Below are 57,671 nucleotides of genomic sequence, written 5' to 3' on the forward strand. Positions count from 1 at the left end.
AACCAAAAGTTATTATTAAAAGAAATACTTAAGAATTCACCTATTTCAAGAGCAAAGTTATCTGAAATGACAGGATTAAATAAATCAACCGTTTCATCCCAGGTAAACACATTAATGAAAGAACACCTTGTATTTGAAATCGGTCAGGGACAATCAAGCGGCGGCAGAAGACCTGTCATGCTTGTTTTTAATAAAAAAGCAGGATACTCCGTAGGAATAGATGTCGGGGTGGATTATATTAACGGCATTTTAACAGATCTTGAGGGGACAATTGTTCTTGATCAACATCACCATTTGGAATGTAATTCCCCTGAAATAACGAAAGATATTTTAATTGAGATGATTCATCACTTTATTGCGAATATGCCGCAATCTCCGTACAGGCTTATTGGTATAGGCATATGCGTTCCCGGATTAATTGATAAAAATCAAAAAATCGTTTTCACTCCGAACTCCAACTGGAGAGATATTGACTTAAAATCTTTCATAAAAGAGAAGTTCAATGTGCCTGTTTTTATTGAAAATGAGGCGAATGCCGGCGCATATGGAGAAAAAGTATTTGGTGCTGCAAAAAATCACGATAACATGATTTATGCAAGTATCGGTACCGGGATAGGAATCGGCGTTATTATTAACAATGATTTATATAGAGGGGTTGGCGGCTTCTCTGGAGAAATGGGACATATGACAATAGACTTTAATGGTCCGAAATGCAGCTGCGGAAACCGGGGCTGCTGGGAATTGTATGCTTCAGAGAAGGCTTTATTAAAATCTCTTCAGACGAAAGAAAAAAAAGTGTCCAATCAAGATATTATAGACCTCGCCCATCTGAATGATGTTGAAACTTTACGTGCATTACAGAATTTTGGCTTCTATTTAGGGATAGGCCTGACCAATATTTTGAATACATTCAATCCGCAAGCCATCATTTTAAGAAACAGCATCATTGAATCGCATCCTATGGTTTTAAATTCAATCAGAAGCGAGGTGTCGTCCCGGGTTTATTCCCAATTAGGCAATAGTTATGAATTATTACCATCTGTTTTAGGAAAAAATGCATCGGCATTGGGAATGTCCTCTATTGTAATTGATCATTTTCTTGATATGGTTAATCATTAAGTTTTACGCTGTTTTTTCACATAGGACACGATATGAAAAAGGAGTTCTAAAATAGAAGCTCCTTTTTCCTGTGCACATTATTTTTCTTTATAACGAAAATATCTGAAGTCAGCCGGAATGTGGTGACCGCTGGTATCTTGGCACTGCATTCCTACAAAAGCTCCTGTAAAGAATCCTCCTCCGCGGATGTAATCATCTGATAATTTTTTCGATTCTAAGGTAATGTCAATTTTATGCCAGTCTTCTTTGTTAAACGAATAGAAATAATAATATTTTTCCTTTTCGATATTCACTTTTAAATAGACATACTTTACTTCACGGGGAATCACAATTTTATTTTTTAATGGCTGTGAAAAAGAAAAGTTATCACATATTGTTAATTCAAGAATACGGCCGAGTTCTTCATCATGCGTGACTTGAAGAGCCGTCCAGTTCTCTGTATTGTAATAGTTCACCAGACCAGCAGCTTGCTGAAAATTTTCCGGATAAAACATAACAGCCGTTTCCGCTTCAAAATGGAGACTTTGCCAGCGTCTGGCTACAAATGCCTGAGTAAATGCCGAGGTTAATGATTCATGGCCGTATAATCGCAAATGATTTGGCACTTGAGTCAATGAGCCTAATTCTTTCGTAAACGGAATCCTTAACGTTTGAAAATTGATATTTAATGTTGAGTCCTCGAATTCATCAACTTCCGGGTACGTTGCTTCAAATATGGTTTCAGGTATAGAAGGCGCTTCCACCTCCAAACTTCCTTCTTTTCCGCCAGCTACATAAGGCCATTCATCTTTCCAATAGAGTTTTTGAATAGCTGTTTCTCTGCCCAAAGGACAATAACCTCGCTGCTGAAAAATTGAATCATCGTCCGGATGAATAGGACGTCCCGTTAAATGAGCTAAATACCACTCACCTGTATGTGTTTGAACGATGGATGCATGCCCGCATTTTTGCAGCGGATTTTCCGGATCATGCCATGACGTTAAGATAGGATTATCAGGATGAACTTCATATGGCCCCTCAATATTTGCAGAACGGGCAATTGTAGCAGCATGTTCGAACCGCGTTCCCCCTTCTGCGGTTAATAAATAATAATAGCTCCCGATATGATAAAGGTGCGGCGCTTCCGTCAGCTTTCTTTCAGTTCCTTTAAATATCACTTTCGGTTTTCCAATTAATTTTTGCTCCTCATCAGAATATTCCTGCATGACAATTCCTCCGAATGAGTGCCGATCAATACGCTGATCCCATAACATATTTAATAAATATTTTTTTCCATCCGTATCATGGAATAAAGAAGCATCAAATCCCGAGCTATTTAATGTGATCGGCTCCCCCCAATCACCATCAATCGTGTCACAAGTCACTAAATAATTGTGGCAATCTTTCCAGGCGCCATCTACTACCTTAACATCCGTATAGATCAGCCAAAACTTCCCGTCGCTGTAACTTAAACATGGCGCCCAGACCCCGCCTGAATTAGGGTTTCCTTTCATGTCTAATTGCGAAACTCTCTGTAATGGATGTGCAGCTAAGTGCCAATTCACTAAATCTTTTGAGTGGTGTATCTGGACTCCCGGAAACCACTCAAATGTAGATACGGCGATATAATAATCCTCTCCGACCCTGCAAATACTCGGATCGGGATTAAATCCTTTAAGTACCGGATTGATAATCTTCATGCGGCACGCCTCCTCAGCTATTTTCTGTTGATTCATCATATTTTAAGCTTTGAAATCATCAATATGATCCAAATAAACTTTGTCTCTATTCTCTAGTTCTCGAACCATGTTTTTATATTTTTTCTCATCTAAGTTATAGAAATTAATATCAATCATGGCTAAAACCAGTAAGAACACGGGAATAATGGTGGTTGTAATTAAAATTCCCGTCAATGCCTCCGCCGTTTGCACCTGATTTGCCACATATCCAAACTGATCTAAAACCAGCCCAGGTATAACCCCTCCCAAGGCCATGCCGAATTTAAAGAAAAATCCGATAATAGCGTATATGAGCCCGCCCATTCTTTTCCCGGTTCTGTATTCTCCATATTCTATTGTTTCAGGAATAAGCGCCCACATATATCCCCCGGCAGTGAGACTTCCGGCAGCAGCAATTAATCGAAAGAAGAGTATGAGGAAAACATTACTTGACGGAACAAACAATAAAGCTAAGAGGCCGATCATATTCAGTAATAATGCGTAGTTTAGTAATTTCTTCTTCCCCAATAGTTGATGAAGCTTTGGAATAAAAGGTAAAATGACAAGAGCGGGCAAACTTCCTAACAAACCGTACCACTTCACTAAATCCGCTCTTTCTAAATTATACGTTACGTAATAGATGCCGACCGAATTACTTATTGAATTCACTCCAAAAATAATAATAAAGAAAATACTCAGTACAACAAGCGGCCGATTAACACGAAATTGCTCAAATATATCCGGAAATTTAATTTTTTCTTCAGATTTTTGAAGAGTGACACGCTCTTTTGTGCTTTTAAAACAAAAGATTAAAAGACACCCGCCTATGAATCCCATAATGGCCATGGTTAGCTGCCAGCCAAGAGATTCGCTGCCTGAATTATCGCTTAAATAAGCAGCCAATAAGGGAACAAAAAATGCAACGACAAGCCCCCCAAGATTCGCAAATAACATACGGACAGATGTTATACTAACAACTTCTTGATTATTTCTGGTCATGGCAGAAGTTAACGCGCCATACGGAACGTTTATCGCTGTGTATGTAAGCGACAAGCCGACATAGGTTATATAGGCATATATTAATTTCCCCATATCTGAAAAATCGGGGGTTGTAAAACAGAGGATGGCCAGTATGACAAATGGAAAAGCTCCGAATAAAAGATACGGTCTGAAGCGCCCAAACCTGCTATTTGTTCTGTCTACTATTGTTCCGATAAAAGGATCAGCGAGGGCGTCGATGATTCTGACAACTAAAAACATCGTACCGGCGGCGGCTGCCGATAAACCAAATACATCTGTATAGAAGAACAAAAGATAAGTAGACACCGTTGCATAAATTAAATTACATGCAAAATCCCCAGACGCATATCCAACTTTTTCAGCCATGCTGATCTTCTTTACATTTTCACTGAGCATGATTTCCTCCCCTTTTCGATCCTTTCATAAGGAACCAGTATGAAAGAATATAACATGTCTTCAAATTTATTGGGCAGTGCGCACTTCATAAAAGCGCTTTCATAAACTGATAGCAGATGACTTTCACAGAGCGTTTTCCTCAGATAAATGGTGATCAGATGGCTGCAATTTCATCTTATATGTCCGGAAAGGATAAAAGCCCCGTGCTTTCGTTTTTTAAATTCTTCTTTCGAGCCCCTTATCCCCCTTCCATCATGCATTTAAATTACCCGTAATTTAATCGGATTCCTTAGTTTGTTGAGTAAACAAACTAACTTGATTTAATCTTATAAAATCTGATCTGCTTTTTCAACTCCTTTTTCAGAAAATTTAAAACCGGCCAAGGACATACCATAGTGTAATTGCCAACTGCTTCGACAGACATATAAGCAAAAATCCCTTGTGGCTGACTGATCATCACCTTTTTGTTTAGAAAAACGTATTAAGAAACAGGCACTAGAAAAAATGCGAATCATATATAAGTGATATCCCGTTTAATTGGTTGAGGAGGATATTATGAAACCAATGCTGCCTTTTGAAAAGTATTTTGGTGATTTAGAACTGGTTTATGCATTTTATGGAGCTATGCCTACCGGTGTTACGGTTTCGGAAACTGGTCGTATTTTCATTTGTTTTCCGAAATGGGGAGACGATGTTAAATTTACGGTGGCGGAAATAGTTGGGGATAAATTGCAGCCTTATCCTGATTTACAAACCAATTTGGTTAACCCTGAGACTATCAAAATGAGTTTCATCAGTGTCCAAAGTGTAGTTGCTGACGGAAGGGGAACGCTTTGGGTACTAGATACAGCGGCGCCCAATTTTTCTGAACCAATTAAAGGCGGGGCAAAATTAGTCGCTGTTGATTTAAAAACCAATACAATCAGAAGAGTGTATACCTTTACAGAAGATGTTGTCCTGCCCACAACTTACCTGAATGATGTCCGATTTGATTTCCGTGTTGGAACTGCAGGTTATGCCTATATAACGGATTCTTCTTCCAAAGGACCAGGAGCTATTATCGTCGTTGATTTAGAAACCGGAAATGCATGCAGACGGTTAAATGGAGCAAATCCAACTTCACCGGATTCCTATTTTATACCGAAAGTAGAAGGCAAAATTTTGATGAATCGTAACAGGGATGGTTCAACTTCCCCATTTAGGCTGGCATCCGACGGTATTGCGATTTCTCCTGACGGGAAGGTATTATTTTTTTGTCCACTGACCAGCCGCCATCTGTTCTCGATCTCAACAGAAGCCCTGAGAGATAGAAATATACCGGACATGGATTTACTTTATCATGTGGCGTATTGGGGAGAAAAAGGTGCGTCTGATGGAATGATTACAGATGCAAAAGGAGCCGTTTATGCCGGAGATTACGAGAACAATAGTATTCGAAAAATACTGCCGAATGGCACAATGCAAACCATCGCACATGATCCTAGAATTTTATGGCCGGATACTTTTTCGATTGGTCCGGATGAATACTTATACGTCATCGTGAACCAATTACATCGGCAGGCTAGATTTCATTATGGAAAAGACTTACGACAGAAACCTTATAGTTTACTTCGTATAAAAATCGATGAATTACCTGCTCCTTCCTATTGAAAATGAAACATGAAAGAAATCATCTAATATCCTCATTAAATATAAATGATTATTCGAGCCGTTTATAATCGCCCTGTTGACGTATATAAGAAAAAACAGACCTCCCTTGAGCCTCAGAACATGAAGGGTTAGGTCTATCATGAAACCACATCGAGCAAGCCCTTTGATGGGCTGCTTTTATTACAGAGCCGGGGTGATACCAACACCCTGGTCTTTTTATTAAGGGAAAAACACTGTAACCCGTCTGTATTTTACAGTTTGTCACGCTGTTCTTCTTTTTGAATCTGGGACAACAATGAAATTTTCACAGGAAATATTTAGACATAAAAATATAACCATCACTTCCGAGGTGGACTCCCATATCTCAGAGAAACTTGAAAATTCGTCAGTTGATGGTTATGAAGAATATATGAACTCTCTTTTGTCTTAATTTTTTTAATATTTTGCGTGATCAAAACGTGGTCAAGTTGACCACCAACCCTTCAACTATCCCTTATGACCAAAACCAAAAAATCCCCTGACACCAATAGTGCCAAGGGATTGAGGGATTAATACTGAGACATGTATTGTTCGCGCTCCCACGGATGAACCTGTGTGCGGAACATAATTCTCAATTTAAATAAATAATATACAGCACTGAAAATCCTTGAAAACAAAGGATTTTTCAGTGCTTTATTATTTCCCATCAGAAATAGAATCTCTATAATTATCAATTTTTTTTGGTCAAATTTTGGTCATGATTTTGGTCAATAACATGTTTGTGGATAACATGGTTACTACCATCACAAACATAAATATATACTCAAAAGAATGAGCATCAGATATCAAGGTTTAAACCGCCTTAAACCCCTCCAAAATATGTAACTTGTGTTATACTGTAGGAAAAATGCGGAGGATCACTATGGGGAAATTTGGACTTTTAATCGGGAATGGCTTTACAGTTGATTTCGCTAGGGCAAATAAATTGAACTCTTCAAACCCACTAACATGCTTCGATTCTGAAAAAATTAATTATAATGACTTCATAGAACATTTGCCAACTGTTAAAAGTGAGCTGATTGATAATTTTCAAGCAGCAAACCATTATGGTGCTATTAAAGATTATAGAATTAAGTATGAAAATGATACTGGTGCCGAGTGTCAGCTGAGAAGATTTCTTGCAACAATATATTCTAAATTTCAGTTAAGTATTAACTCTATAAGTTTAAATGAATGGAAATGGTTTAATTGGTTCAAGAAAAATAAATTTGATTTATCTTTTGCAATATCATTTAATTATGACTTGTTACTAGAAAGAGTACTCAATGAATCCAATGTGAAATATTACCGTATTGGGACTATTGAAAATAAAAAACGCGTACCTATTTTTAAACCTCACGGCTCAATTGACTTTGATGTGAACCCACAAAAGATTTCAGGATCCAATATTTGGACTACGCCAATTTCGCTAAACGATTGTGGGAGACTCCATATAGTCAAGCAAGATGAATGGATGGAGCCAAGAATACAGGCAGATTTGATCCCTCCTTCATCTATCAGCAATCACCTTCATTTAGATTGGGTAAGGGAAGGGTTTGCAGTGACTGAAAAAAAAGCTAAAGAAGTATCTCATTTTATAATAATAGGTTGTTCATATTGTGAGGTCGATCGGTTAGAAATAGACACTATCTTAAAGATGCTTAAAAAAGGGACAAAAGTCATTATATGCGATCCATCTCCAAGCGACCGTTTGATTAACAAACTCAAAGAGTTAAAGCTTGATTTTGAGGAGATAAATTCTGGAAGTGGATTGCCATGGGAAGGTATAGTGCCGTCAGCCTAAGTCGCAGCTTTTATAACTTTATAGTGGTTAGCAGGTAATCCATAAGCGTTACCTTCACAAAAAACTGTAATAGTTTTAAAATTTTCTCTTTCTTCTAGGGTGACATTTCAATACAGGAATTTAATATAGAAAGGATATGATTATGAAAATCTTTGAAGCAACCACCCTGCTGGCCGCTGCCAAACAGCGCGCGGGTGAATACAAAAAACTGCGCGATCAGATGGTCAACCTGAAAAAAGCGTTTCAAGGTATGGCTGATCTTGGTGACAATGATTTCTCAGGCCGGGGCGCCGACAACATCAAAGCCTTTTTCCATGACCACGCCGGCGTCACAGACAGCTGGCTTGATCTGATCGATATGAAAATCGCATTTCTCACAAGCCTTCCCGGCAAAGTCGAAGATGCCGGACTTTCCAATTCGCATGTGGAGGAATCTTTTCTGGAGCACGAGCTCACACACGCCTTGAATAAATCAAAGGCGATTATGGAAGAACAGAAAAAAGACATGCGCTCCATCCTCGGAGAGATCGAAGACATCATCTCGCTTGATCTCTTTTCCACCGAAAGCGTGGATCACAAGCTCCAATCAGCCGACAAAAAGAGAAACGAAACGATACATAAACTCGGCAGACTTGATCACGATCTAACGAAAGAATACGCAGAAACCGAAGCAAACGAACAGTTCATCCAAGCTGACTTTCAACAGCTTCAAAACGCCACAGGCAAAGGGAAAAACGCCACTCCCCTTCACTACAACGCCAAGGCGTACCGTGAAAGCGACATCCATAAGAAAAAAGGCGAGATTGCAAGACATTCGGATGCTTATTTGACGATTAAAAAGGAAGAAGCGAAAGATCGAGAGATTGAAAAACTGAAAGAAAGACTGAACAATTTCGACTATGCGAATGCTGCTGAGTTCTACTCAATGGCCAAAACGATTGGTTATGAAAACCTGACAAAAGAACAGCAGCGATACTTTACTCAAATTCAAAACACGCAAGAACTCACAGACGGTTTCAAAGGGGTTGCAGTCGGCCTTTATGATGTTGGGAAAGATACTGTGTTAGGGCTGAAAGATCTCGCTGTCGGCGCTTGGGACTTTTATCAGCTCTCTGATGAACAAAAGGTTGTTAAAACGATTTCTACTGTATTGAATACTCCGTCTTACGCAAAAATCATATGGACAAACCTAGCCGATTCGTGGAATGATCAAATGGTGAATGGTGATACGTACTCTAGAGCGCACTACGTCTCCTATGCGGTGGGCAGCTTTGTCGGCCTGAAAGGTGTGGGCTCGACGGTTAACGTGTCAAGCAAACTCGCAAAAACAAGCATCTCCAAGGTAGGAAAAGTATTGGAGCCTGGCGCTGCAAGCCATGTACACACAGGAATAAAAAACGGAACAGACTATATCAATTCTTTATTGAAAAATAAAAACGAACCTGCTCTTGTTGGAATAGCGAAAGATATTGAAAACACCCATAATGTAAAAAACACCCCGCTTTTAAAGAAAGAAATTCAAAAAAAGCAAGATATGCTGACACAGGCCGCGCCGTTCACACATAAAGATGCCTTTGGAAATACAGTAACAACTAACTTAAAAAATGGTCATTTAAAAAATGATGTGCATCCTATAACAGGTATACCTTATGATAAAGATGGTTTTCCAATATTTGATCCCGTTGCAGAAGTGAAAATTGATAAGTCATTATATCTTGAAAAAGATACTGTACAGTTTAAAAAAGCAACCGAACTCCTGTTGCAAGAAATCAACAAAAATCCCCAGTTGAGAAATCACTTTACAAAAATGCAGTTGAAGCAAATTATAAAAGGGAAAAAACCAAAAGGGTTTACGTGGCATCATCATCAAAATGAAGGTATAATGCAGCTAGTTGATTCAGATATACATGGTAAGACAGGGCACACTGGTGGAAGAAATATCTGGGGCGGAGGTTCCGAATACAGATAAAGGAGAGTTATAACATGGTTGAATGGGATTTCGGTGAACATCCTATCAGTAACGAAGAAATTCAAGAAGTTGAAAATACGCTACAAGTAAAGTTTCCAAAAGATTATTTAGAATATGTCAAAAGCTATTCTGGCGCTACCCCAACTCCTGAGACTTTTGATTTTGAAGGAAGAAAAGGGATTGCTTTCGGATACTTACATAGTTTCCATGAGGATAGTGAGTCATACATAATTAACGTTTCTAATCGTTATCGAGACGGCAGAATGCCAGATAAAGTAATTCCTATTGCGGATGATGTGTTTGGTAATGAGATCTGTTTCGATTTTAGAAAGAATCATAGTAATCCCCCTCTTGTTTTTTGGGATCATGAAATTGCTTTTGAAAATCCAGAGGGTGCTCTGAGTCATATATGTAATTCGTTTACGGAATTGGTAGATAAGCTCTACGAAGAATAGAAACAAAAAGTCTATATAGACAAAGCCCTTCCCTTTTGCCTTTTGAGAAGGGCTTTTTGTTATTTCATTAATATTTCCAGTTTTACTTTCGTTTTTGGTCCGTAAATTCCGTCAGCAGTTAACCCGTATATAGATTGGAACCGTTTGACCGCATTTGCTGTTTTGGGACTATACGTGTTAAGTGGTTTTAGCACTTTGATTATTGCTTGTATTCGTTGAGTACTCATTTACTTCAAAAGTAAGGATATTCTTAAAGATTACATGATCTTTTCTGTTCTCAAACGGTCCAATATTATTATTGTGCTTGTCAATCTCGTATCTCGAAGGGCTGTTCGTTTAACAGCATTTGCTGTTTTCGGTCCGTAATAGCCATCTATTCCGTTGTTCTTTGCTCTTTTGTCTGGATAGTAATAGAGAGCCGCCAACGCTGTTTGAATCTGTTTTACGGCCTTAAGGGGCTTGTCACTTTTAAAACGCCTGACGGCAGCGTGTAAGATGATTTCTTTCCGCTGAACGGCGAGCTGGCCGAGCCAGTCAACTTTAATACTTGACCGGCTTTGATAAAGTTCGGGTCCTTGATACCGTTCAAGCTTTGCAGGGTTGCCATGCTTACTCCTGTTTTCTGTGCAATGACAGAAAGGGCATCCCCTTTCTTCACGGTGTACGTCGCCCCGACTGTCTTGGTTTCTGTTTTTGATGGTTTGGGTGCTTTTTTACCCCCAAGACGTTTTAATTCTCTTGCACTGGTCCGCCTTCACTCCATTACAACGAGCCTCAGATAAAATGCGGTGCGAGCAATATTTTCCGATCCAATCCTGGTGCTCTCTAATCCTGTTGACGCCCCGGCCCCGCTCTTTAAGCAACTGAGCGACAAGCTTGATTGTCAACGCCTCTTCTGCCCGGTATAGTGCTCCCGCCTGCCTTGGGTAGCATATTTCTACAGAGATAGACTTACGATCCCCGGTTTCGTTTGTGCCGTTGCCAGAATGCCAAGCATTCCGGTTCAGCGGAATCCCCTGAATCATTTCTATATAACTCGATCCAAAATGATAGCTTGTCGAACTCACCACATAAAAATTGACAGAGATTCAATGAATAAGTACGAGGATTATATCTCCACAATTATGGAGTAATTTTTTATTGATTTTTTGTGGGTATTTTGTGGGTGGTATATGATTTATATTAAATTATTAAATTTGTTAACAAACCAAAAAATCCCCTGACACCAATAGTGCCAAGGGATTGAGAGATTAATACTGAGACATGTATTGTTCGCGCTCCCACGGATGAACCTGTGTGCGGAACATATCCCATTCGATTTCTTTTGCTTCGATGAAGTGTTCGAACAGATGCTCACCGAGAGCTGCAACCATGACTTCGTTTGATTTGAATTCGTCGAGAGCTTCCGCAAGTGTCGCCGGAAGGTCCACGATTCCGCTTTCCATGCGCTCTTCTTTGCTCATGACGTAGATGTTGCGGTCAATCGGAGCCGGCGCTTCAAGTTTATTTTTGATTCCGTCAAGGCCTGCTGCAAGCAATACGCTTAATGCCAAATACGGGTTTGCCGCCGGGTCTACGCTGCGGACTTCAACACGCGTACTGATGCCGCGGGAAGCCGGAATACGGATCAGCGGACTTCTGTTTTGCGCGCTCCATGCCACGTAGCAAGGTGCTTCATAGCCCGGAACAAGGCGTTTGTAAGAGTTCACTGTCGGGTTTGTGACAGCTGTAAAGCTTGTCGCGTGTTTTACGATACCGGCAATGAAGTGTTTTGCTGTTTCACTCAGCTGAAGATCAGCGTCTTTATCAAAGAATGCGTTAACGCCATCTTTGAAGAGTGATAGATTACAGTGCATACCGGAACCGTTTACGCCGAACAGCGGTTTTGGCATGAATGTCGCATGCAGACCGTGTTTGCGGGCGATCGTTTTGACGACAAGTTTGAAAGTTTGGATGTCGTCACAAGAACGGATGGCACCGGCATATTTAAAATCGATTTCGTGCTGGCCGGGAGCCACTTCATGGTGAGATGCTTCGATTTCAAAGCCCATTTCTTCCAGCTCAAGCACGATATCGCGGCGGCAGTTTTCTCCCAAGTCAGTCGGAGCCAGGTCGAAGTATCCGCCTTTATCGTTTAATTCGAGTGTCGGTTCGCCTTTTTCATCTAATTTAAACAGGAAGAATTCAGGCTCAGGTCCAAGATTGAAATCGCTGAAACCGAGTTCTTTCATTTCTTTCAGAATCCGTTTGAGGTTGTTACGCGGGTCACCTTCGAACGGGGTGCCATCCGGATTGTAGATATCACAGATGAAGCGTGCTACTTTACCTTTTTCAGCTGTCCATGGGAAGATAACAAATGTGTTTAGATCAGGATATAAGTACATATCAGATTCTTCGATACGGACAAAACCTTCGATGGAAGAACCGTCAAACATGCATTTATTATCAAGTGCTTTTTCAAGCTGGCTCACAGGAATTTCCACGTTTTTAATCGTTCCGAGAATGTCTGTAAACTGAAGGCGGATGTACTTTACGTTTTCCTCATTTACTAATTTTACGATGTCTTCTCTTGTGTACTTTGCCATTTCGTAAAACTCCTCCTCTAAAAGGTAAATGTATATAGCAAAACAGTTGCTAACGGATTAATGAAAGAATCGGGACATATCACCTTGGCGGAAGGTATTCCCCCGCTGGAATCGGCCTGCCTGCATCAGTTCGTTTTTCAGAAGCTTTCTGAGTTCTTCGTCAGACAGATTGTGCTTCATCGGTTTGGCAGTTTTTTCGGATTTTTCCTCCGGTTCGGCAGATGCCTTATCCAGAATTTGTTTGATCCCCGCCATATTGACGCCTTGTTCAATCAAATTTTTGATTTCTAACAGTTTATCTACATCATGGAATGAAAATAATCGTCTATTCCCTTCGCTTCTCGCTGGAAATATCAGTCCATTTTCCTCATAATATCGAATTTGCCGGGCAGAAAGTTCTGTTAACTGCATGACAATTCCTATTGGAAATAAAGGCATTGAGCGGCGAATGTTATCACTCATCTCAATTTCCTCCTTTTCTTATCTTAGTCTCATTATAGGTGATGTTATATTTTGTGTCAACACAATGTAAGGAATCTTAACATAAAATTCTTTGAAAATTGCAAACGGCTCAGATCAGCCTTTTTTCCATTAGAGCATTAACTGCGCTGCAAATCGCATTTTTCACGTGCGCATAGGTTAATCCTCCTTGGACATACGCGACGTAAGGCGGTCTGATAGGGCCATCTGCCGATAATTCAATGCTCGCCCCCTGTACGAAAGTGCCTGCTGCCATAATGACATCGTCTTCATATCCCGGCATATAGCTCGGATAAGGCGTCACATGCGCATTAATCGGGGACGCATATTGTATCGCCTGGCAAAAAGCAATCATCTTTTCAGGGTCCTGAAACTCAACAGATTGAATCAGATCCGTTCTCGGCGCATTCCATGCAGGGTTTGACGAAAATCCCAGCTTTTCAAGAAAGCGGGCGGTAAATACCGCTCCCTTCAAGCTTTGCGCCACTACGTGCGGAGCGAGAAAGAAGCCTTGATACATTTCCTGCAGTGAATACAGCGATGCGCCGGCTTCACTTCCGATTCCCGGTGAGGTCATCCGGTAAGAGCAGGCTTCAATCCACTTGGCTTTCCCCACAAGGTATCCCCCCGTTTTGGCAAGGCCGCCGCCCGGGTTTTTAATCAGGGAGCCGGCCATAAGATCCGCTCCGACGTGACAGGGTTCCCGCTCTTCCGCAAATTCTCCGTAGCAATTGTCCACAAAAACAATGACATCTTCTTTGATTTCTTTTACGAAACGAATCATCTCTTCAATCTCATTTATCCTGAAAGACGGGCGGTTCGCATATCCTTTTGAACGCTGAATACCGATCACTTTTGTATTCGGACGGATTGCAGCACGGACCGCTTCGAAGTCCACTTTGCCTTCTGTGGTTAAATCGACTGCATGATACCCGATTTGAAATTCTTTAAGCGAGCCTGAATACTCCCCGCCTCTCACCCCAACGATTTCTTCGAGTGTGTCGTACGGCTTGCCTGTGATATAAAGCAATTCGTCTCCGGGTCTCAGCACACCGAACAGCGCGATTGAGATCGCGTGCGTCCCCGAAATGATTTGCGGTCTCACGAGCCCCGCCTCTCCTCCGAACACATCAGCATAGATCTCTTCCAGAGTATCCCGGCCGATGTCATCATAACCGTATCCGGTTGAAGGTGTAAAATGCGTATCGCTTACTTTATGCTTTCTGTAGCTTTGCAGGACTCTCCATTCATTCCGTTCACTGATTTCTTCTATTCTTTTATGAACGGCGGCGATTTCCGCTTCTGTTTCTTCGGCAGTTTTTTGCAATAGAGTGCCGTGTGTCAGTGTCTCAAACATGTTGTATATACCTTCCTTACATGAATTTCTTCAGTTCTCCAAGTATGCTTTGTTCTTCTTGCACATAACCTGAGACTTCGTAGCGTTCATTTTCTTCATTAAAATAAAGACTGTCGATCATAGTCTCTGATTTAATGCGTGACATCAATTTGCCTTCAGCGGCGGGTACATGAACTTCATACGGCGTCATCAGCTCCCGGCGCAAATAAGCTTCGATTTCCGCTTTCAATTTCGCTTCATCCCCGAAAATTCTGGCGCTGATCATGATGTGGCCTTCCCCTGCTGTCGGAATGAAGTCAGGAAGTGTTTCATCTCTTTTGTTATAAGCGGTTAACACCGGAATATCATCTGCTTCAAGCTCTTTTAACAGTCCGAGAACAGTCTGTTCATGCCCGGCATAATCTTCATTGGAAGAATCAATGACATGAATGATCAAGTCAGCTTCCTTCACTTCCTCAAGCGTTGAACGGAAAGCGGCAATCAGCGTTGTCGGCAAATCCTGAATAAAGCCGACCGTATCAGACAAAAGGACGCTGTAACCGCTTGGAAGCGCCATCTTTCTCGTCATGGGATCAAGTGTTGCAAACAGCAGATCTTCTTCATAGCTGTCTGAGCTTGTTAATTTATTGAACCACGTTGATTTTCCGGCATTGGTATATCCGACGAGCGCCGCCTGAAGCACACCATTCTTCTTGCGTCTCTCCCGATAACGGCTTCTGTGGCGGATAACCGTTGACAGCTGCACGTTAATTTCGTGTATGCGGTTTCTAATGTGGCGCCGGTCTGTTTCAAGCTTTGTCTCACCGGGCCCTCTCGTCCCGATTCCGCCGCCTTGTCTGGAGAGATTGATTCCTTGTCCGCTCAAGCGCGGCAGTGCGTATTGAAGCTGGGCCAATTCGATCTGAAGCTTTCCTTCCCTCGTCTTCGCCCTTTTTGCGAAAATATCCAAAATAAGCTGCGTGCGGTCGATGATCTTCGCTTCAATTGCCGTGGCGAGTGATTTAAGCTGGCTCGGTGACAGTTCATCATTAAAAATGACCAGATCCGCTTCAAGCTCTTCACACAGCGCCTTCAGCTCGTCTACTTTCCCCTTGCCTATATATGTAGCGGCATCCGCTCTGTTCCGTTTTTGCGTAATCCGGGTCAGCACCGTTCCGTCAGCCGTTTTTGTCAATGAAGCGAGCTCGTCCATGGAATGTTCAAAGTGCTCGTCGGTCATGTGCGGAAGCTGGCAGCCGACTAAAATGACCGTTTCTTTTTTTTCTTCCTGTTCGTTCACATGGATGTTCCTTTCTGTGTCGTATTGGGCAGTAGTACTATCATACCAAACCCGCAGGACGTATACCACACATCCGGCGGGTTTTAAAGAGAGAAATAAAAAAAGGCCTCTCAAACCCGGCTGAGAGGATTATTCATGAGCTGCGGTGTCATCTTTTATAAATAAATCCTGACTCTTGATCGTCATCAGATCGTTTTTTAAGTATTGGTCCCCCATTAAAAGCCTCATGGCCTGAGCGCGGATTGATTTTTCAATCACATTTCTGACAAAACGTCCGTTGCTGAATTTAATGGGGCTTGTCGTGCTTTTCACCGTCATTAAGTAATCTTTTAACTTCCACTCGGCTTCCTGGCTTAATTGATACTCCCGCTCCGCTATCATGCGCTTTGCAATGTCCATCAGCTGAGCGACAGAGTAATCCGGAAAATCGATGCTGATAGGAAAACGCGATTGCAGGCCGGGATTTAATGACAGGAAATGTGTCATTTCTCTCGAGTACCCTGCCAGGATCAGAATAAACTCATGCTGTTTGTCTTCCATATGCTTGACAAGCGTATCAATCGCCTCTTTACCGAAATCCTTTTCTCCGCCCCTTGCAAGTGAGTATGCTTCATCAATGAATAAAATGCCTCCGAGCGATTTTTTAATCAGATCTCTCGTTTTTTGCGCTGTGTGTCCGATGTATTCACCGACCAGATCGGCACGTTCTGCTTCGATCAGATGTCCTTTGGAAAGCACGTTCATTTCGAAGAAAAGCTTGCCGATCAGTCTCGCGACGGTTGTTTTTCCGGTGCCGGGATTGCCTTTGAACATCATATGAAGAGCTTGTTTTCCGACTTTCAGCCCTTGTTCGGCCCGTTTTTGGTTGACGAATATCCACGCATAAATTTCTTTAATGTTGCGCTTCATTTCTTCCATACCCACTAATGTGTTCATTTCTTTTTCAATTTCTTTCAGAATGCTGTGCTTGGCTTCATTTTTTTGCAGGGCGGCCTGATATTCCGCCTCAGCTTCCGCATTTGTCAGCACTTGCTTTTGGCCATTAAGAATGATGTTAATTTGTCCGTTATTTTTATAGGTTACAGCGCGCTCCAACATGCTCACCTCTCTGTTCTCTCTTTATCTTATTCATGATAAAGGCGTTCCGTGACACCCGCCTATCATCATGAGGCCCGATTACCCCTTTTATCTGTCGCATTTTCCGTTCTCTTCGGGAATGATGCTGAATCCTGCGCTTTCCCGAGAAATATTTTTCATTTCTTATTGTATTCAGCTGAAACGGAAGGACAAACCATTTATTTTTATTTTCCGGGAAATGCCGGGCGGATTTCTCATTTTTTTCATGAATGACAGCCGTACAAGCACCTTTTAAATATCATCATATGCTGTAATGAGGTGATGGAGAATGGTTAAAATTTTTTTAGACCCCGGTCATGGCGGAACTGATTCAGGTGCAACCGGAAACGGGCTTCAGGAAAAAGCGGTCACGCTGGAGATCGCACTGGTTTTGCGCACGATTCTGACGAATGAGTATGAAGGGGTTTCTGTCACGATGAGCAGGACAAGCGATAAGACGGTCAGTCTGACGGAAAGAACGGATGCCGCCAACAGCTGGGGCGCAGATTATTTTTTATCCATTCATATTAACTCAGGAGGCGGAACCGGATTCGAAAGCTATATTTACCCGGGTGTAGGAGCGCCGACTTCGACTTATCAATCAGCCGTTCACACGCAAGTAATCCAAGCATCCGGTTTTAATGACCGAGGGAAAAAAACAGCCAACTTCCATGTGCTGCGGGAGACAAGTATGCCGGCGATTTTGACGGAGAATGGTTTTGTTGATACGGCAGCTGATGCAAACAAATTGAAAACAGCCAGTTTTATTGAAAGCCTTGCAAGAGGACATGCCAAGGGCTTGGAGCAGGCTTTCGGTCTAAAAAAAAAGCCTGACTTATATAAAGTGCAAATCGGCGCTTTCAATGTGAAAGCAAATGCTGATGCACTTGCCGCCAATGCGGTGTCTAAAGGTTTTGATGCGATTGTGCTTCCAAAAGACGGCTTATTTAAAGTGCAGATCGGCGCATTCTCTTCCAGAGATTATGCTGAATCTTTAGCAGCGCGGGCCAAAAAAGCGGGATTTGATACCGTCATTACGTTAAACTAATGAAAAACCCCTGTTCTCCCTTTTTAAGGAGGAACAGGGGTTTTTCTGTTATTGAAGAATATCGGCGACAAACTGAGACCAAGTTTCAAGCCGCTGATACACGTCTTCTTCTTTTAATTCGTTCACTTTCATCCAGCGGCCGGCGATCTGCTCTTTTTCTTTCACTTCGACTTGTGCTCCAGACGCTAATTGGAGCGCAGAAAGGATGCCGATATGCACCTTTCCGACACTGTTTTCATCATCATTGATTAAACCGAGTGTGACAATGTTTTGTTTGTCTTCCTCAAGAATATGCAGTTCTTCTGCTAACTCCCGGTCGGTATTCTGTTTCAGCACCTCCGCAAATGAGGCCGCTCCCTCCATAGGATTCATGTGACCGCCGAAGCCGAGGGAAAGTTTATTATGAAGGCGCGATTCTCCGCCGCCCGCGAGCCGCTCATACACAAACACCTCATCATCGCGGCGGATGACGACATACGGAATCGGCTGTTTAAAACGCGGGTCCTCTTCCGCGTCGCCTCTTCTGATTTCTGAAAAATGCTCCTCAATTTGAGCCATAATCTTCACGATACGCTCATCTTCGCTGTTGACTCCCTGGAATGTCAGCGTTTCGTTTTGGAAGACGTCACTCCGCGGCGCGGCTAAGATGATTTCATCCATTTTATCCATGTCGGTTCCTCCTGTCATATTTCTCCATTCAAGCCAAAAGAGCAGATATTATATCTGATCTTCATCTTGACCGAAATAAAAATCCTCGTCTTTAATCGGTTCTACCGTCGCTTTTTTGTAGCCGTTCCCTTTCATGGAGAAGAAATCATGTGATTTCGTTTTGGTGTTTAATCCGTTTAATACGATCGGATTAATATCCTCTTCTTCAAAGTAAGGATCGAACCCTAAGTTCATCAAAGCTTTATTGGCGTTATAGCGGATGAATTTCTTTACGTCATGAGACAGCCCGACTTGATCGTACAGATCCTCGGTATACTCAAGTTCATTGTGATAAAGCTCTTCTAAAAGCTCAATCGCAAATTCACGAAGTTCCGCCTTTTTCGCTTCTGTTTGTTTATTGTATATTTCTTGGGCAAGCAATCCGACATAGACGCCGTGGATCGCTTCATCACGAAGAATCAGGTTGATGATTTCACCGCTTTGCATCAGTTTTCCCTGTCCGTAGAAATATAACGGATAATAGAAACCGCTGTAGAAAAGGAAGCTTTCTAAGTAAACGGAAGCGACCATCGCTTTAAACAGCGAAATCTCATCGTCTTTTTTGATAGCGCGGTACAGTCCGACAACGGTTTGGGCTTTTTTCTGCAGGTACTTATTCTGCTTTACCCATTCAAACACTTCGTTGATCGTTTCAGTCGGAGCAAGTGTCATAAAAATATTTGAATATGATTTTGCGTGCACCGCGTTTTCCATCATCGCCATGAAATTAAGAACCGCTTTTCGCTGATGGCCTTCTACGTGCTCGGCCACAATCGGCATGCCCGTGTTCCCCTGCTCTGTATCAAGCAGTGTCAGGCCGGCGAGCACCTTCATGTACGTATCCTGCTCATTTTTACCCAAGTACTTCCAAGTGAGGAGATCGCCGTTTAATGCGATCTCTTCGGGAAGCCAGAACTGCTTTACGTTTTGGTTGTAAAACATTTGGGTAAAATCATCTTCATGCTTTGACCAGTTTGCTGCGTCATAAATTTTTGTCACTGTAAACTCTCCTTTAATCAAACGACACAAGAAAGACAGCTGTCCTGCCCGGTATCTTTCGTTCTTGCATAGTAAATGGTTTTGATGCCTCTATGGTGGGCATACAGATCAATACGGTTCAGATCACGAGTTGTCATCGTATCTTTCAAAAACAGGGTAAAGCTGATTCCCTGATCGATATGCTGCTGGATTGTCGCGATCATATCCACTACTTTGAACATGTCCATATCATAAGCTTCTTTGTAGAAGAACCAGTTATTAGACGCTAACCCCGGCATCGGGTAATACGTTTTGGAGTTTCCGTATGTTCTTTCCTCAATCCGTTCCATAATCGGCATAACGGAGGCCGTGCTGGATTGGACGTAGGAAATGGAGCCTGTCGGCGCGATGCACAGTCTGTAGCTGTGGTACATGCCGTTTTCAGCGACAAACGCCTTCAGCTCTTTCCAGTCTTCGATTGTCGGGATGTGCATGCCTTCAAAGAGCGCAGCGATTTTTTCGTATGCCGGCGAGAATTCTTTTTCAATATATTTATTGAAATATTCTCCCGTTGCATAAGTGGAGCCTTCATAATGCTCAAACGTTTCGCCTTTTTCTTTTGCAAGCTCAGCTGAACGCTGGATGGAATAAAAGTTCACCATCATAAAGAACGTATTCGCGAAATCTCTTGCTTCCGGGCTTTCGTAAGCAATGCCGTTTTGGGCAAGGTAGCCGTGCAGGTTCATCGCACCTAGACCGATCGACTTCATCGCTTTGTTTGCGCGTCTGACTGCCGGCGCGTTGCGGATATCCGTCGTCTCGGACACATGAGTCAGGGAATCCGTCGCGAGTTTCACCGTGCGCTCAATCGATTTATGTTTCATGACATTTAAAATATTTAAAGAACCAAGGTTGCAGGAAATGTCCAGGCCGATTTCGTCTTCCTCGTCATAATCTGTGTAAGCTGAAACCTGTGACGCCTGAAGCACCTCAGAGCAAAGGTTCGAGAATTTTACTTTTGATACGTGGTTATTCGCGTGCTCTTTGTTTACGTTATCCTGGAACATAATGTACGGATAGCCTGACTCAGAACGGAGAACGGCAAGCTTTTCAAGCAATTTGCGCGCATTCACTTTTTCTTTTTTGACGCGCGGGTTGTCGACAAGCTCCTCATACATCGCCGTCATGTCCATTTCGTCCATATGCTGGCCGTATTCTTTATAAATCGTATGAGGATAAAAGACATAAGCGGCTTTATCCTCACGCGCAAGCTCGACAAACTTGTCCGGAATCACGACGCCGATAGAAAGGGTTTTAACGCGGACATCTTCATCAGCCGAGATTTTTTTCGTATCAAGAAAATCATTAATATCCCGGTGGAAGATGTTCAGGTATGCCGCGCCTGAGCCTTGTCTCTGCCCCATTTGGTCAGCGTAGCGGAACGCATTATCAAGAAGCTTCATCACGCCTACGACGCCTTTTGTGGCGTTTTCCACATCTTTAATCGCTTCACCTTTCGCACGGAGCTTAGACAGGTTAAGAGAAACCCCGCCGCCCAGTTTAGAAAGCTGCATGGAGATGTCGATCGCTCTGGAGATGTCGTTTAAGGAATCATTGACTTCCAAAAGGAAACAGCTGACAAGCTCTCCGCGTCGTTTGCGGCCCGCATTTAAGAATGTCGGCGTGCTCGGCTGATATTCCTGGTTGATCATCAGATTCACATATTCTTTCGCTTTCTCAGTGTCGCCGTTTGCGAAGAACAGCGCAACAATTGAGATCCGGTCCTCGTAACGCTCGAGGATTCTTTTTTTGTCATTCGTTTTCAAAGCATAGTCATTATAGAATTTAAACGCACTCATGAAGGAAGGAAAACGAAACTTCTTTGCGTAAGCTGTCTTAAACACTTCTTTAATGTCTTCAAAAGAATACAGGCTTAAGAATTCTTCTTCGTAGTATTGGTTTTCAATTAAATAATCCAGCTTCTCTTTCAAATCGTGAAAGTAAACTGTGTTTTGGTTGATATAGTCAACAAAATAGCTATGTACAGCCTCTTTATCTTTATCAAACTGGAATTTCCCATCTTGTTGGATCATAATTTCGTTATTTAACTGAATCCATTTTGGCACTTGGTTTTGTGACAACTTTTTCTACCTCCTGAGTAAACAATTCAACGTCTTTCGCTGTGCCGCTGAGTTCAAATTTGTGCAAGATCGGCACCTGATATTGTCTTGAAATGGTATCGGCGCTTTTTGCAAAGTTATCGCCCCATACTTTGTTGCCGCTCGCAGCGACTCCTAATAAGAGATGGGCGTATTTTTCGAGAAATGATTGTGTTGATGCCGGTACCTGGCCAAAGTTTGTCGTGTAGGTGACCAAAACAAACGGAGTGTCCACGTGGTCCATTTCATCCACCTTGCGGATCAGCTGAAAGTCTGTTTTATTCACAAAACGCTGAACATTCCCTGTCTTTGAATCAAATATGATTTGAACCATCCTTATCACGACCTATCAAAAATAATGAATCTCTTAACACTATATATAGTATACTAACCTCTCAGAAAAACACAACATATTGAGATCGATTTATAAAAAGTTCATATTTTTGAAAGAGCGGACCTTGGTTCTGCCCCGATTAACGCCCAAAAAAGAGAGCAGAACGAGAATCATCTCTCATCCTACTCAAGGTGTCATGTGTAAGCCGATGTCTATCATAACATGAAAAAAAACTGCTTAGTAGTCTAGACTTTTATTCTTATTTTTTGTAAGAATCACATTTTTTTTCGCTTTCAACGGTCTCTTCTATTTCCGCATCAGCGCCGATTTCTTTCAGCACAGCTTTCAGAGCGCTTGTGATGGAAGCCTCTCTGAGCAGTTCTTTGCCGTCAACAATGATGCTGGTTCCATATTCATAGCAGGAATCATCTTCACAGGTTTCTTCCCAATGGTTGATTATCACCTTGTGTTTCAATCGTCTCACCCTCTGCATGATCAATGTCAGTAACTAGTGTAGCTTGTGCGGCCCGCTTTGTAAATTCGAAAGCTTGTGAAATTTATTCAAGCTCATCTAACATCGTTTCTTTTTTCAGTTTGACTTTATTCGTTTTTTCGTCGTAACGATATATTTTTAAATAACCGTCTTCGACGACGCCGAAATGGTTATGCTCCAGCTGCACCGTGTCTTCTGTCTGCGCTTCGGCATCCGTCAAGCCGCCGTCATCATCCGTCACCACCGTTTCATGATTGCTGCATGCTCCAAACAGCAAAAAAACAGCGATCCAGACGAGCGTTATCCTGATTCTTCTCAGTTCATTCTCACTTTCGAACATCGTTTTCCAAGCCCCCTTTTATGTTGCCGATATAAAGCCGGCAATATACAGATGCGCATAGAAAAAGACCATTGTTCATGGTCTTTGGCAAAAGTTTATTCAAGCTCAAGCTGAACGTTTTTTTGCGGGGCGAACGTGGAGATGGCATGTTTATAAATAAGCTGCTGCTTCCCCTCCGTTTCGAGTAAGACGGTAAAGTTGTCAAAGCCTTTTACCTGGCCGCGAAGCTGAAAGCCGTTGAGTAAAAATACCGTGACGAACGTATTGTCTTTTCGGATTTGATTCAAAAACTGATCCTGAATATTAATCGGTTTCATGTTTCGTCCTCCTTGGTTCTCAATACAATACTGTTTCGATTAAATTTCCAGTTTTCCTGCTATACACTCGAAAATTTCCTTTTTTTTCTGTTCAAGATCAACAGGCGGCGTCATATCGGTCCATGAAACGGACATTTTATTGCGAAACCAGGTCAGCTGGCGTTTCGCATAACGTCTTGAATTTTGTTTTAATTGCTCCACGGCCTGAGAAAGCGGCACTTTTCCATCAAGATATTCATACAGCTCTTTATAGCCGATCGCCTGAATCGATTGGCTGTCCCGGATATTCATATCATACAGCCGCTTGACTTCCTCAAGAAGGCCGGCTTCCATCATCAGGTCAACCCGCTCGTTAATCCGGCCGTACAGCACTTCTCTGTCCATTGTAAGACCGATGAGCACCGCATTGTAAAGCAGCTCCCGTTTTTGGGTTTTAAGATGTTCTGACATTGTTTTGCCCGATATGTGCAGAATTTCGAGCGCGCGGATGACTCTTCGCGTATTGTTTTGATGAATGGCTGCCGCTGCTTCCGGATCGGCCGCCGCAAGTTTGGCATGAAGAGCCTCAGCCCCTTCCTCGGCAGCCAGTTTCTCCATGCGCTCTCGGAACACAGGATCACCGGAGTGTTCCGTAAACGTATAATCATACAGCACAGACTGGATGTACAGACCCGTCCCTCCGACAATCATCGGGAGCTTTCCTCTGGCGGCAATCTCACTGATTTTTTCTCTCACCATTTTTTGATAATCGGCCGTTGAAAAAGTGTCGGACGGCTCCAAAATATCAATCAGGTGATGCGGCACGCCTTCTGTCTCTTCTTCGGTGACTTTGGCCGTTCCGATGTCCATCCCTTTATATACCTGCATGGAATCTCCGCTGATGATTTCCGCATTCAGCATTTTTGCGAGTCCGATGCTCAGTTTTGTTTTTCCGACTGCCGTCGGTCCGACGAGTATGACGACAGGCTGTTTTTTATTTTTCAATATGTATCACTCTCTTTTATAAATCTCCCCCTAATTATAGCATTCATTGCTCCATGCACCTATCCATTTTGCCCTTTTTCCTGAGCGCTAAACGTCAATTACCACCCGATCGGCTCGTTGCCGACAACCTCTTTCGTTTTTCCCTTGAGCGTGTGGCGGTGCGTTTTCCGGCCTTCCTCCCGCGGATCGTAAACGACGCCGCCGTACTGGATCTGAATCGGCTCATTGTAGGCGGCAAAGGTGGTCTCTGAAAGCTCATGGTAATGCGTTCCGTCAGCCCTCGGAATGGCAGGGCCGGAAATACCGTAATATCTGTGGAAATGCCCGTTTTCAAATGAGGTGATGCCCGTATAGAAATGTGTATGCTGATCTGTATTGCTGCCGTTCTCAGGCTGTGAGAAGCCTTCGATCAAATGGTAATGCCCCTGCACAATATCCGTTACAGCCCGGTAAGCGTGTGTGTGCGGAGGTTTTTTTGACCAATCGGACTGATACAGGCCCACAAAAGCTCACTCCTTTATTTTTTTGATAAACGCCCAATCAAAAATTGGTGGGCTGAATACTCTGTTATCATCTAAAATTTATTCTTGGAGGTACCTTAATTATGAATGAAGAATACGCATACGCAGCAGATAGTGATATGAGACAGTTTGGCCGGCCTGGATTTGGGTTTGGCCGGCCGGGATTCGGGTTCGGACGTCCCGGATTTGGCTTTGGATTCGGACGGCCGGGTTTTGGGTTTGGCCGGCCTTGGTTTGGCCGCCCTTGGTTTGGCGGGTTCGGACGTCCGTTTGGATTTTTCGGCGGTCCGTTTGCCGGAGGGCTTGTCGGGGGTCTGGTCGGAAGCGCCTTATTAAATCCGTATTTGTACGGAGGTTACGGCTACCCTTACTATCCGTACGGAGGTTATCCGTATTACTACTAAGACAATCAAAAAGGGCTCCTTTCAGGGGCCTTTTTATATAGGCCGAATGTCTTGACTTGCCGGGTAAAGTTCGGATATTATTTTATTTTACTGCCTTAAACAAAAGGCATGAAGATGATGATGAGAGGGGGATTGGATATGATTCTGGGTTATATCTTCCTCACAATTGCTATTTTATCAGAGTCAATGGGTGCGGCCATGCTGAAGGTCTCCCGCGGATTTACGCGGTTTGTGCCGAGCGCGCTTGTAGTGGCTGGCTATTCATTGGCCTTTTATATGCTTTCACTGACACTGAATCTTATTCCGCTCAGCTTATCCTACGCTACATGGAGCGGGGCCGGAACGGTGCTTGCGTCCATTATCGGAGCGAAGTGGTTCCAGGAAAAACTGGACAAGCAGGCCGTCATCGGACTCTTTTTCTTATTGGCCGGTGTCATTTTGATGAATTGGTAGAAAGGAGAGGCATGCTGATGAAAGGATTACTTTGCTTGGCATTAGCCATTGTATCAGAAGTGTTCGGGAGCACGATGCTGAAGCTGTCGGACGGTTTTACGCACCTGTGGCCCGCTCTCGGCGTCATTGCCGGAATCGGAGCCTCTTTTATGTTTTTGAGCTTTTCATTGAAAAGCCTTGATTTATCCACCGCATACGCGACATGGTCAGGTGTCGGCACAGCTTTAACTGCAATCGTCGGCTTTATTGTTTTTAAGGAAGCCATGACGATCAAAATGATGATCGGTCTTGTGTTGGTCATCACAGGCGTCATCCTGCTGAACCGTTCCAAATCTCAAAAAACGAAAAAAAATCAAACGGCCCGGAGCTGACCGTTTGAATTCGTCATGCGCGGGCGGCTTTTACTTCAACCTCAAGCTCCATCTCCACGTTTCCCTGAACCGCTCGTGAAATCATACACGACGATTCCGCTTTTTGCGCTAACTTCCTGGCCAGTGCAAAATCCGTTTCGTTTGCATCCGGCTTTAATAATATAAACGGGCGGTGAATGATTTTTTGATACGTGAACACACCGTTTGTTACATCTACAATTCCTTCAGATTCCATATGTAAATCTTCTTTATCCAGACCGCTTCTTTCCATCATTGCCGCAAGCGTTATAATATAACAGGTCGCGGCCGCTCCAAGCAGCATCTCATCAGGATTTGTGCCTTCTCCCGGACCGTCCATTTCCTTAGGAATGGACACAGCCGTTTCCAGCCGGCCGCTTTTAATATCGCCGACGTCATTCCGATTTCCGGGCCAATTTGCTTTTAAATAAAAATGATGTTTTGCCAAGGGACCATCCTCCTTTTTTTCAAGTTTACTCATCTTTCACTGGTTTGTCTTATGATAAGCTCATGAATACTCTTGATTGATCACTCTTTTTATCGTACGGACAAACCGGTAAAATTCGTCTGTTTTTGTGAATTCTCTTTCACGGTAGTCGAAATTATCAAAAAACGCTTCCCGCTGTTCTCTGCTGATCTCAAGCTGTATGCTCAGACCTGTTTGCGCCTGATTATTGATATTTTCTGTGTCAACCCCGGCCAGACCGGTTTTTGAGGTTGCCAATTCTGCAGGAAATCCATTTCGTTTGAAAGCTCTCACCAATTTTTCCGCCCGCTTCCGGTCGCTTCCTCCGACAAGGGTATTTTTCTCGTCGCCTTTATAACCGTGAACTGCGATCACATAATGGTGCTGCTTAATGCTTTCGACTGCTAAAGGCTCATCGAACTTGGTGCTCGTAATATGAAGAGTCTGGTTATCATGCGCTTTTAATCCCTCAAACAGGTAGGTTGAATAATCATCTCTGAAAGAGCGGACGATCTCGCTCACCCCGCCCTCAATTCTCCCTCCGTGCGGCGACATGATCAATACAGGGCTCCCCTTTCGCTTATTGTACGATATATGATAATCGTCGGGGTCTTCATGTTCAGCCAGATCTTTAAAATCTGTGTATGTATCTGAAGAATTCGAGGGATCAGGGTCTGACGCATAATGAGCGCATCTTATTAGTAAGACCATTGCTACGATAATGATGACATTAAGTATAATTCTTTTCATCAGCTCTCCTTCTTTGCTCCTTTCTGAAAAATGAGATATTCATTATTTGGATTTTTGTCAATAGGTCTTATCTTAACATTCTATTAACATTATCATCAGTGAAAAACTTCCCGGTTTCGAAAAATCAATTGATGGTCACGGTTCAAGCGCTCAAATGCCGGGCATCAGTGAAAAAAGGTTGAGAGAGGCAAAAAAAAAAGGGAGGAATGCCCGAATTTTCAGGGGCGGGAGATTCACAGCCGGAAACAGACGGCATCAAGAATATGCTTTTAAAAATGAATATCCGTCTCCCGAAGCAAATGCGCAGGACAGAATGGAGCCCGTCAAAAAAGTTCTCATCTGCCTTTTTGTACAGCAAAATGCCGTTACAGCCCGCTCATCCCCTTTTTTAATAATAATGGTCCGTTTTGAAATGGAGCCGTCTTTTTTCATATATATAATATCAATCGGAAGCTGCTTTTCCAAGGAATGTCTCAATATCATGTTCATGTATATACCTCCTTCTGTCGGTTTCATTATAAGCGAACAAATGTTCTTTTTCAAATGAAAAAGCCGCAAGTAACCAGCTCTCTGAAAGGACAAACAAACGGACCGAATATACTGCCTGTTCATATGGTATAGAGAGAATCGCCAGAATGGGAGGAAAAGTATATATGTTTGGTTACTCAATGGTACAAATGGTTCGGTCAAATGCTCATAAGCTGGACGGGCCGCTCAGAGAAAACGTATTACAGTTATATAAACCTTTCAAATGGACGCCTTGCTTTCTCCATCGTTTTTTCGAAAAAAAGGTGAAAAACAGAAAGAAAATGTCAGTCATCATTGAATTCGAGGAAGGCTGCCATGAATCCGGGTTTCACAGCACAGGCCAGGTCCTGTCAAATGAGAAACGCTGCACGATCAAAAAGCAGTTTCACACAATCAATTGCTGCAGCGCTGAAGTCACCCCGGCCGCCCTTCACATGCTTCTTTCTCAATGCCGGGATATCCGTAAAGTCTATTTAAACCGGGAAGTAAAAGCACTTCTCGATACGGCAGCCGAATCATCCCATGCAAAAGAAGTGACTCGAAACGGCACCGTATTAACAGGAAAAGGCGTAACCGTTGCCGTCATTGATACCGGAATCTATCAGCACCCCGATTTAAAAGGAAGAATTACCGGATTTGCAGACTTTGTGAACCAAAGGACGGAACCGTATGATGACAACGGACACGGCACCCATTGCGCCGGTGATATCGCGAGCAGCGGCGCGTCGTCTTCCGGAAAATATCAGGGACCCGCGCCGGAAGCCAATCTGATCGGTGTCAAAGTTTTAAACAAAACCGGATCTGGAACCTTGGCTGATATCATTGAAGGTGTGGAATGGTGCATACAATATAATAAAAAACACACTGACAATCCGATCCGGATCATCAGCATGTCACTGGGCGGAGAAGCGCTCAGATATGACAAAGAAACGGACGATCCGCTGGTCAAGGCCGTTGAAGAAGCATGGAACGCAGGAATCGTCGTCTGCGTCGCCGCGGGCAATTCCGGCCCGGAAGCTCAAACGATTTCAAGCCCCGGCGTCAGTGAGAAGGTCATCACGGTAGGCGCCTATGATGACAATGATACGGCCGCGAATGAAGACGATACGGCTGCTTCTTTCTCAAGCCGCGGCCCGACGGTGTACGGAAAAGAAAAGCCTGATATTCTCGCGCCCGGAGTCGATATCGTGTCCCTTCGTTCACCTCGTTCATACCTTGATAAATTACAAAAATCAAATCGTGTAGGGTCGTTGTATTTCAGTCTGTCGGGCACGTCGATGGCTACTCCGATCTGTGCAGGCATTGCTGCTTTAATCCTTCAGCAGAACCCGCAGCTTACGCCTGACGAAGTGAAAACACTGATCAAGGAAAGTCCGGATAAATGGACAAATGAAGATCCGAACATTTACGGAGCGGGCGCAGTGAACGCCGAAAACGCCGTGCCGAGAGAATAACTTTTATATGATGAGTAAACGGGGTCGTCTGCACCGGAAGATGACCCCGTTTTTAGTAAACAATTATAATGAAGAAACTAGTAACTCTTTAAAACCGGCTGTCAGAAAAAAAGATCAAGCGGAGCAGTGTATTTCTAAAAAAATAGGGAATAAGTATGGTGTAGATAAAAGGAGGAATAACAATGGCACTTACAAACACCGAACTGTCTGAATGGCTGCAAAAGCAGATCGGACAAACGCTTGATATCAGAAAAGGAGAGCTGACAGACAGCCGGAACGAGATTTCTGATATGGACCAGATCATGCTTCACCTTGATGATGTTCTCGTCCGCCGGACAAATCATCCCGATGACTATGTAGCTGACGAAGAACTCGTCCTAAAAGGACACGGCACAACCTATACGGAGGAAGGAAATGTCCCGCTCCCTCAAGATGCGTATGAAATCCCTTTGCTCGGCGAGATTACCATCCAAAAAGAGCAAGACGGATTAAAGGTACATACAGATCGGGCCGTTTATACAATCGGGACCCGAAAAGAGCAATAAAACGAAAAAAACGCCGTGAATCAGCGGCGTTTTTTTATTGGTTTTTTTCTTCCGAGTAACCGTGGAACATTGTAAATGCGCAAAGCATAATGCCTAAAATAATGATAATCGGGAGCCAGATCACGGCAAATTTATAATCCGGTTCGGCAAATGCGCCGATAACCGCCCCAAAGCAATACAGCACCAAGGCAAGCGCGCGCAATACCGCATCTCTTGTAAACTGCTTCCGCTTGTCCGCTTTGTAAAGCCTTGCGGTGAGATCTTCAAAAAAATTAGCAAGCGTTCCCGTTAATACAGTCGTCGAAATCCCGGCTACTCCAAGTTTTCTCGCGGCTGTTGTCTGCATTCCCATTGCGAAGCTGAGCAGCATAATCAGCACATAAACAGAAATGGATTCTGCAAAAAAGCAGGAGAACAGAGCAAACAAAAGTAAAACAGCCCCTTCAATGATCAATGCGGCAGTGACCGCAGGAGGCCAGAATGATTTCTTTTTATTGCCGACAAGCCAAGCCGCGGCCATAACGCCTGCAATAAATCCGATTAACGAGGTTAAAGATTTGAGTACGGCAAGATGCCATGAGTTGCCGATCGCCATGCCGAACAGAACGATGTTCCCCGTCATGTTGGCGGTAAAGACGTGTCCTAAACTTAAATAACCGATCACATCCACAATTCCCGCAGTTAAACAAAGAAGCAAAAGTGCAATATTTCGGTATGTAGTCACCGTCAATGTGATCCAATCCTTTCTCATGCTGAGTCCAACATATAAGTTTACTCTTCGTCATTTCATATGTCCAGCCGGTACGCCGCCTTTTCAAAGCATAAAAAAACTCCGGCGCGCCGGAGAAGATTACTGAACGATAAATAATACTTTCGTGCCGTCGGAATACCTGCTCATTTGATTTCCAACCCATGAGCCGGCCCCGCGATTGTCCGAAGGGGTTACATATCTGATATCAGCTCCAGCCCCGCCTTCTGTACAGACTGCCATCGGCCATTCATCACGGTCAAACCCGGGCTTTGTCGGAATTCCTTTCAATGATTCTTTCCTTCTATCCTCAGCTCCGCCGCGATCGATTGTACAAATGTCAGAGTGCCCTGCCGAAATGGCGTCTTTTATATGATTTCCCGTCTCCGGATATTTTAACAGCGGGAAATAAAGCACCTGATCGTATCTGGACGCGGCTCGGGCAGTATTCTCCGAATGAGTGCCGGCGCTCATAAAGCTGAACTGAAGAGAGATCACCAAAAGCAGACTTGCCGCCCATTTCATAAACGCAGTCATTCACAGCCTCCTTAAGAAGTTGATATGAAGCGTAAATATGTATATTAGCCGGATTCGGCACACATGATGAATTGGTAAAAAAAGTTTGCTGTTTTGTTGATAATCAACGAAAATGACGGCTTTACGGTTTCTCTATTGAACAAGCTTCTGATTCCCTATATATTTTAGACATACTTATGCGCCGTTGTAATCAGTGTCTTCAGCGGATAAAAGGAGGAATGCCGACCGGCAGTTTGTTATGTCTTAAGTCTTTCTTAAAAACATGAAGGCGGGGAAATCAAGATGGAAAAAATAATGTTTCATCCACACTCATCCGAGTTTCACGAGAACCCTTTTGCGGTTTTAAGCACTTTCAGAGAGCAGGACCCCATACATAAATTCGAACTGCAGCGTTTCGGGGGCACCTTTCCGGCTTGGCTCATCACGCGTTATGATGATTGTATGGCGTTTCTAAAGGACAGCAGAATGACGAGAGATGTAAAACGGGTCATGCCGAAGGAGCTGATCGCAAAGCTGAATGTCAGTGAAGATATAGATTTTGTATCAGAGCATATGCTGGCAAAGGACCCGCCGGCTCATTCACGCCTGCGGTCTTTGGTGCATCAGGGGTTCACTCCCCGGATGATTGAGCAGCTTCGCACCGGGATAGAACGGATTACAGAAGAGCTGCTGGATGAAATGGAAACAAAAACAGATCCTGATATCATGAGAGATTTCGCCGCTCCGCTTCCGTTTATCGTCATTTCAGAGCTGCTCGGAATTCCGAAAGAGGACCGCGCCTCATTTCAGGTGTGGACAAACGCGATGGTCGACACGTCAGAAAGCGGACGAGAAGCGACCAATCAGGCGCTAAAAGAGTTTAAACAATATATGAAAACACTGATCGAAGAAAAAAGAATACATCCGGGTGAAGACTTGACGAGCAAGCTGATTTACGCAGAAGAGGACGGCCAAAAGCTGAGTGAATCAGAGCTGTATTCCATGCTGTTTTTGTTAGTCGTTGCCGGACTTGAAACAACGGTTAACCTTCTCGGCTCCGGCACACTGGCGCTTCTTTTGCACAAAGACCAGCTGGAGAAGATAAAGCGGCAGCCTGAAACTATCCAGACGGCGGTCGAAGAGCTTTTGCGTTATACCTCTCCCGTCATCATGATGGCGAATCGATGGGCGATTGAAGATTTCACCTATAAAGATGTTTCCATTAAAAAAGGCGATATGATATTTATCGGCATCGGTTCAGCCAATCGGGACCCGGAATATTTCGATGATCCTGATACATTAAATACAGCGAGAACACCGAACCGTCATATCTCTTTCGGCTTCGGCATTCATTTCTGTCTCGGAGCTCCGCTCGCCCGGATGGAAGCATCCATTGCCTTTACAGCGCTTGTAAAACGGTTTCCGAATATAGAGCTGAAGGGAGCGCCTGAGGATTTATCATGGAGAAAGAATGTGTTTTTAAGAGGGCTTGAAGCACTGCCTGTCAGATTATAATATCCGCCCCCATATTGGGGGTTTTTAAATATCTTATTAACAGGAAACAACAAATCAACATGAAAATTTAGTACATAGTAAATTTAGTTCTCATTAGTCAAAAAGAGCTGCCGGATTGCTCCGGCAGCTCTTTCTATATTACCGTTTTACCAACTCATTTGTTTCGTCCAGCTTTTTTCTGAAAGAATTAAGGAAATTGGCGCTTATCGTTCCTTTATTTGCGTACAGTTTTTCACAGAATGCCTTAATGGCGTTTTGCGGTTTTGATTCCGACAGCATTGTAACATGATTAGAAGACTGAACATCCAGCAGGTGAAATTGTTTTATCTGCCGTTCCCATTCTTCCCAATACGCCTCATGGTCTAACAGATTTTGTTCTTCCTCTGCTGTCAGATAACGTTCAAGATCTCCGAGGAACAAGCCGCTTTTATTACGGAAATAGTAGCACTGCAGCGTTTCCGGATGCGGCAGCGGCTTCATATCATACTCTTCCATTCCGTAAGCGAGCTGCGTCTTCATCAGTTGCTCCAGCTGCATCCGGATCGCTTCTTCCGGTTTTGGCAGTCCGCGCTCTTTGGCAAGGCTGATCAATTCATTCAATACAGCCTCTTCCCCAGCCTGCACGTTAATGTCTTCCCTGCTGATTAATGCGTCTTCAGGATTTTCAGGCTTGAGATATGCCGTAAGCATCGTATTGATCGTTTGCAGCATGACTGACTTGACAGATGGTTTTCTTTCTTTCCATTTTTCACTGTACGGGGTATCAATCATGACGGCGCTTTTCACCGTATGACCTTCCTCCTGCAAAAGGCGAGCCGTTTCATATGCGAGCATTCCGCCCAAGGAATATCCGCCGAGGTCATAAGGGCCTTTCGGCTGTACCGCTTGAATGATTCCCGCATAAGAAGCGGCCATCTCTCCGATTCCTTGCAGCGGATCTTTCCCTGTCAAACCTCTTGCCTGAATGCCGTAAAAAGGACGCTGGCTTTTTTTGGCGAATGGCTGATACGCTTCGACGCCTCCCGTTCCTCCATGAAACCAGAAAACAGGACGTCCTGTTTCTCTTTCATTCAGCTTGACGAGTTCGGGAAATTTCCCTTCCCCATCCTGCGATTGGTTCGTTTTTAACAGCAAGCTGAGCTCCTTAAGAGTGCCGCAGTTCTGAAGAGCTTCCAGACTTACTCGGCAGTCTGTGTCTTCAAGTTTTTTCAGAAGCTGAATACAGGACATTGAATCGAAGCCGTATTCAGTCAGCGGCTTATTTGGGTCCAGTTCCGCTGCGTCCATTCCTAAAATGTCAGCCGCTATGTCAGCCGCGCCCCCGCGGCGGAACTGTTGATTCTCTAGAATCGGTTCAAGGCTGTTGTCTTCTGTCTGACTGCCGTTCCAATACTTATGTTTTTCAAAAGGATATGTCGGAAGCGGCACTCTTTGAACAGATTTGCCTTGATGGAGTCTGTCCCACGGTATATCCGCACCTTTTACCCAGCAAAATGACAGCTTTTCCAGATTGTTTTCAGCCAAAAGCGCCTCCGTGACGACTGTACCGAGCGTCCCTTCCAGTAAAATGCCGATGTCTCCTGCTCCAGTCTGCTGACTGCCGGTAAAGAAGCTTTTCACTCCATTGCTTTCTCCGCAAAACTCTCTGTAGTCTCTCAGCTTTTCCAACAGTTCATCTTGATTGCGGGCAACGAATGCCAGGCGGCAATTCATCGCCTCGCGGCCGGTCTGGAGCGTATAAGCAATATCCCGCAGTGACGGAGTATGTTCAGCTTGTATGAAATCGGCCAGCTGACCTGCGGCCGCCTTAAGCCGGCCTTCGCTCTTAGCAGACATCACGATAAGCTGCGGTTCATGCACAGATTCTTTGTCTTTAGGGCTCGGGCTGTACTGTTCCAAAACGACATGCGCATTCATGCCGCCGAATCCATAGCTGTTAATCGCGGCCCTGCGCGGAATCGGACTGCCTGTACGGTCGGTAAGCTGTGTCCATTCTTGATTGTCTTCAGTGAATCGGAAACGGCTTTGCTGATTGGTCATTTGCTCATTTGCGGCAGTGAAACCGGGAATCCCCGGGATGGTATGATGTTTCATGGCCATCGCCACTTTTATAAGGGCGGCCAGTCCGGAAGCGAGTTCGCCATGACCGATGCAAGGTTTCACGGTGCTGATGTAACAAGGCGCGCTTTCCTCCTCATTCGCAGACCCGCCGTAACCCGCTTGGATTGCATTGAACTCAAGCGCATCTGCCATTTCGGAGGCGATGCCGTGCGCTTCAATGTATGTGACGGTTTGCGGGTCAACATCGGTGTTTTCGTACGCTTTTTTCATCGCAGCCTTCATCCCCGCGGGATTCGGCGCGTGAAGCGACATGCCTTTACCGCCATGAGACACCCCGGTTCCTTTAATGACCATGTGAATATGATCGCCGTCTTCAATTGCCGCCTCAAGCGGTTTGATGATGATAACGCCCGCACCTTCACTTCTGACAAAGCCATCGGCATCTTTTTGGAAAGATTTCGCCCGGCCGTTTTTGCTTAAATATCCCATTGCGTCAAAACCGATAAAGCCCTTCGGCGACTGCAGAATATTGGCGGCGCCCACGACAGCCTGCTCACATTCGTTATGACGGATTGATTGAACCGCCCTGTGCAAAGCCACCAAGGTTGACGTGCAGGCCGCCTCGTAATATTCACTCGGTCCTTGTAAATTCAAGGCATATGATATCCTGTTCGGAATGATGGACGGAATGGCTGTTCCATTGTTCGGGTCGCTATTGCCCGCGGCAACGAAAACGCCAGTCGGTCTGCTTGATAACGTCTTACTCGTCAGGCCCGCATCCTCCATTGCCTTCCATGTATGCATCAAAAGCAGAAACTGCTCCGGCCCCATTTGTGAAGCCTCTTTAGGAGAAATTCCGAAAAAGAGCGGATCAAATTCTCCGACGCCGTCAATAAAACCGCCCCATCTGAGACTTGTGTCATCCTCATTATCGGCATAACGGCGCCAGTCCCAGCGGTTCGCCGGAATTTCTGAAATACAGTGATCTCCATTTACGATGTGCTCCCAAAAAGACTGGATATCCGGAGATTGCGGAAACTGAGCTGACATACCGATAATGGCGATTCCTTGCTTGACATCGGCGTTATCACAAGGCGTATGCTGTTTCTTCGGTAAAGTGCGCTCTTCTGTTTCCGTGACCCTAGCCTCTTCTGAATGCTTATGATCGGCAAGCAATTGAGAAAACTTACACTCATATGCTGACGCGAAGTGGCGGGTCAGCTCTTCTGCTGTCGGGTACTCGAAAAACAATGTCGGATTCACATCGATTTCTGCCTCTTGACCGATCTCTTTTGTCAGTCCGATCAGGCTCGCTGAATCAAGCCCCAATTCCATAATATTTACATCAGAACGCAGGGATGGCACAGGTTCACTCATCATCTTGGCAAGCTTGCCAAGGACATAGCTGCGGATATGATCTGTCAGACTGCCGGCAGAAACCAGATCCCCCGGGCTTTTAACAGCCGTTCGGGCCGGCTGATTGATCTGTTTGGCTTCCAGACGGAACCGTTTCAGGGCATAGCCTTCATAACACATCACCACTTGAGATCGGCTGCTGATGACATCTGCGTTAAACAGGATCATTTCCCCTGTTTGTTTGGCCAGCTTGATGTGCAGCCAGCAATCATCGAGATCTGCCGGGCTGCTGAAGGTGACGGCATTAATGCCGAACGGCAGATAGCTTTCCGCCTCCGTATGGTCCAATAAAGAAAGCGCGGCCAAGTAAGCACTGTTGGCGATTAACGGATTTATGGCGTAATGATGCGCTTGTTGTGAGTCGCTATTGTTCAGGTTCAGCTTTGCTAACACCGCATCAGTGCCTTTGTACAGGCGGGTGATCGTTTTAAATTCTTCTCCCCACACGACAGTTCCCATTCCGTCTCCGTATAACTCATCTATCCGGGCCACTTCCCGGTAAGAGCGCTGAATGGCCGCCAGATCCGCGTGCTGCTTTTGAAACGGATACGGGCTGCACTCGGCATACGCCGCTATGCTCCAATCAGGAGACGTGAGGCTGCGGTGCATTATGCTCAGTTCAAATCCATCCCCGTTTTGTTTCGATTCTGTTTTCAGCTCGATGCGATCGCCTTTTTTTACGGTAATGGGATTGACGTAATTCAGTTTTTTAATTTGTCCTCCTTCCGCTTCAGGAAAGAGATGATAAAACTGCTCGGCTGCCAGGCTTTTGTATGTAGCACCGACGAGGACAGGTTCTCCGCTAAATTGATGCCCCTGCACATATGGATCATCAGCACTGTATATCACCTGAACGCCGGCAGCGTTTTCTGATTCACCGAACTGAAAAGAAGTCCGGCGGTCAAAAGCATAAGCAGGCAGATGAACGGCGTGTTTTTGCTGCAACTGATCAAATGCGATATTCTCTCCTTTTTCCCATTGCCGCGCCCGGTGGCCGACAGCAGAATCGGAGCGGCTCCGCCCCGGCTGATCCGCGCGGTAAGAAGCCAGCTCGTTCAGCAGTTCCTGTACGGAAGAAGCCGTAAATGCCGCCCGATACTCCGAATGATGCGTTCTTTTTTGCAGAGCGGATGCAATGGCGGTCGGATGAAGAGACGGCGTTTTTTCTAAAAAAGCCGCCAGCCTGTCAAGATAGGCTTCAAAACTCCATTTCGTTTTCGCTGACACGGGGAAAATATATTCTTCATTGCCTTGACGGGCATGATCGGAATTCGGACTGATATATTCTTCTACGATCAGGTTTGCATATGCCCCGCCTGCCCCGAAGGAATTGATCATGCTTCTCCGCGGGATGATGTCTCCCGTCTCGGCATCCTTCAGACGCTCCCAATACTCGGTTTTCTCCTGCAGATAAAAGGCCGTTTCTTCAAGCGAGATATTCGGATTTTGCGGTTTTGCGTTAATCGTCGGAACTAACGTTTCCCGCTCCATTTGCAGCAGCACTTTCGCCAGTTGGGACATACCGGAAGCCGCCTCTAAATGGCCGAGATTTGACTTGACGGATCCAAGCGCGCAAAAACGTTTTTTATCGGTATATTGCGAGAACGCGTTTGTCAGGGCAATGACCTCAATCGGATCTCCCAATACAGAGCCGTTTGCCGCTGATTCGACATAACTGATTGTTTCCGGGTTGATTCCGGCTTTGCCGATGGAAGCCGTCATGAGCTTCGCCTGCTGTTTCGGATCCGGAGCCGTGTACATCTGCCTTCCGCCGCTATGGCACATTGCGCTGCTTTTAATGACGCCGTAAATATGATCGCTGTCGGCAACCGCTTTGGAGAGCGGCTTCAATAGCACTGCCCCGACCCCTTCTCCCGGCATCAGGCCTGTGCCGGTTCCAAAGCTTTTACTTTCACTTCCCTGTTCAAGCAAATTCGCCCGTTCAAGCGCATCATATTTAGACGGTTCAAGCGTGAGATTGACCCCTCCGGCAATCGCCATGGAACAGCTGTTAAGCTTCAGGCTCTCACAGGCGAGATGGATGGCGCTCAGTGAGCTGGAGCATGCGGTCGTAACGCCCATGCTCGGACCCGTTAAATTGAAAAAGTGAGAAATGCGGTTAGCGATATGCCAATCCCCTCCGTTAGAGCTGAGCGCGGCTTTTTCCAATGACGGGATATTCCAAAAATATTGATTGTACATACTGCCCATAAATACACCGATGCCGCTGTCTGATTCCTGCCATTTGTTTAATCTTTCTAACGAGTAGCCGCCGTTTTCAAATGTTTCCCATACGGTTTCAAGGCTTAACCGGAGCTCAGGCGTCATCTCCATCACATGGTCTTCCTTAACGTCAAACAAGTGATGGTCAAAAGCGTCAATATGCTGCAGAAATCCGCCGTACCTTGTTTTGCGATCTTCTTTTCGTGTTTCTTTTGCCATTGTTTTCAGAAGACCGGACTTCCATCTGTTTTCCGGGGCTTCTGAAATACAGCTGTCTCCGGCTTTTAAATGCTCCCACAGCTCATCGAGGGTTTCAGACTCAGGGTAGCGGCCGCTGATGCCGATAATGGCAATGTCGTCACGATCAGAGCGATCAGCGGCGGCGGTTTCTTTTTCTGGCTTTGGCGCGTCCGGCTCTTTTGGTTCAGTGATAAATCGCCGCGTTTCCGTGACGAGCGGCACCGGTTCCGCCATTACAGGTTCCGGCCGCTCCGTTTCAGGAGGCGCTTCTTCAGCTCCAAATGCCTGTTGAAGCTTATCCGGGTAAGTTTCCAGCAAATACTCGGCAAGTTCTTTCGTATTCGTGTGTTCAAATAAGACCGTTTTCGGCAGCTCGCCCGTCAATGTTTCCAGTTCACGGATGAAATTCACCTGCAAAATGGAGTCGATGCCGTATTTTTCAAAGCTCGTTTCCGGCTGAATGCGCTCGGGAGCAAGCTTTATCGACTTGGCTAACGTTTCTTTTATGAATTGCACGGTCCGGTCTGTCACTGAGAAAGCCGGTTCTGTGAAATCAGCCGGCTCTTTGGAAGCCGCAGTTTCTTCAGCTGCCTGCGCGTCCGGCTGTTTTTGCCTGATGACGCCGTCGCTTTCTGCCGCCACGATCTGCTGGCCGAGCTGATGTGACGGTTCCGCCATAAATGTAACGTACCGATATCCCTCGCTTTCCAGCACGGACTGCCACGCTTCAGGATACAGCCCCGGGCACCCGGGAATACGCAGTTCGGCGTCTTCATACAGCCACCAGCCTTCTAAAAGACCGAATGTCAGGTGAGAATAAACCGAATGGCTGCTGATCTCATTTAATAGCAAAATCCCATTCTTTTTAAGCACCGCTTTGGCATTGCGAAGCGTCTGCCGAATATTTTTTGTCGCGTGAATCACATTTGCCGCAATCACCGCGTCATATGCGCCCGCCTCTACACCCTGCAAAGCCGGGGGCTCCTCCACGTTAAAGCGCTTATAAGTCAAATAAGGATTGTCGGGGCCGTATTCTTTTTCAGCATGCATGAAAAAGGCCTTTGACAGATCGGTATAACAATATTCTTTTACATGATGTTTGTACTCTTTTAATCTTTTGAAAACGGCCGCGCTTGTCCCGCCCGTCCCCGCTCCGATCTCTAGTATCCGGATTTCTGCGTTCGGGTCTTCTTTCAGGCGTTCATCAATGAACGCCGTCAATGTGTCAGCGAGCACTTCATTAAAGTAGTCTGCCGTTTCATTGTTTTTATAAATTCCTTCTACCAATTCCATTGAGGAATCAGGAAACAGAACATCAGTGGCAGAAACTCTGCCGGATAAAATATCCGGCAAAGCTCTGAGGGCTGTCTCCACTAAAGTGATCATCGCCTGTTTACTGCTGTCCTTGAGTAAAGGAGCTTTCTTTTCATCCCATTCTTTCCACAGCACGTCCGCACGCTCTATCGGACCTGTTAACACATACGTACTGCCTGACTGTTTCAAAAAGCCTTTTTGCACCAAGATGGAGATGCTTTCTTCCAGCCACCTGCCGTAAAACCCCTGCAATACAGGCTTTGTCTCGTTTTCTGTAAAGAATCCGACAGATTTCAGCTGGCCTGCCAATAGTTTGTAAAGAAGATCTTCAGTGTTTTGCAAAGCCGTCCCCTCCTTAACTCAATTGTTGTTCACGTCTAGTTACTTTAGGCTGATAGCTTCGCAGTTTTTGCATCGCCGAGCCGTGATGTTCCGGGTATACTTCTATCATTTCTTCCGGTTTTCCCAAAGGCTCTTCCGCCTGTTTCATCATGACGAACTGGTTCAACGGGCCGCCGAGCAATCGTTCAAGCGCCGCCATTGCTTCCGGCGCTTCAATTGATCCGACTCCCGCCTGTTTCATCCGTTCTTGATAATCGGCAGATGAGACGATTCCGACACTGCCCCAGTAGCTCCAATTCATCACCGCCGCCTTATACGGCCGCGTTTGAGCCAAATGAGCGGCAAAGGCATCTTTGAAACTGCATCCGGCGGCGTAATTGCTTTGTCCGGCCGCTCGTGCAAATGATTGTACAGACGAGAAGAACAAAGCAAAGTCCAGCGGCTCATTTCGGAAAACATGGGCCATATTCACGCTGACATTAACCTTTGCAGCGAGCACGCTTTTAAAACGGCTTTCCGGCATATTTGCCAGGCTCTGATCCTCTAAAACGATTGCGGAATGGATGATTCCGTTAATTTGCGGGTACGTGCGTTTGATCGTTTCATACGCCCGTGTGAGTTCATCCTGATCTGCCGCGTCTGCTTCAATATAAATCGGCGCCGGACCGAACTGGCTGAGTCTGTCGATTTTTTCCTGGATGGGGCCGTTATGCTTTCGTCTGCCGATCCAAACGACGTGTGCCTGATACGTTTTTACGGCATATTCACTCCATGCCTCGCCGATGCCTCCGGCGCCGCCGATGACGACATAGACGCCGCCTTTTTGGTAAGCGGGCCGGCTTGACACCGGCTGCTGTACAGGAATGAGGCGCTGTTTGTACCAGAGATTGTTCCGGTACGCCAAAGTATTGCCTTGCTCATCGAACGGCGCCGAGAACAGCTCCGCCTTTGAAACATCTTCCGGACATCCGGCATCAATCAGCCTTGTCTGCCAGTTCGGATACTCTTTTGCGAGCGAGCCGATTAAACCGTGAAGGCCTGCGTGAGCCGGATCAATGATGTCCCCCGGCTGTACGGACTGTGTTTTTATGGTGACTGCAGTCAGGCTGATTCGCTTGCCTCCATATCCTAAAGCAAGCATGGCCTTGATCACTCTGTACATCTGGATGACGCCCGTATCCTGAGCTTTCACCATGTCAGCAGCGCTGTGAACAGGGGCGATCCATACGATATGGCCGAATGGCCCGCTTGCTTTCATTTTTGCTGCAACAGCCTCTATTTCATCCTCCGGAGTGATATGAAGCCTTTTCGCATAAGGATGATGCAATTGAAAAGCTGCGCTCTCCTCATCCCCCGCGATAAAGACAACCTCTTCCGTCTTATATGCCGGGCTTCGGTCACTGAATTCCGCAAGATCCCATACCGGAGCCAGAAGGTTTGCTCCATTTAATGATGTTTCCGGCGCAGAGCCTTCCATCACTCTGGAAGAAATCCCTTTAATCCTGACACAGACCCGGCCTGTCTCATCGCATAAGTCAATGTCCAGCCGCTGTATTTTCTCGTCCGTTCCCCGGGAGCTGACATACGCCCACATGCTTGTCGTGCACGGACTGAAAATGTCCAGTTCCTCAAGAGCGAACGGCAGTGACAGCTGGTTATCATCTGCGTGCAGCTTCAGTCCGATTGTCGCTTGCAAAGCTGAATCAAGCATACACGGGTGAAGAACGTATTGATCTGCCGTTTCTTCGAGGAAAGAAGGCAGCCGGAGCTCAGCCAATGCTTGATTGCTTCCGATGTGAATCTGCTTGATTCCTTGTTGTCCGGGACCGTAGTCAATGCCAATTTTGCTGAATAAGCCGTAACACTGCTCAGAAGTCAGCATGCTGCGGCTGCATTGAGCTTTCAGTGCGCCTATATCACGATGCGGAGTCTCAACGGCGCCGAGAATGCCGGCAGCCCCCTGACAGTGTATTTGCCTGCCGCTTGCTTCTGTTTGTGAAGCCGTGTAAATGTCATACACGATTTCACCGTTTTCCCTTGGAACGAGGCTGATCTGCGTTTCAATCGGGCGGCTTCCCGCTTCAATCGGCCGAACCCAGCCGATGTTTTTCAGACGGATGACAGACGGACGTTCTTTTTGCCCTTTGACCGCCTGAGCAACTGCAGCCCGAGCCATTTCCAAGTAGGCGACGCCCGGCATGACCGGTTTGCCTTTAATCAGATGATCGGTGAAAATCGTCTCCTGCCCCGTAAATTCAGATCGGAACCGCTGTTCTGTTAAATCCGATACGTTTTCGTGGAGCAGCGGATGCAGCACCTTGGCCGTCGGCACAGCTTGCGGTTTCTCTGCTTTCGGCCGGTTGTCTGTGATCCAATAGCGCTCTTTCGCAAACGGATAAGCAGGAAGACTCATCCGTTGGGGCTTGATATCAGCATACAGGCCGTCCCATTTGATATCGGCACCCTGCACCCATAATTCGGCAAGCTTGTCATTCTCTCGGCGGCTGATCAGTTCTTCTGTATCCGCTTCGCCGTTTGCGCCTGCCATAATGGATTTCAGCGCGGCTTTACCCGCTTTCCCTTTATAGATGCCCGCTGCGTCATAATTCCCTTTTGCACAGCTCTTTAGCTTGTCCCGCAGTTCTTCCGCGGAGGAAGCGATAACGGCCGCTCTCTCTTCCATGGCATCACGCCCCTGCTGAAGCGTGTAAGCAATACCCGTAAGATCCTCATCCGTAAAAGAAGCTTGTGCCAGCTGGTGTGCCTGTTCCTGCAGACGGTCTTCTTCTTTGGCCGACAGCACAAAGATTTGAGGGTGTGTGAAAATGGCTGTTTTCCTTTCTTCCCTCGGGATATATTCTTCAATGACGACATGTGCGTTTACGCCGCCGATGCCGAAAGAACTGATTCCCGCACGGCGCGGCAGATCGTTGCCGTTTTCGTCTTTCAATGCCGTCCATTCTCTTTTTTCCTGTACGATGTAAAACGGGCTGTCTTTCAGTTTGATATACGGGTTGATGACCTCGCTATGGAGGCTTTTTGCAAGTGTTTTATGCTTCATCTGCATCAGCACTTTGATCACACCCGCGACACCGGCTGCAAGCGACAAATGGCCGATATTGGTTTTTGCCGAGCCCAGACCGCAGTGACTCGCGTAAACGGCGGGATCGCCGGTTTTTTCGTACAGCTTTTGAAAGGCCGATTTCAGTCCGTTAATTTCGACCGGATCGCCAAGCTCCGTTCCGGTTCCGTGCGCTTCAATATAAGTGACGGTTCTCGGATCAATGCCTGCTTTGTCATAAGCCGTTCTGACGACTTCCGCCTGGGCTTTCGGATTCGGTGTCGTCAAGGAGTTCGCGCGTCCGCCGTGATTGACCGCGCTGCCTTTAATGACGCCATAGATATGATCGCCCGCTTTTTCTGCTTCTGACAGCTTTTTCAAAAACAGAATTCCGGCACCTTCACTGACGGCAAATCCGTCCGCCCTGTCGGAGAATGTTTTGCATTTCCCTTCTTTGCTCAGCGCGCCGGCTTTGTCATAAGCGATGTGGCCCTGCGGTGTGACGACGGTATTCACGCCGCCGGCGATCGCCATGTCGCAGTTCCCGTTTTCAATGGCGCACACCGCGTGATGAATCGCGACCAGCGAGCTGGAGCAAGCCGTGTCGATCGGTTCACTCGGCCCGTGCAGATTGAGCATATAGCTGACACGGTTCGGTCCCGCTGACGGACTCATATTTGCGGCTGACGCACCGCCGATATCCAAGTCGGAAAACAGTGAGCCGTATCCGGTATTTCCCGTGCCGATGTACAGGCCTGTTTTCGTGCCGGAAAGGCTTTTAGCGGAATATCCCGCATCTTCAATCGCTTTCCACGCATACATCATTAACAAGCGCTGCTGCGGGTCCATTTGTTCGGCTTCCAGCGGCGAAATTCCGAAGAACAGCGGATCAAAATCCGCAACTCCGTCAATAAATCCGCCCCACTTTACATTTGTTTTGTTGGCTTCATTAAGCGGGTCGCCGTAATACTCCCGCCAGTCCCAGCGATCCGCCGGCACCTCTGTTATGCAATCTTTTCCCTCTTCTAAGTTGCGCCAATATTCGTCTATATTTGCGGCCTTCGGAAACACTCCGCTCATACCGACAATGGCAATCGGTTCCGGTTTATGTTCAACCGCAGTCTGAACAGGCTGTACGGCAGTTTTTGCAAAGCGCTTGTTCCCTGTCAGTCTCAAGCTGCCGTCATCTGTTATGCGGCTTTGTTTCTCTTCTTTCGGCTGTGTGCTGCCGGCAAATTGTGTGTGATAGTCTTCGGCCAGATGATGTGCCAAGGCTTGAATCGTCGCATATTCAAAAAATACGGTCGGTGTCAAATCAAGCTCATAAGTGTCATTCAGCTTGTTGGCGAATTCCGTCAGCGTAATGGAATCAAATCCGTATTGGTTGAACTCCAATTCAATATCGATTTCATCAATGTTTATTTTCAGAAGTGCGGAAACCTCTTTTGCCAGCAATTCCTGAATTTTCGCCGTCAAGTCCTTCGGTGCAGGCGTTTCCTCCGTTTTCTTAACCGGTGCAAAAGCGGCTGCAGGCGTCTTCTGAAGCAGTTTTTCCCGCATTACGGCGCGGTTTCCTTCCATGACGAGCACGCTTGTTTTCCCCGTGCTCCATGCGTTGTAAAGAGCTTCTATTCCGGTTTCAGTGCGCATCGGCACGACACCGGTTCTTTTTTCGGTGAGCTTTGCCATTTCTTCATTGACTTGCATTCCGCCGTCTTTCCAAAGCGGCCAATTGACCGACAATGTATGCCCGTGGCGGTACATTGCCGCAACCAGCGCGTTGCGGTATGCCGCATAGCTGTCCATAAATGCGTTTGCCGCCGCATAATCCGCCTGTCCCGCATTCCCGGTGACACCGGATATAGATGAGAAAACGATGAAAAAGTCCAGCGCTAAATGCTCGGTTGCTTCATCAAGGTTGACAAATCCGTCGGTTTTAGGCGCCAATACACTGTAAAACTCTTCGGTTGTTTTCTTTGCGATATACTGATCTTTCATCACACCCGCGCTGTGAATGATGCCGTGAAGGCCGCCGTATTCCGTTTCAATTGTATTGACCAGCTCTGCCGCAGTTTGAACGTTTGTCACATCAGCCTGTCTGTATTCCGCTTTTGCTCCGAGTGATTCAAGCGATTGCAGCTGCTTCCGCTGATTCTCGCTTAATGCGGAACGGCCTGTCAGAACGAGTGTCGGCTCTTTGACTTTGCGGGCGATTTCTTTTGCGAAAATAAAGCCTAAGCCCCCGGCTCCTCCGGTAATAAGATAAATGCCTCCGTCATTCCACGGAATACGTATTTTATTGCCGGAGACGGCCGTTTCTTTGACATCTGCGCTGTATCGGATGCCGTTTTCATATTTGACATGGCTGTCATCAGCCCGTGTTTTATTTTCCCGGATGATGTCTTTGATTCTGCCGTTTTCTGCCGGTTCTATTTCAATCAGCTGGGTTTTCAGTTTTTGATGTTCCAGACCGGCTGTTTTTAACAGACCTGAAATCCCTGAGAGCAGCTGATGCTTATCTGTTTTAGAGAGAACCGTCTGGATGAGGACGTCTCCTTCCGTCTCTTCCTTCAGCAGTTTTTGCAGTGTCTCCAATATCCGTCCTGTATAATCACGGAAGCGCGCCGCAGCTTTCCCGTGCGGGGAGGTCAGTTCAATGCATTCGGCCCCCGCAGCTTCAGCGGCTTGTTTCAATCCGGCGTCTGTGTCACAAAGTATCACGATATGCCGGGCAAAAACCGGTTCCGTTTGAAAAGCAGTTTCATCGCTTCGGGTCCATACCGGCTCAAGCATGAGCGTTTCCGGAGCTTTTTCTTTTTTCTCAGGTTCTTTTTCAGCCATTCTGAATGACAAACCTTTCAGCCTTACACAAACCTTGCCGTTTTCATCACAAATATCAAGATCGCGTTTTTCAACCTGGCCGGCTTTGTGGTCTTCGGAAAGTCTGGCGTAAACCCACATCTCGGCAGCGCATGCGCTGAATACTTCGAGCTCCTGAACCGCAAACGGAAGCATCAGCTTTTCATCATTTGTTCCGGTTAATATGCTTGATGCCTGCAATGCAGAGTCCATTAAGCCCGGATGCATGACATACTGCCGTACCGTGTCTGAACAAGCCGGATCAAGCGACAGTCTGCCCAGTACGAAATCGGCACCTGTATAAATCGCTTTGACACCCCGAAAAGCCGGGCCGTAATCAAAACCGATTTTGCGGTACATATCGTACACTTCGTCTGCAGAAAACGGTGCCTCAGCGGATCGTGATCTCAGCTTTTGCAGATCAATGACCGGTGCCTTGGCGTCAGGGCGGATTGATACTGAACCTTGACTGTAAACGGACGGCTGATCTGTTTCCCGGCCGCTGTAAATGTCAAATTGAACATTGTTTGCAGTATCGGGAACGAGGCGGATGTTGACATGGACCGGCTCGTCTTCAATGGTGATCGGCCGCACCCAAACCGTATTCTTAAGTTTGATGCTTCCTTGTCCGGCCGGCACTTCAGATGCCTGTTCCATTGCTGCGCGCGCCATTTCAAGATGTGCCACTCCCGGTAAAATCGGCACGCCTTGTACAACATGGTCCGCAAGGTAAAATTCTTCCCCGGTGTAGATTGAGCTGAACCGCTGTTCGGCAAGGTTTGATGTATTTCTGTGCAGAAGCGGATGCAGCACGTCTTGTTTTCCGGCTGAAACAATGGCTGTTTTTTCATGTTTTCCGGTACGATTTTCCGCCCAATAGCGGTCTTTTGCAAACGGGTATGTCGGCAGGCTTATCCTCTTAGGCGGCCGGTCTCCGTACAGCTTCGCCCAATTGACGTTCAGCCCTTTGACCCATAATTCAAGCAGCTTCGCGTATTTGCCGCGTGCCATCCATTTTTCAACGGCTTCTTGAATGTCTTCATCTTCCGTCAGCATTTGCAGCGTGCCTTTGTCTATTCTTCCTCTGTACAAGTCCGCGTTCTTATCCCCGGTGATAAACTGTGACAGTTTTTCCTGCAGTTCTTCTGCAGATCCGGCAATGACCGCCAGACGTTCTTCCATGGCATCCCTTCCGATTTGGAGGGTATAAGCCATAGAAACGAGGCTGGATTGATCGTATCGTTTTTCAGTAAGCGCACGTTTCAGCTGTTCGGCCTGTTCTTTCAGGCGTTTTTCATTTCTAGCGGATAGAACGAAAAGACATGGGTTGATATGCGAATCATCTGCTTCCGCTTTTTCTTGCGGAATGTATTCTTCGATGACGACGTGGGCGTTTACCCCTCCGATGCCGAATGAGCTGATGCCCGCGCGGCGCGGCTCGCCGTTTCCGTGTTCGTCCGTCTGCGTCTTCCATTCCATCGTTTCCCGCACCAGATAAAACGGGCTGTCTTCAAGCTGAATGTACGGATTTACCGTCTCACAATGAAGACTTTTTACCAATGTCCGATGCTTCATCTGCAGCAAGATTTTAATGATTCCCGCTGCTCCCGCCGCAAGGGATAAATGGCCGATATTCGTTTTGACTGAGCCTAAGCCGCAATAGCCGGACGCTTTCTCTTTTCCGTCTGTAAATGAGCTGAATGCTTGCTTCAGACCGTTAATTTCAACGGGATCTCCAAGTTCTGTTCCCGTGCCGTGCGCTTCGATATAAGAGACCGTTTTCGGATCAATGCCCGCTTTTTTGTATGCGGCTTTAATGACTTCCGCCTGCTGTTTCGGGTTAGGCGTTGTTAAAGATGCCGCGCGGCCGCCGTGATTCACCGCGCTTCCTTTAATGACGCCGTAAATATGGTCTCCATCCGCCTCAGCCGCTTTTAGTTTTTTGAGGAAAAAGAGCCCGGCTCCTTCCCCGTGGGCAAAACCGTCAGCCTGATCGGAGAATGTTTTACATCGCCCTTCTTTACTCAGCGCGCCCGCTTTGTCAAAGCTGATATACACATCCGGAAGAATGATCGTGTTGATTCCTCCCGCCAAAGCCATGTCGCACGTCCCTTCTTCAATTGAAGAAACGGCATGGTGTATGGCAACGAGTGAGCTTGAGCATGCCGTATCAATCGGTTCGCTCGGTCCGTGCAGATTGAGCGTATAGCTGACACGGTTCGGTCCGACAGACGGGCTTGTATTGGCTGCGGACGACCCTTCAATCGTCGCATCGGCGTTGGCTAAAAGAGATCCGTAACCGGTATTTCCAGTCCCGATAAACACACCTGTTTTTGTGCCTGAGAGACTCTTTGATGCATATCCGGCATCTTCAATCGCTTTCCACGCATACGTCAGCAAGAGACGCTGCTGAGGGTCCATCTGTTCCGCTTCCCGGGGCGAGATTCCGAAAAATAACGGATCAAACTCTGCAATTCCGTCAATAAATCCGCCCTGGATGACGTTTGTTTTATTGGCTTCTTTTGCAGGATCCCCGTAGTAGTCCCGCCAGTCCCAGCGGTCTTTCGGAATCTCGGTCATGCAGTCTTTGCCTTCTTTCAGGTTCTGCCAGTAAGCTTCAATGTCTTCGGCCATCGGGAAAATCCCGCTGATGCCTACGATTGCGATCGGCTCCGGCTTTTGGTTCCGCTGCACTGTCTGCGGCAGTGTCTCAGGCAGAGTGCGGCGGCGCTTAACGGACGGGCGTGTGTTTTGAGCCTCTTTTACCGGTCTTTGTGATTGGACCGTTTTTGTATTTACCGCAAAACGTCCCGCGAATTCCTCTTCATATTCACCGATTAAATGAACAGCGAATTCATGGATCGTCGGATGATCAAAGAAAATCGTCGGTGTTAACGTGAGCCGGTACGTTTTGTTTAACCGGTTTGTAAACTCGGTCATCGAAATTGAGTCAAGCCCGTATTTTGTCATTTCTTCATGAGGATCAATGTTGTCAAGCTTCACTTTTAACAGTGAGGCCGTCTGCTGTTTTAACAGATGCTTCACTTTTTCAAGCAGGCTGTCAGCATCAATGTCATGACGTAAGCGGGTCTCTGCTTCCGGACGTTCATCTTCTTTGCGGAACAGCTTTTCTTTCATGGTTTTCACATCTCCTTCAAGAACCGTCATCCGGGCTGTCCCGCTCATCAAGCCTTGATATAAGGCCTTGATGCCGGCTTCTGTGCCGAGCGGTGCGATTCCCGCCTCCTGCATCAGCATATCTTCTGTCTGCTTTCCTGCCTGCATTCCGCCTTCTTTCCATAACGGCCAACTGACAGAAAGCGTCTTTCCGTATCTTTGTCCTGCGGCTTGCAAAGAACGGCGGTACTCGGCATACATCTCCATAAAGACGTTTGCGGACGCATAGTCAGCTTGCCCGACGCTTCCAAGCACACCCGATAAGGAGGAAAAGACAATAAAGACATCTAATTTCTCGTGCTGTGACGCTTCATCAAGATAGACAAGACCCTTCACTTTCGGAGCGAGAACGTCTTGGTATTCCTCCGCCGTCTTCTTCACCATGTAGTTGTCTTTAATAACACCGGCACTGTGTACAATCCCGTCCAGCTTGCCGTGCCGTTTGCGGATATTGCGGATGAGACGGTATACTTCTGCTTCATCTGTGACATCGGTCTGCTCGTAAAAGACAGATGCACCGGCAGCACGCACTGTTTCCATCATGTCTTTCTGCTTTTCTCCGAGAGCGGATCGGCCGGTTAATATGATGCCGGCGCCTTTTGTGCGGGTTGCGATCTCTTTTGCAAAGATCAGACCTAAACCTCCCGCACCTCCTGTAATGAGATAAACGCCTTCATCTTTCCACGGAATGTCAGGCCCCGCTTCAGAAATGTCCAGCTCTTTCCAATCAGCGGCAAAGCGCTTGCCGTTTTCATATTTCACATGGACGCTTTCGGCATGCCTGCGGTTTTCCGCCGCTTTTTCCGCGATACCTTCAGCACTTTCTTTCTCATCGGCTTCTATCATTTGGCAGATCAGCTTGGATTGTTCAAGACATGCCGTTTTGAAAAGACCGGTAATGCCTGAGAACACCTGCTGTAAGCCCGCTGACCGCGTGACAGCCTGAAGAAGGATGCGGCCTTTCGGCTTATTTTTCATGATGGTTTTCATACGGGCAAACAGCTGGCCCGCATAAGAATGATACCGCTCTGCAATGGATGCGGGACGCTCGTCCAAGATCAAGACGCTTGCATGTTCAAGCTTTGATTCGACGGCTTGTTTAACGGCCTCATCGTACTCACAGAGGAAAATGATATGCTGTTCATACGACGGCTCGCGGTCCGCCGGTTCCGGCTGCTCTTTCCAGACCGGTTCAGCCAGCAATATCTCGGTACGGCTGACCGAAACGCCGGCACCCGCGTTTTCTTCCATGATCCGGGTTGAGAAACCTCTCATCCGCACACAAAGCACGCCGTTATGGTCATATAAATCAATATCGGCTTTTTGAATAGGATCGCCGGCTTTATTGTTCGCGCTGAATGTGACGTGCACCCACATGTCATCAGCGCATGGCTTCAGAACATCCAGCTCCTCTAAAGCAAACGGCAATGCGGCTTTGAATGGTTCTCCGCTTTCTGCAAGTTGCGCTCTTGTCACGTTCTGCAAATATTCGGCGGCCTGAAGCGCACCATCCATCATACTCGGATGAAGGATATAATCAGCTTTTGTATGAGAGACGGATTCAGGAAGCTTCAATTTAGCAAGCATCCGGTCTTCGCCTTTGTATACAAGCTGGACACCTTTGTAGCCCGGCCCGTAATCAGCTCCGATCATTCCTTTGTAAAACGCTTGAGATTCGATTGTTCCCTGCGTGCATCGGCGCTTCAGCTCATCAAGATCCGCTGTTTCTTCCGGTTCTTTCCGGATGATTTCAGCGATGCCCTGATTATAAAGAAGGTCTGCTTCACCGCTTGAATCATTCCCGCCGTACATTCTGTATTGAATCTGCCCGTCTTCTTCTTCATAAAGTCCGATATGAACACGGACAGCCTCCTGATCGGCTATCACCGGGCGGACCCATACGATATTCTTTAAACGCAGGCCCAGAGATTCGTCTGTTACCCCGCCGATGCTTCTCTCCGCCGCGGCCCGTGCCATCTCAAGGGTGACGGCAGCCGGCACGATCGCCATTCCTTTAATGATATGCTCGGCAATAAAATACTCTTTTCCCGTGAATTCCGAACTGAATCGCTGCTCCTGCAAAACAGATGTATTCTGATGTACCAGCGGATGCAAAAGCTTCGCATCTGTTTGCTTCACGGTTTCTTCCGGCCAGAAGCGCTCCTCTGCGAACGGGTAGGTCGGCGCACTGATTTTTTGCGGCGCGGAATCCTCATACAATAAACCCCAATCGACACGCACTCCTTCTATCCAAAGCGCCGCAAGTGCTTTCAGCTTTTCATCCCGTGTCTGACATGCCGCAATCTCATCCAGCTCCTGAGATGACGCTTCTTTATTTCTCACCTTTTCGCCCCGTAAGATGTTTTGGTCATTGCCATTGATGAAATCCTGCAGCTGCCGCTTCAAATCGTGACGATCATGACTGATAAAAACGGCTCTCTCTTCCATCGCTTCACGTCCGGTCTGATACGTAAATGCCAGATCATGCAAGGATACATCGTTTTCGGCGTCATTCAGAAAGTCAGAAAGACAAGACGCATAGGCAGTCAGACGCTCGTGATTTCTCGCTGAGAGCGGAACGATATAAGGCTGCTGTCCGTCATTTGATCCGCTGATCGTTTTGTTTTCATACTGTTCAAAAATGGCGTGTGCGTTTGTTCCTCCGAGTCCGAATGAGCTTAACGCTGCGCGGTGCGGCGTGTCTCTCTCCGGAAGCGGTTTTCTCTTGTCCGCCACATAAAACGGCGAACCGCTGAATGTGATATTCGGATTCGGTGATGTGTAATTAAGGGTAGGCGCCAGCTCCTGATGATATAAACTCAACGCAACTTTAATACATCCGGCAAGGCCCGCTGCTGTATCCAGATGGCCGATATTTGTTTTTACGGAGCCGATCCCGCAATACTGCTCCCGATCCGTGTAACGTTTATACACTTGCTGCAAAGCAGACATTTCAATCGGGTCACCCAGCGTCGTTCCTGTGCCGTGCGCTTCAATGTAAGAAATGGTCTCCGGGTGAACGCCCGTGCTGTCTAAAACATGCTGGATAACGTCCGTCTGGCCTTTTACACTCGGTGCGTAAAAACCGACTTTATCCGCTCCGTCATTGTTCAGACCGATGCCTCTGAGCACGGCGTATATGTGATCACCGTCCTGTACGGCTTGTGACGCCTTTTTCAGCAGAATGACGGCCGCTCCTTCTCCGCCCGCCATACCGTCGGCTGAAGCGTCAAATGCCTTGACATGCCCGTCGCTTGAAAAATTCAATCCGGCTTGATGCACATAGCCGATGCTGGTCGAAGCATGCAGAGTTGCTCCGCCGACGAGCGCGTATTCTGATTCTCCGCTCGTTATGCTTTTGCAGGCTGAATAAAGACCGACCAGTGATGACGAGCAATTGGAATGAACGAAATAGCTTGGCCCTTTTAATCCGAGCTTATGGGAAACCATCGTCGGAATCGTGCCGCTCTGCGCTAACACCCATGACACATAGCCGTCAGGTGATTCGTGGCCTTCTGTTGTTTTTTCCGGCAAAAGCGACCGATACGAATTATTGCTCGCCGACATATAAACGCTTGTCTTCGGAATCTCTTTGGATACATATCCCGCATCCTCGACGGCTTTCCAGGAATGAAGCAGCAGAAGCCGCAGCTGAGGATCCATAAATTCAGCGTCTTTCGGAGAAATGTGAAAGAATTCAGGATCAAAAAGATCTTTTCCTTCTATCGCCGATAATGCCGGCACATAGTTTGGATTTTCGATCAAATCTTCCGGGACGCCGGCTTCCCGGAGCTCTTGTTCCGAATAGAAACGGACGCTTTCCTTTCCTTCTCTTAACTGCTTCCAGAACTCATGATGATTTTTCGCACCGGGAAACTGACAGGAAATCCCTACTATTGCCACACTGTCTTCAAGGTAAGACGGCATCCCGTTTTGCGGTGTTTGTTCCCTTTCTCTCTCATCTTGGCCGGGCGTTTCTGGTTCATCCGCCTGTTTTGTTTCAACAATAAAACGGCTGATCGCCTGAATCGTCGAGTGTTCGAATAAATCCGTAACGGTAAAATCACACTCCAGCTCCTGTTTAATGCGTTCTGCCGCCGCAACAGCCAGAAGCGAGTCGCCCCCCACATCGAAAAAGCCGTCTTCAGTTTTGATTCCTGCCGTATTCAGAAGGTCTTCCCATATTTCGGTCACTTTCGCTTCCGCTTCTGACAACGGCAGTCTGCCCGTCCTTTCAGACCGGTGAACGATCACCTTGCGCTGTTCCAGGTCTTTGCGGTTCACTTTTCCGCTCGGTGTTAACGGCAGCGCATCCAGACGGATAAAACGGGCAGGCGCCATATAATCCGGCAGACCCGATAAAAGATGTTCGCGGAGCGCTTTTTCATCTGCCGAATGACCGGAGCGGGCCGTATAATAAGCAATCAGCTTTTTATGTCCGTTCTTTTCCTGCACAACAACCGCCTGATCAAGGATATCCGGATGCTCGCTCAATTTTGTTTCAATCGCTCCCAATTCAATGCGGAAGCCGCGGATTTTCACTTGACTGTCAATACGGCCGGCATATTCTATATTTCCGTCAGGCAGCCATCTGGCCAAATCGCCTGTTTTGTAAAGCTTTTCACCTTCACTAAACGGATTATCAATAAATGATGCCGCCGTCAGCTCAGGCTGATTGTAATAGCCTCTGGCCAGTCCGGCGCCGGCCACGCAAAGCTCGCCGGCCACACCGTCCGGGACGGGGCTGAGCTTTTCATCGACGATATAGAGCCGCGTGTTTTGGATCGGTTTTCCGATCGGCGTATTTCTGCTTGTGATTTCTTTATCACCGCAGCTGTAGTAAGCGGCATAAATGGATGTTTCCGTCGGGCCGTATATATTTTCAATTCTGGCATGCTTGAAGATGGAAACCGACTTTTTGACCAAGTCTTTCGGAAACGCCTCTCCGGCCACCATTACATATTTCAAAGGACCGCCTTCTGTAAATGCCGTATGCCGCTTTACCGTTTCTAAAAATACATTAAACACGGCAGGGGCAAAATTCAGATGCGTCACCTGGTGAGTCTGGATATATTCCATGCAAAGCTGCGGATTTTTTTCTGCACCGGGCGGCAAAATGACAAGCCGTCCGTTTCCGATAAACCAGCCGAATAATTCTGAAATTGAAACGTCAAACACATAATTCGTTTTTAACAAATAGGCATCCTCATGCGCGACCGGATACTCCGCTTCTAAAAACTGCAGTGTGTTCATGATGGCTCTGTGCTCAACCATGACGCCTTTCGGTTTTCCCGTGCTTCCGGACGTATAAAGAATATAAGCGAGATGATGCGGTTTTGAACGCGGCATCAGTTTCGCTCCGCTGACAGGACGTCCGCTGTTTTCAATCTCCACCGTGCTCACGCCGCCGATGGTTAACCGCTCAATCACGCCGCGTGTTTTCGCTTGCGTTAATACGATTGAAACGCCGCTGTCAGTCAACACGTGTGCCATCCGTTCGTTTGGAAAAGCCGGGTCAAGCGGGACATACGCACCTCCCGCTTTTAAAATGGCGAGGATGCCGATGACCATCTCAAAAGAACGCTCCGTACAGATACCGACCGGGCATTCCGGTGTGACGCCCATTTCTTGCAGATGCACAGCGAGCGCCGTGCTTCGTTCATCTAATTCGCGATATGTAAGGCTTGTCTCACCGAATGTGACGGCTGCTCTGTCAGGGTATCGCCCGGCTTTTTCTGCAAACACGTCATGAATGCAGCGGTTATTCGGCAGATGAGATGGACGGCTTTCGTCTCGTTTTTGATTGAGCAGGCCGGAGCAGGCATCAAACGCGATCTCCGGATCAGAAAGCACCTTTTCTGCCAGTTTCATATAATGCTCCGCCATCTGTTCGATGAAAGAAGGGCTGTAGACATCCGGGTTGTACAGAAATTGCAGGACGGTTCCCGTTTCTTTTTTATAGACTTCAAGCGCAAGCTCAAATTCGCCTTCCTGATGAATGTCTTCTATCATTTCAATGCCGAGTGATTGATATCGTTCCGAAAGCTTTTCCGCTCCTTCTGTCTGGAAGAAGTTTTGATAGAAAAACGCGGTTTGAAAAACAGGCGAAACCGCAGGCGAGCGGTCCGTCTTCAATTCTTTGACAAGCGCCGGAAACGGATACGCGGCATGGTCCAGCCCTTCTGCAAGGGTCAGCTGGAGCTCCTTCAAAAACGCGCTAAAGGATTTGGCGCCCGTCTCCCTGCTTCTGACCGCGATCATATTAATAAAGTAGCCGATGACAGATTCAAATTGAGCCTCAGAACGCCCCATCGTCGGCATGCCGACGATGACATCTTCCTGATTCGTATATTGATAGAGCAAGCCTTTGAAAATAGCGAGATACACAACGGATTCATTGACATTATGTTTTCGGGCGCAAACTTTAATCTGCCGGTTCAGTTCATCAGGAAGCAAGCGCTGATACGCCTGCCCCCTGCACGTTTGAACCGATGATCGCGGGTAATCCGCCGGAAGCTCAAGCACCGGAAGCGGTCCGTCAAGCTGCTTTTTCCAATAAGAGAGATGCATTTTTCCCTTTTCGCTTTCCAGCAGCTCCTTTTCCCATTTCACAAAGTCGTGATAATCTGCGGCCTGCTGAAGCATTTCCGGTTCTTTGCCTTCGCTTGCTTTTACATAAGCATCCAGCAGCGCCGACATAAACGTCATAAGGGAGACGCCGTCAAAGATGATATGGTGAATGGTGATTAACACAATCGGCTTCGCCTGACGAAACACTTGAACGCGCAAAAGCGGACCTGTTTCAAGCGCGAACGGTTCTTTTGCTTTTTCTTTAATAAACGTAAGAGCGTCACGCCCGCTTAATTCGGAAAGATCTATTTCTTCAATCGGAAAATGCAATCCCGTATCTTCTGTCTGATACGGAAGGCCGTTGTCTTCTTTTATCACACTCGTCAAAATGGGGTGCTGGCGCTGCACGGAAAAAAGGGCCGTTTTGAATGTCTCGATATCCAGCTTTTGAAAACGAAAGCATAACGGAATGTTGTATGCGCTCATCTCCGGAAACATTTTCTGAAGCATCCACAAACCTTTCTGGCCTTCGGAAAGCGGACGTTTTGCAGTCGTCCGCTTGAAAGCCTGAAGCTTTTGTTCTACCTCAGCGATGGTGAGCGTTCCTGATCTGTAGGCATCGAGAAGTTCTTTATGATTCATAGGTCTTACTCCCTTCTATGATGTCTTGCACTCTTTTAAAATCCAATGTCCCCTCAGAGACCCGTTTCATCATGGCGATGATCTCCTGATCCGTATACTCCTTGCTTTCCGGAGCGGCGTCTTCTGTTTTGGTTTCTTCCGCCCTGTAAAACGTTTCGATCGTTTCTTTGTGTTCTGTCAGGTAGTAGTTCATAACGTCCCCGAGCGTGGCATAGCTGTAAAATAACGCCGGAGTGACTTCAATGCCGTAATGGCTCGACAATAGAGCGGCAAATTTGGCTAAATAGATGGAATCAAATCCGAATTCCGCCCAGTTTTTATGCAGGACGAGCTTATCTTTGGATATTTTCAGCAGACTGTGTATCAGCTCTTTCAAATCCGCTTCGAGCCGTTTTTCCGTGCTTTCTTCCGGGATGCGGCTGCTCACGGTTTCCAAAAGAACTTCCGTTTTTGATGAATCGTCCCGCCGGATGCCTAAAAATCGCTCGGCACGGCTTCTTTTGCCGGCAATGACAAGGCACTGTGTGTTGTCTTGAGAAATGATGCGCTCAAACAGTTCAATGCCTTCATCTGTTTCTAACAGGCGCTGGCCGCTTGATTTCAGGTACATGCCCGTCGTCTCTTCACCGCCGATGGCCATTCCGCCGTTTTTCCAGACCGGCCAGTTTATGACAAAAGCGTTTCCGCTTTCTGATTGTTCATTTTTATAATGGGCATACGCCATTTGGAACCGGTTCGCCACTGCGTAATCACAGCAGCCGAAATCCCCTAAAACAGCCGATGTGGATGAAAAGTAGCAGATGAAGTCCAAGGTTTCGTTTTTCAGCCACTCGTCAAGAAGCAGGCTTCCGTTTATTTTCGGTTCAAGCGTATTGCGGAAGTTCCCGATTTCATTTTCAAAGACGGATGTTCTGCTTTCGATGCCAGCCGCATGAATGACGCCGTGAATGGCTCCGAATCGTTCTTTCGCGCGTTTGATGCAGTCGCCCATCCCGATCGGATCACAAACATCGGCTTCGGCGTAAAGAACACCCGCGCCGAGATTTTCCAGCTCTTTCATTTTTTCTTTCTTCTCTTCATTGATCGGCGACCGCCCCGTGAGAATGACATTTGCCTGATAATTCCGGGCGAGGCGGCGGGCAAATAAGTAGCCGAGCCCTCCTAATCCGCC

The 57,671-nt window shown here is 46.3% G+C and carries 36 protein-coding genes and 3 pseudogenes (2 of these 39 running past the window's edge); 12 read left to right on the forward strand and 27 right to left on the reverse strand.

Translation table 11 applies throughout. The features are described 5' to 3' along the window. Positions 1-1,119, forward strand: partial view of a transcriptional repressor XylR gene (xylR, locus tag ACXN9U_RS05775; RefSeq protein ID WP_489202297.1) — the 3' portion only. It extends 36 nt beyond the left edge of the window; 1,119 of the gene's 1,155 nt are visible here — the last part of the coding sequence; its start codon lies beyond the left edge, outside the window; the stop codon is at positions 1,117-1,119. A 77-nt stretch (positions 1,120-1,196) separates the two neighbouring features. Here the strand turns inward: xylR and xynB are convergent, their stop codons facing one another. After that, positions 1,197-2,798 carry a xylan 1,4-beta-xylosidase gene (gene xynB / locus ACXN9U_RS05780; RefSeq protein ID WP_489202298.1) on the reverse strand — a complete coding sequence of 534 codons (1,602 nt, stop codon included), beginning with the start codon at positions 2,796-2,798 and terminating at the stop codon, positions 1,197-1,199. A gap of 42 nt (positions 2,799-2,840) precedes the next feature. Further along, positions 2,841-4,232, reverse strand: coding sequence for an MFS transporter (locus ACXN9U_RS05785; RefSeq protein WP_489202299.1), 1,392 nt, complete (start codon positions 4,230-4,232; stop codon positions 2,841-2,843). 555 nt (positions 4,233-4,787) lie between these two features. Between ACXN9U_RS05785 and ACXN9U_RS05790 the strand changes: the two genes are divergently transcribed. The 4 genes from ACXN9U_RS05790 (at position 4,788) to ACXN9U_RS05805 (ending at position 10,128) form a co-directional block, all read left to right on the forward strand. Next, entirely contained in the window at positions 4,788-5,882 is a 1,095-nt protein-coding gene (locus tag ACXN9U_RS05790) for an L-dopachrome tautomerase-related protein (protein ID WP_489202300.1), read from the forward strand. Between the two features lie 901 nt (positions 5,883-6,783). After that, positions 6,784-7,704, forward strand: coding sequence for an SIR2 family protein (locus tag ACXN9U_RS05795; protein ID WP_060962716.1), 921 nt, complete (start codon positions 6,784-6,786; stop codon positions 7,702-7,704). A gap of 142 nt (positions 7,705-7,846) precedes the next feature. Then, positions 7,847-9,673, forward strand: coding sequence for a T7SS effector LXG polymorphic toxin (locus ACXN9U_RS05800; RefSeq protein ID WP_060962717.1), 1,827 nt, complete (start codon positions 7,847-7,849; stop codon positions 9,671-9,673). Positions 9,674-9,687: 14 nt separating this feature from the next. Then, positions 9,688-10,128 carry an SMI1/KNR4 family protein gene (locus tag ACXN9U_RS05805; RefSeq protein WP_024085400.1) on the forward strand — a complete coding sequence of 147 codons (441 nt, stop codon included), beginning with the start codon at positions 9,688-9,690 and terminating at the stop codon, positions 10,126-10,128. Positions 10,129-10,187: 59 nt separating this feature from the next. On the opposite strand, the pseudogene ACXN9U_RS05810 reads toward ACXN9U_RS05805, so the two are convergent. The 8 genes and pseudogenes from ACXN9U_RS05810 to spoVK form a co-directional block, all read right to left on the reverse strand. Further along, positions 10,188-10,301, reverse strand: a pseudogene (locus ACXN9U_RS05810) (peptidoglycan-binding domain-containing protein); the annotation flags it as partial. Between the two features lie 4 nt (positions 10,302-10,305). Continuing rightward, positions 10,306-10,452: pseudogene (locus tag ACXN9U_RS05815) on the reverse strand (Kelch repeat-containing protein); the annotation flags it as partial. Next, positions 10,452-11,153 (reverse strand): annotated as a pseudogene (locus ACXN9U_RS05820) (LysM peptidoglycan-binding domain-containing protein); the annotation flags it as partial. The pseudogenes ACXN9U_RS05820 and ACXN9U_RS05815, both read right to left, overlap by 1 nt. Before the next feature lie 225 nt (positions 11,154-11,378). Continuing rightward, entirely contained in the window at positions 11,379-12,713 is a 1,335-nt protein-coding gene (gene glnA, locus ACXN9U_RS05825) for a type I glutamate--ammonia ligase (protein WP_016936014.1), read from the reverse strand. 57 nt (positions 12,714-12,770) lie between these two features. Continuing rightward, the gene (locus ACXN9U_RS05830; protein ID WP_438421999.1) at positions 12,771-13,175 is read right to left on the reverse strand and encodes a MerR family transcriptional regulator; all 405 of its coding nucleotides are present in this window, start codon (positions 13,173-13,175) and stop codon (positions 12,771-12,773) included. Positions 13,176-13,284: 109 nt separating this feature from the next. Then, positions 13,285-14,550, reverse strand: a complete 1,266-nt coding sequence (locus ACXN9U_RS05835; protein WP_489202301.1) for a methionine gamma-lyase family protein — start codon at positions 14,548-14,550, stop codon at positions 13,285-13,287. Between the two features lie 16 nt (positions 14,551-14,566). After that, a complete protein-coding gene (gene hflX, locus ACXN9U_RS05840) occupies positions 14,567-15,829 on the reverse strand; it encodes a GTPase HflX (protein ID WP_060962720.1) in 1,263 nt (420 codons plus the stop codon). 129 nt (positions 15,830-15,958) lie between these two features. Then, positions 15,959-16,927 carry a stage V sporulation protein K gene (gene spoVK / locus ACXN9U_RS05845; RefSeq protein ID WP_032864740.1) on the reverse strand — a complete coding sequence of 323 codons (969 nt, stop codon included), beginning with the start codon at positions 16,925-16,927 and terminating at the stop codon, positions 15,959-15,961. Between the two features lie 307 nt (positions 16,928-17,234). Here spoVK and ACXN9U_RS05850 point away from each other — a divergent pair, with 307 nt between their 5' ends. Next, entirely contained in the window at positions 17,235-17,993 is a 759-nt protein-coding gene (locus ACXN9U_RS05850; RefSeq protein WP_489202302.1) for an N-acetylmuramoyl-L-alanine amidase, read from the forward strand. 48 nt (positions 17,994-18,041) lie between these two features. Here the strand turns inward: ACXN9U_RS05850 and ACXN9U_RS05855 are convergent, their stop codons facing one another. The 9 genes from ACXN9U_RS05855 to ACXN9U_RS05895 form a co-directional block, all read right to left on the reverse strand. Continuing rightward, complete coding sequence (locus tag ACXN9U_RS05855; RefSeq protein WP_060962723.1) at positions 18,042-18,662, reverse strand: hypothetical protein; 621 nt, start codon at positions 18,660-18,662, stop codon at positions 18,042-18,044. 48 nt (positions 18,663-18,710) lie between these two features. After that, the gene (gene nrdF / locus ACXN9U_RS05860; RefSeq protein WP_489202303.1) at positions 18,711-19,700 is read right to left on the reverse strand and encodes a class 1b ribonucleoside-diphosphate reductase subunit beta; all 990 of its coding nucleotides are present in this window, start codon (positions 19,698-19,700) and stop codon (positions 18,711-18,713) included. A 17-nt stretch (positions 19,701-19,717) separates the two neighbouring features. Continuing rightward, positions 19,718-21,820, reverse strand: coding sequence for a class 1b ribonucleoside-diphosphate reductase subunit alpha (nrdE, locus tag ACXN9U_RS05865; protein ID WP_007611605.1), 2,103 nt, complete (start codon positions 21,818-21,820; stop codon positions 19,718-19,720). Next, on the reverse strand, positions 21,780-22,172 hold the full coding sequence (nrdI, locus tag ACXN9U_RS05870; RefSeq protein WP_016936022.1) for a class Ib ribonucleoside-diphosphate reductase assembly flavoprotein NrdI: 393 nt from the start codon (positions 22,170-22,172) through the stop codon (positions 21,780-21,782). The genes nrdE and nrdI overlap by 41 nt, the downstream gene beginning before the upstream one ends. 259 nt (positions 22,173-22,431) lie before the next feature. Then, entirely contained in the window at positions 22,432-22,647 is a 216-nt protein-coding gene (locus ACXN9U_RS05875; RefSeq protein WP_016936023.1) for a hypothetical protein, read from the reverse strand. Between the two features lie 82 nt (positions 22,648-22,729). After that, positions 22,730-23,005 carry a YmzC family protein gene (locus ACXN9U_RS05880; protein ID WP_489202304.1) on the reverse strand — a complete coding sequence of 92 codons (276 nt, stop codon included), beginning with the start codon at positions 23,003-23,005 and terminating at the stop codon, positions 22,730-22,732. Between the two features lie 95 nt (positions 23,006-23,100). Continuing rightward, positions 23,101-23,322, reverse strand: a complete 222-nt coding sequence (hfq, locus tag ACXN9U_RS05885; protein ID WP_003154064.1) for an RNA chaperone Hfq — start codon at positions 23,320-23,322, stop codon at positions 23,101-23,103. A gap of 39 nt (positions 23,323-23,361) precedes the next feature. Then, complete coding sequence (gene miaA / locus ACXN9U_RS05890) at positions 23,362-24,306, reverse strand: tRNA (adenosine(37)-N6)-dimethylallyltransferase MiaA (protein WP_489202305.1); 945 nt, start codon at positions 24,304-24,306, stop codon at positions 23,362-23,364. A gap of 98 nt (positions 24,307-24,404) precedes the next feature. Beyond that, positions 24,405-24,809, reverse strand: coding sequence for a YmaF family protein (locus ACXN9U_RS05895; protein ID WP_064778946.1), 405 nt, complete (start codon positions 24,807-24,809; stop codon positions 24,405-24,407). 101 nt (positions 24,810-24,910) lie between these two features. Here ACXN9U_RS05895 and ACXN9U_RS05900 point away from each other — a divergent pair, with 101 nt between their 5' ends. From ACXN9U_RS05900 to erbB, 3 genes are all read left to right on the forward strand, one after another. Then, positions 24,911-25,231, forward strand: a complete 321-nt coding sequence (locus ACXN9U_RS05900) for a hypothetical protein (RefSeq protein WP_489202306.1) — start codon at positions 24,911-24,913, stop codon at positions 25,229-25,231. A gap of 138 nt (positions 25,232-25,369) precedes the next feature. Then, on the forward strand, positions 25,370-25,684 hold the full coding sequence (gene erbA, locus ACXN9U_RS05905; RefSeq protein WP_016936028.1) for an SMR family multidrug efflux transporter EbrA: 315 nt from the start codon (positions 25,370-25,372) through the stop codon (positions 25,682-25,684). Between the two features lie 17 nt (positions 25,685-25,701). Continuing rightward, a complete protein-coding gene (erbB, locus tag ACXN9U_RS05910) occupies positions 25,702-26,055 on the forward strand; it encodes an SMR family multidrug efflux transporter EbrB (RefSeq protein ID WP_016936029.1) in 354 nt (117 codons plus the stop codon). A gap of 13 nt (positions 26,056-26,068) precedes the next feature. On the opposite strand, the gene ACXN9U_RS05915 is transcribed toward erbB, so the two are convergent. The 3 genes from ACXN9U_RS05915 to ACXN9U_RS05925 all read right to left on the reverse strand — a co-directional run bounded on the left by ACXN9U_RS05915 (position 26,069) and on the right by ACXN9U_RS05925 (position 27,778). Then, positions 26,069-26,521 carry an OsmC family protein gene (locus ACXN9U_RS05915; protein ID WP_016936030.1) on the reverse strand — a complete coding sequence of 151 codons (453 nt, stop codon included), beginning with the start codon at positions 26,519-26,521 and terminating at the stop codon, positions 26,069-26,071. Positions 26,522-26,581: 60 nt separating this feature from the next. Beyond that, the gene (locus tag ACXN9U_RS05920; RefSeq protein WP_489202307.1) at positions 26,582-27,289 is read right to left on the reverse strand and encodes a poly-gamma-glutamate hydrolase family protein; all 708 of its coding nucleotides are present in this window, start codon (positions 27,287-27,289) and stop codon (positions 26,582-26,584) included. 255 nt (positions 27,290-27,544) lie between these two features. Then, positions 27,545-27,778, reverse strand: a complete 234-nt coding sequence (locus tag ACXN9U_RS05925; protein WP_060962730.1) for a hypothetical protein — start codon at positions 27,776-27,778, stop codon at positions 27,545-27,547. Positions 27,779-27,942: 164 nt separating this feature from the next. Here ACXN9U_RS05925 and aprX point away from each other — a divergent pair, with 164 nt between their 5' ends. Together aprX and ymzB are read left to right on the forward strand one after the other, a co-directional pair. Further along, a complete protein-coding gene (aprX, locus tag ACXN9U_RS05930) occupies positions 27,943-29,271 on the forward strand; it encodes a serine protease AprX (protein ID WP_489202308.1) in 1,329 nt (442 codons plus the stop codon). A gap of 182 nt (positions 29,272-29,453) precedes the next feature. After that, positions 29,454-29,816, forward strand: coding sequence for a protein YmzB (gene ymzB, locus ACXN9U_RS05935; RefSeq protein WP_016936035.1), 363 nt, complete (start codon positions 29,454-29,456; stop codon positions 29,814-29,816). 34 nt (positions 29,817-29,850) lie between these two features. Here the strand turns inward: ymzB and ACXN9U_RS05940 are convergent, their stop codons facing one another. Both ACXN9U_RS05940 and ACXN9U_RS05945 read right to left on the reverse strand, forming a co-directional pair. Next, complete coding sequence (locus ACXN9U_RS05940) at positions 29,851-30,567, reverse strand: YoaK family protein (protein ID WP_489202309.1); 717 nt, start codon at positions 30,565-30,567, stop codon at positions 29,851-29,853. Between the two features lie 99 nt (positions 30,568-30,666). Then, entirely contained in the window at positions 30,667-31,038 is a 372-nt protein-coding gene (locus ACXN9U_RS05945) for a NucA/NucB deoxyribonuclease domain-containing protein (protein WP_231937532.1), read from the reverse strand. Between the two features lie 345 nt (positions 31,039-31,383). Between ACXN9U_RS05945 and ACXN9U_RS05950 the strand changes: the two genes are divergently transcribed. Further along, positions 31,384-32,595, forward strand: a complete 1,212-nt coding sequence (locus ACXN9U_RS05950) for a cytochrome P450 family protein (RefSeq protein WP_489202310.1) — start codon at positions 31,384-31,386, stop codon at positions 32,593-32,595. A 138-nt stretch (positions 32,596-32,733) separates the two neighbouring features. Here ACXN9U_RS05950 and ACXN9U_RS05955 read toward each other — a convergent pair whose 3' ends face one another. The 3 genes in view from ACXN9U_RS05955 to ACXN9U_RS05965 are tightly spaced (at most 13 nt apart) and all read right to left on the reverse strand, a layout consistent with a single transcriptional unit that may run on beyond the window. After that, a complete protein-coding gene (locus ACXN9U_RS05955; RefSeq protein WP_489202311.1) occupies positions 32,734-40,191 on the reverse strand; it encodes a beta-ketoacyl synthase N-terminal-like domain-containing protein in 7,458 nt (2,485 codons plus the stop codon). Positions 40,192-40,204: 13 nt separating this feature from the next. Further along, a complete protein-coding gene (locus ACXN9U_RS05960; protein WP_489202312.1) occupies positions 40,205-56,500 on the reverse strand; it encodes a non-ribosomal peptide synthetase in 16,296 nt (5,431 codons plus the stop codon). After that, positions 56,490-57,671, reverse strand: the final stretch of a protein-coding gene (locus ACXN9U_RS05965) for a type I polyketide synthase (protein WP_489202313.1). It continues 9,324 nt past the right edge of the window; only the last 1,182 of its 10,506 coding nucleotides appear in the window; its start codon lies off the right edge, out of view — the gene reads right to left on this strand; it ends in the stop codon at positions 56,490-56,492. Before ACXN9U_RS05965 ends, ACXN9U_RS05960 begins: the two co-directional genes overlap by 11 nt.

It is taken from the genome of Bacillus sp. BACIII (assembly GCF_057836745.1).

Coding starts and splice junctions, on each gene's coding strand:
- ACXN9U_RS05830 (WP_438421999.1), bottom strand. CDS start 13,175: ATGAGTGATAACATTCGCCGCTCAATGCCTTTATTTCCAATAGGAATT.
- ACXN9U_RS05960 (WP_489202312.1), bottom strand. CDS start 56,500: ATGAATCATAAAGAACTTCTCGATGCCTACAGATCAGGAACGCTCACC.
- spoVK (WP_032864740.1), bottom strand. CDS start 16,927: ATGTTGGAGCGCGCTGTAACCTATAAAAATAACGGACAAATTAACATC.
- ACXN9U_RS05805 (WP_024085400.1), top strand. CDS start 9,688: ATGGTTGAATGGGATTTCGGTGAACATCCTATCAGTAACGAAGAAATT.
- erbB (WP_016936029.1), top strand. CDS start 25,702: ATGAAAGGATTACTTTGCTTGGCATTAGCCATTGTATCAGAAGTGTTC.
- ACXN9U_RS05945 (WP_231937532.1), bottom strand. CDS start 31,038: ATGAGCGCCGGCACTCATTCGGAGAATACTGCCCGAGCCGCGTCCAGA.
- ACXN9U_RS05900 (WP_489202306.1), top strand. CDS start 24,911: ATGAATGAAGAATACGCATACGCAGCAGATAGTGATATGAGACAGTTT.
- erbA (WP_016936028.1), top strand. CDS start 25,370: ATGATTCTGGGTTATATCTTCCTCACAATTGCTATTTTATCAGAGTCA.
- glnA (WP_016936014.1), bottom strand. CDS start 12,713: ATGGCAAAGTACACAAGAGAAGACATCGTAAAATTAGTAAATGAGGAA.
- ACXN9U_RS05880 (WP_489202304.1), bottom strand. CDS start 23,005: ATGTTCGAAAGTGAGAATGAACTGAGAAGAATCAGGATAACGCTCGTC.
- ACXN9U_RS05940 (WP_489202309.1), bottom strand. CDS start 30,567: ATGAGAAAGGATTGGATCACATTGACGGTGACTACATACCGAAATATT.
- ACXN9U_RS05835 (WP_489202301.1), bottom strand. CDS start 14,550: ATGTTTGAGACACTGACACACGGCACTCTATTGCAAAAAACTGCCGAA.
- ACXN9U_RS05950 (WP_489202310.1), top strand. CDS start 31,384: ATGGAAAAAATAATGTTTCATCCACACTCATCCGAGTTTCACGAGAAC.
- ACXN9U_RS05790 (WP_489202300.1), top strand. CDS start 4,788: ATGAAACCAATGCTGCCTTTTGAAAAGTATTTTGGTGATTTAGAACTG.
- aprX (WP_489202308.1), top strand. CDS start 27,943: ATGTTTGGTTACTCAATGGTACAAATGGTTCGGTCAAATGCTCATAAG.
- nrdI (WP_016936022.1), bottom strand. CDS start 22,172: ATGGTTCAAATCATATTTGATTCAAAGACAGGGAATGTTCAGCGTTTT.
- ACXN9U_RS05855 (WP_060962723.1), bottom strand. CDS start 18,662: ATGGATAAAATGGATGAAATCATCTTAGCCGCGCCGCGGAGTGACGTC.
- xynB (WP_489202298.1), bottom strand. CDS start 2,798: ATGAAGATTATCAATCCGGTACTTAAAGGATTTAATCCCGATCCGAGT.
- hfq (WP_003154064.1), bottom strand. CDS start 23,322: ATGAAACCGATTAATATTCAGGATCAGTTTTTGAATCAAATCCGAAAA.
- ACXN9U_RS05850 (WP_489202302.1), top strand. CDS start 17,235: ATGGTTAAAATTTTTTTAGACCCCGGTCATGGCGGAACTGATTCAGGT.
- ACXN9U_RS05925 (WP_060962730.1), bottom strand. CDS start 27,778: ATGAACATGATATTGAGACATTCCTTGGAAAAGCAGCTTCCGATTGAT.
- ACXN9U_RS05785 (WP_489202299.1), bottom strand. CDS start 4,232: ATGCTCAGTGAAAATGTAAAGAAGATCAGCATGGCTGAAAAAGTTGGA.
- ACXN9U_RS05920 (WP_489202307.1), bottom strand. CDS start 27,289: ATGAAAAGAATTATACTTAATGTCATCATTATCGTAGCAATGGTCTTA.
- ACXN9U_RS05800 (WP_060962717.1), top strand. CDS start 7,847: ATGAAAATCTTTGAAGCAACCACCCTGCTGGCCGCTGCCAAACAGCGC.
- ACXN9U_RS05795 (WP_060962716.1), top strand. CDS start 6,784: ATGGGGAAATTTGGACTTTTAATCGGGAATGGCTTTACAGTTGATTTC.
- ymzB (WP_016936035.1), top strand. CDS start 29,454: ATGGCACTTACAAACACCGAACTGTCTGAATGGCTGCAAAAGCAGATC.